Origin of the sequence: Pseudomonas sp. GM102 (genome assembly GCF_000282555.1) — a bacterium.
Lineage (GTDB): Bacteria > Pseudomonadota > Gammaproteobacteria > Pseudomonadales > Pseudomonadaceae > Aquipseudomonas.
The window spans coordinates 1-55,510 of the sequence record NZ_AKJB01000063.1; the positions used below are offsets into that span (position 1 = coordinate 1).

55 protein-coding genes, 5 tRNA genes and 1 pseudogene are annotated in these 55,510 nt (G+C 58.1%); 38 read left to right on the forward strand and 23 right to left on the reverse strand.

Features of this window, described 5'->3' with window-relative positions; all coding sequences use genetic code 11:
- Positions 1–37: 37 nt before the first annotated feature.
- Entirely contained in the window at positions 38–712 is a 675-nt protein-coding gene (locus PMI18_RS13280) for a hypothetical protein (protein ID WP_033036520.1), read from the reverse strand.
- Between the two features lie 380 nt (positions 713–1,092).
- Between PMI18_RS13280 and PMI18_RS13275 the strand changes: the two genes are divergently transcribed.
- From PMI18_RS13275 to hemB, 4 genes and pseudogenes are all read left to right on the forward strand, one after another.
- Positions 1,093–1,800: a glutathione S-transferase family protein gene (locus tag PMI18_RS13275; RefSeq protein WP_007901691.1), complete on the forward strand. Its 708-nt coding sequence runs from the start codon at positions 1,093–1,095 to the stop codon at positions 1,798–1,800.
- A 23-nt stretch (positions 1,801–1,823) separates the two neighbouring features.
- Positions 1,824–2,666 (forward strand): PhzF family phenazine biosynthesis protein, encoded by an 843-nt coding sequence (locus PMI18_RS13270; protein ID WP_007901693.1) that lies wholly within the window; start codon positions 1,824–1,826, stop codon positions 2,664–2,666.
- Positions 2,667–2,669: 3 nt separating this feature from the next.
- Positions 2,670–2,774, forward strand: a pseudogene (locus tag PMI18_RS31945) (metal ABC transporter ATP-binding protein); the annotation flags it as partial.
- Between the two features lie 125 nt (positions 2,775–2,899).
- Positions 2,900–3,874, forward strand: a complete 975-nt coding sequence (gene hemB / locus PMI18_RS13265) for a porphobilinogen synthase (protein WP_007901699.1) — start codon at positions 2,900–2,902, stop codon at positions 3,872–3,874.
- Between the two features lie 132 nt (positions 3,875–4,006).
- Here hemB and PMI18_RS13260 read toward each other — a convergent pair whose 3' ends face one another.
- A complete protein-coding gene (locus tag PMI18_RS13260) occupies positions 4,007–5,536 on the reverse strand; it encodes an FAD-dependent oxidoreductase (RefSeq protein ID WP_007901702.1) in 1,530 nt (509 codons plus the stop codon).
- A 182-nt stretch (positions 5,537–5,718) separates the two neighbouring features.
- Here PMI18_RS13260 and PMI18_RS13255 point away from each other — a divergent pair, with 182 nt between their 5' ends.
- Together PMI18_RS13255 and PMI18_RS13250 are read left to right on the forward strand one after the other, a co-directional pair.
- A complete protein-coding gene (locus tag PMI18_RS13255) occupies positions 5,719–6,813 on the forward strand; it encodes a DUF1615 domain-containing protein (RefSeq protein WP_007901704.1) in 1,095 nt (364 codons plus the stop codon).
- Between the two features lie 98 nt (positions 6,814–6,911).
- Positions 6,912–7,535, forward strand: a complete 624-nt coding sequence (locus tag PMI18_RS13250; protein ID WP_007901705.1) for a glutathione S-transferase N-terminal domain-containing protein — start codon at positions 6,912–6,914, stop codon at positions 7,533–7,535.
- A gap of 108 nt (positions 7,536–7,643) precedes the next feature.
- Here PMI18_RS13250 and PMI18_RS13245 read toward each other — a convergent pair whose 3' ends face one another.
- Positions 7,644–8,084, reverse strand: coding sequence for a CBS domain-containing protein (locus PMI18_RS13245; protein WP_007901706.1), 441 nt, complete (start codon positions 8,082–8,084; stop codon positions 7,644–7,646).
- Between the two features lie 328 nt (positions 8,085–8,412).
- Here PMI18_RS13245 and PMI18_RS13240 point away from each other — a divergent pair, with 328 nt between their 5' ends.
- Entirely contained in the window at positions 8,413–10,773 is a 2,361-nt protein-coding gene (locus PMI18_RS13240; protein WP_162131374.1) for a DNA polymerase II, read from the forward strand.
- On the opposite strand, the gene PMI18_RS13235 is transcribed toward PMI18_RS13240, so the two are convergent.
- The 3 genes from PMI18_RS13235 to PMI18_RS13225 all read right to left on the reverse strand — a co-directional run bounded on the left by PMI18_RS13235 (position 10,738) and on the right by PMI18_RS13225 (position 13,339).
- On the reverse strand, positions 10,738–11,208 hold the full coding sequence (locus tag PMI18_RS13235; protein WP_007901709.1) for a DUF1810 domain-containing protein: 471 nt from the start codon (positions 11,206–11,208) through the stop codon (positions 10,738–10,740). The two genes, PMI18_RS13240 and PMI18_RS13235, sit on opposite strands and share 36 nt — an antisense overlap.
- A gap of 30 nt (positions 11,209–11,238) precedes the next feature.
- Positions 11,239–12,060 (reverse strand): aldo/keto reductase, encoded by an 822-nt coding sequence (locus tag PMI18_RS13230; RefSeq protein WP_007901711.1) that lies wholly within the window; start codon positions 12,058–12,060, stop codon positions 11,239–11,241.
- A gap of 130 nt (positions 12,061–12,190) precedes the next feature.
- Positions 12,191–13,339, reverse strand: a complete 1,149-nt coding sequence (locus PMI18_RS13225) for an aldose epimerase family protein (protein ID WP_007901713.1) — start codon at positions 13,337–13,339, stop codon at positions 12,191–12,193.
- Positions 13,340–13,589: 250 nt separating this feature from the next.
- Between PMI18_RS13225 and PMI18_RS13220 the strand changes: the two genes are divergently transcribed.
- From PMI18_RS13220 to PMI18_RS13210, 3 genes are all read left to right on the forward strand, one after another.
- Positions 13,590–14,339, forward strand: coding sequence for a hypothetical protein (locus PMI18_RS13220; RefSeq protein ID WP_007901715.1), 750 nt, complete (start codon positions 13,590–13,592; stop codon positions 14,337–14,339).
- 162 nt (positions 14,340–14,501) lie between these two features.
- Positions 14,502–15,287 (forward strand): sulfite exporter TauE/SafE family protein, encoded by a 786-nt coding sequence (locus PMI18_RS13215; protein ID WP_007901717.1) that lies wholly within the window; start codon positions 14,502–14,504, stop codon positions 15,285–15,287.
- Positions 15,288–15,380: 93 nt separating this feature from the next.
- Positions 15,381–16,739, forward strand: a complete 1,359-nt coding sequence (locus PMI18_RS13210) for an erythromycin esterase family protein (protein ID WP_007901719.1) — start codon at positions 15,381–15,383, stop codon at positions 16,737–16,739.
- 7 nt (positions 16,740–16,746) lie between these two features.
- Here PMI18_RS13210 and PMI18_RS13205 read toward each other — a convergent pair whose 3' ends face one another.
- Positions 16,747–17,115, reverse strand: a complete 369-nt coding sequence (locus tag PMI18_RS13205; RefSeq protein WP_007901721.1) for a VOC family protein — start codon at positions 17,113–17,115, stop codon at positions 16,747–16,749.
- Positions 17,116–17,286: 171 nt separating this feature from the next.
- Between PMI18_RS13205 and PMI18_RS13200 the strand changes: the two genes are divergently transcribed.
- Positions 17,287–17,820: a DUF4174 domain-containing protein gene (locus PMI18_RS13200; RefSeq protein ID WP_007901724.1), complete on the forward strand. Its 534-nt coding sequence runs from the start codon at positions 17,287–17,289 to the stop codon at positions 17,818–17,820.
- Between the two features lie 144 nt (positions 17,821–17,964).
- Here the strand turns inward: PMI18_RS13200 and PMI18_RS13195 are convergent, their stop codons facing one another.
- Together PMI18_RS13195 and PMI18_RS13190 are read right to left on the reverse strand one after the other, a co-directional pair.
- On the reverse strand, positions 17,965–18,597 hold the full coding sequence (locus PMI18_RS13195; RefSeq protein ID WP_007901726.1) for a retron system putative HNH endonuclease: 633 nt from the start codon (positions 18,595–18,597) through the stop codon (positions 17,965–17,967).
- Positions 18,590–19,957 (reverse strand): AAA family ATPase, encoded by a 1,368-nt coding sequence (locus PMI18_RS13190; protein ID WP_007901729.1) that lies wholly within the window; start codon positions 19,955–19,957, stop codon positions 18,590–18,592. The genes PMI18_RS13195 and PMI18_RS13190 overlap by 8 nt, the downstream gene beginning before the upstream one ends.
- Before the next feature lie 520 nt (positions 19,958–20,477).
- Between PMI18_RS13190 and PMI18_RS13185 the strand changes: the two genes are divergently transcribed.
- Both PMI18_RS13185 and PMI18_RS13180 read left to right on the forward strand, forming a co-directional pair.
- Entirely contained in the window at positions 20,478–20,855 is a 378-nt protein-coding gene (locus PMI18_RS13185; RefSeq protein ID WP_007901732.1) for a DUF6124 family protein, read from the forward strand.
- A gap of 16 nt (positions 20,856–20,871) precedes the next feature.
- Positions 20,872–21,138 carry a hypothetical protein gene (locus tag PMI18_RS13180; RefSeq protein ID WP_007901740.1) on the forward strand — a complete coding sequence of 89 codons (267 nt, stop codon included), beginning with the start codon at positions 20,872–20,874 and terminating at the stop codon, positions 21,136–21,138.
- A 230-nt stretch (positions 21,139–21,368) separates the two neighbouring features.
- On the opposite strand, the gene ampC is transcribed toward PMI18_RS13180, so the two are convergent.
- A complete protein-coding gene (ampC, locus tag PMI18_RS13175; protein WP_007901742.1) occupies positions 21,369–22,538 on the reverse strand; it encodes a class C beta-lactamase in 1,170 nt (389 codons plus the stop codon).
- Between the two features lie 156 nt (positions 22,539–22,694).
- Between ampC and PMI18_RS13170 the strand changes: the two genes are divergently transcribed.
- On the forward strand, positions 22,695–23,567 hold the full coding sequence (locus PMI18_RS13170) for a LysR family transcriptional regulator (RefSeq protein ID WP_007901743.1): 873 nt from the start codon (positions 22,695–22,697) through the stop codon (positions 23,565–23,567).
- 192 nt (positions 23,568–23,759) lie between these two features.
- Here PMI18_RS13170 and gudD read toward each other — a convergent pair whose 3' ends face one another.
- Both gudD and PMI18_RS13160 read right to left on the reverse strand, forming a co-directional pair.
- Positions 23,760–25,103 (reverse strand): glucarate dehydratase, encoded by a 1,344-nt coding sequence (gene gudD / locus PMI18_RS13165; RefSeq protein ID WP_007901744.1) that lies wholly within the window; start codon positions 25,101–25,103, stop codon positions 23,760–23,762.
- 36 nt (positions 25,104–25,139) lie between these two features.
- A complete protein-coding gene (locus PMI18_RS13160; protein ID WP_007901746.1) occupies positions 25,140–26,486 on the reverse strand; it encodes an MFS transporter in 1,347 nt (448 codons plus the stop codon).
- 368 nt (positions 26,487–26,854) lie between these two features.
- Between PMI18_RS13160 and PMI18_RS13155 the strand changes: the two genes are divergently transcribed.
- Both PMI18_RS13155 and PMI18_RS13150 read left to right on the forward strand, forming a co-directional pair.
- Positions 26,855–27,568 (forward strand): FadR/GntR family transcriptional regulator, encoded by a 714-nt coding sequence (locus tag PMI18_RS13155; protein ID WP_007901747.1) that lies wholly within the window; start codon positions 26,855–26,857, stop codon positions 27,566–27,568.
- 93 nt (positions 27,569–27,661) lie between these two features.
- The gene (locus PMI18_RS13150) at positions 27,662–27,904 is read left to right on the forward strand and encodes a hypothetical protein (protein WP_007901749.1); all 243 of its coding nucleotides are present in this window, start codon (positions 27,662–27,664) and stop codon (positions 27,902–27,904) included.
- A 153-nt stretch (positions 27,905–28,057) separates the two neighbouring features.
- On the opposite strand, the gene PMI18_RS13145 is transcribed toward PMI18_RS13150, so the two are convergent.
- The gene (locus PMI18_RS13145) at positions 28,058–28,969 is read right to left on the reverse strand and encodes a DMT family transporter (RefSeq protein ID WP_007901751.1); all 912 of its coding nucleotides are present in this window, start codon (positions 28,967–28,969) and stop codon (positions 28,058–28,060) included.
- Between the two features lie 96 nt (positions 28,970–29,065).
- Between PMI18_RS13145 and PMI18_RS13140 the strand changes: the two genes are divergently transcribed.
- The gene (locus PMI18_RS13140; RefSeq protein ID WP_007901753.1) at positions 29,066–29,929 is read left to right on the forward strand and encodes a LysR family transcriptional regulator; all 864 of its coding nucleotides are present in this window, start codon (positions 29,066–29,068) and stop codon (positions 29,927–29,929) included.
- A gap of 160 nt (positions 29,930–30,089) precedes the next feature.
- On the opposite strand, the gene trhP is transcribed toward PMI18_RS13140, so the two are convergent.
- On the reverse strand, positions 30,090–31,415 hold the full coding sequence (gene trhP / locus PMI18_RS13135) for a prephenate-dependent tRNA uridine(34) hydroxylase TrhP (RefSeq protein ID WP_033036522.1): 1,326 nt from the start codon (positions 31,413–31,415) through the stop codon (positions 30,090–30,092).
- A gap of 176 nt (positions 31,416–31,591) precedes the next feature.
- On the opposite strand from trhP, the gene PMI18_RS13130 reads away from it, so the two are divergent.
- Complete coding sequence (locus PMI18_RS13130) at positions 31,592–32,653, forward strand: AI-2E family transporter (protein ID WP_007901756.1); 1,062 nt, start codon at positions 31,592–31,594, stop codon at positions 32,651–32,653.
- Here the strand turns inward: PMI18_RS13130 and PMI18_RS13125 are convergent.
- The 3 genes from PMI18_RS13125 to PMI18_RS13115 all read right to left on the reverse strand — a co-directional run bounded on the left by PMI18_RS13125 (position 32,650) and on the right by PMI18_RS13115 (position 33,696).
- Entirely contained in the window at positions 32,650–32,832 is a 183-nt protein-coding gene (locus tag PMI18_RS13125) for a hypothetical protein (protein WP_007901757.1), read from the reverse strand. The two genes, PMI18_RS13130 and PMI18_RS13125, sit on opposite strands and share 4 nt — an antisense overlap.
- Before the next feature lie 100 nt (positions 32,833–32,932).
- Complete coding sequence (locus PMI18_RS13120) at positions 32,933–33,127, reverse strand: hypothetical protein (protein ID WP_007901759.1); 195 nt, start codon at positions 33,125–33,127, stop codon at positions 32,933–32,935.
- A 194-nt stretch (positions 33,128–33,321) separates the two neighbouring features.
- A complete protein-coding gene (locus tag PMI18_RS13115) occupies positions 33,322–33,696 on the reverse strand; it encodes a hypothetical protein (protein WP_007901768.1) in 375 nt (124 codons plus the stop codon).
- 239 nt (positions 33,697–33,935) lie between these two features.
- Here PMI18_RS13115 and PMI18_RS13110 point away from each other — a divergent pair, with 239 nt between their 5' ends.
- Positions 33,936–34,754, forward strand: coding sequence for a shikimate 5-dehydrogenase (locus tag PMI18_RS13110; protein WP_007901770.1), 819 nt, complete (start codon positions 33,936–33,938; stop codon positions 34,752–34,754).
- 194 nt (positions 34,755–34,948) lie between these two features.
- Positions 34,949–35,467 (forward strand): cupin domain-containing protein, encoded by a 519-nt coding sequence (locus PMI18_RS13105; protein ID WP_007901772.1) that lies wholly within the window; start codon positions 34,949–34,951, stop codon positions 35,465–35,467.
- Between the two features lie 169 nt (positions 35,468–35,636).
- Here the strand turns inward: PMI18_RS13105 and PMI18_RS13100 are convergent, their stop codons facing one another.
- Complete coding sequence (locus PMI18_RS13100; RefSeq protein ID WP_007901774.1) at positions 35,637–36,284, reverse strand: YceH family protein; 648 nt, start codon at positions 36,282–36,284, stop codon at positions 35,637–35,639.
- 127 nt (positions 36,285–36,411) lie between these two features.
- Here PMI18_RS13100 and PMI18_RS13095 point away from each other — a divergent pair, with 127 nt between their 5' ends.
- On the forward strand, positions 36,412–36,921 hold the full coding sequence (locus tag PMI18_RS13095) for a DUF1993 domain-containing protein (protein ID WP_007901777.1): 510 nt from the start codon (positions 36,412–36,414) through the stop codon (positions 36,919–36,921).
- Positions 36,922–37,049: 128 nt separating this feature from the next.
- Here PMI18_RS13095 and sstT read toward each other — a convergent pair whose 3' ends face one another.
- Positions 37,050–38,282 (reverse strand): serine/threonine transporter SstT, encoded by a 1,233-nt coding sequence (gene sstT / locus PMI18_RS13090; protein WP_007901778.1) that lies wholly within the window; start codon positions 38,280–38,282, stop codon positions 37,050–37,052.
- A gap of 335 nt (positions 38,283–38,617) precedes the next feature.
- Here sstT and PMI18_RS13085 point away from each other — a divergent pair, with 335 nt between their 5' ends.
- Positions 38,618–39,772, forward strand: a complete 1,155-nt coding sequence (locus PMI18_RS13085; RefSeq protein WP_007901780.1) for an MFS transporter — start codon at positions 38,618–38,620, stop codon at positions 39,770–39,772.
- A 4-nt stretch (positions 39,773–39,776) separates the two neighbouring features.
- Here PMI18_RS13085 and nhaR read toward each other — a convergent pair whose 3' ends face one another.
- On the reverse strand, positions 39,777–40,676 hold the full coding sequence (nhaR, locus tag PMI18_RS13080) for a transcriptional activator NhaR (RefSeq protein ID WP_007901781.1): 900 nt from the start codon (positions 40,674–40,676) through the stop codon (positions 39,777–39,779).
- Between the two features lie 181 nt (positions 40,677–40,857).
- On the opposite strand from nhaR, the gene PMI18_RS13075 reads away from it, so the two are divergent.
- A complete protein-coding gene (locus PMI18_RS13075; RefSeq protein WP_007901782.1) occupies positions 40,858–41,100 on the forward strand; it encodes a hypothetical protein in 243 nt (80 codons plus the stop codon).
- A gap of 28 nt (positions 41,101–41,128) precedes the next feature.
- On the forward strand, positions 41,129–41,878 hold the full coding sequence (locus PMI18_RS13070; protein WP_007901783.1) for a TerC family protein: 750 nt from the start codon (positions 41,129–41,131) through the stop codon (positions 41,876–41,878).
- Between the two features lie 79 nt (positions 41,879–41,957).
- On the opposite strand, the gene PMI18_RS13065 is transcribed toward PMI18_RS13070, so the two are convergent.
- On the reverse strand, positions 41,958–42,128 hold the full coding sequence (locus PMI18_RS13065; protein ID WP_238542614.1) for a hypothetical protein: 171 nt from the start codon (positions 42,126–42,128) through the stop codon (positions 41,958–41,960).
- Positions 42,129–42,299: 171 nt separating this feature from the next.
- On the opposite strand from PMI18_RS13065, the gene PMI18_RS13060 reads away from it, so the two are divergent.
- The 3 genes from PMI18_RS13060 (at position 42,300) to PMI18_RS30425 (ending at position 43,573) form a co-directional block, all read left to right on the forward strand.
- Positions 42,300–43,028 (forward strand): peptidase C39 family protein, encoded by a 729-nt coding sequence (locus PMI18_RS13060; RefSeq protein ID WP_007901787.1) that lies wholly within the window; start codon positions 42,300–42,302, stop codon positions 43,026–43,028.
- 94 nt (positions 43,029–43,122) lie between these two features.
- A complete protein-coding gene (locus tag PMI18_RS13055) occupies positions 43,123–43,341 on the forward strand; it encodes a DUF6021 family protein (RefSeq protein ID WP_007901788.1) in 219 nt (72 codons plus the stop codon).
- Positions 43,342–43,348: 7 nt separating this feature from the next.
- Positions 43,349–43,573 carry a hypothetical protein gene (locus PMI18_RS30425; protein WP_007901789.1) on the forward strand — a complete coding sequence of 75 codons (225 nt, stop codon included), beginning with the start codon at positions 43,349–43,351 and terminating at the stop codon, positions 43,571–43,573.
- 67 nt (positions 43,574–43,640) lie between these two features.
- On the opposite strand, the gene pbpG is transcribed toward PMI18_RS30425, so the two are convergent.
- Positions 43,641–44,579 (reverse strand): D-alanyl-D-alanine endopeptidase, encoded by a 939-nt coding sequence (pbpG, locus tag PMI18_RS13050; protein ID WP_007901790.1) that lies wholly within the window; start codon positions 44,577–44,579, stop codon positions 43,641–43,643.
- Positions 44,580–44,817: 238 nt separating this feature from the next.
- Positions 44,818–45,672: a bifunctional methylenetetrahydrofolate dehydrogenase/methenyltetrahydrofolate cyclohydrolase FolD gene (gene folD, locus PMI18_RS13045; protein WP_007901791.1), complete on the reverse strand. Its 855-nt coding sequence runs from the start codon at positions 45,670–45,672 to the stop codon at positions 44,818–44,820.
- 275 nt (positions 45,673–45,947) lie between these two features.
- Here folD and PMI18_RS13040 point away from each other — a divergent pair.
- From PMI18_RS13040 to PMI18_RS12990, 11 genes are all read left to right on the forward strand, one after another.
- Positions 45,948–46,024, forward strand: a tRNA-Arg gene (locus PMI18_RS13040).
- A 32-nt stretch (positions 46,025–46,056) separates the two neighbouring features.
- Positions 46,057–46,132, forward strand: a tRNA-His gene (locus PMI18_RS13035).
- Between the two features lie 57 nt (positions 46,133–46,189).
- Positions 46,190–46,274 (forward strand) — tRNA-Leu (locus PMI18_RS13030).
- Positions 46,275–46,352: 78 nt separating this feature from the next.
- Positions 46,353–46,428 (forward strand) — tRNA-His (locus tag PMI18_RS13025).
- Between the two features lie 400 nt (positions 46,429–46,828).
- The gene (gene tig, locus PMI18_RS13020) at positions 46,829–48,139 is read left to right on the forward strand and encodes a trigger factor (protein ID WP_007901793.1); all 1,311 of its coding nucleotides are present in this window, start codon (positions 46,829–46,831) and stop codon (positions 48,137–48,139) included.
- Positions 48,140–48,232: 93 nt separating this feature from the next.
- Positions 48,233–48,868 (forward strand): ATP-dependent Clp endopeptidase proteolytic subunit ClpP, encoded by a 636-nt coding sequence (gene clpP, locus PMI18_RS13015; protein WP_007901795.1) that lies wholly within the window; start codon positions 48,233–48,235, stop codon positions 48,866–48,868.
- Between the two features lie 113 nt (positions 48,869–48,981).
- Positions 48,982–50,265: an ATP-dependent Clp protease ATP-binding subunit ClpX gene (gene clpX, locus PMI18_RS13010; RefSeq protein WP_007901798.1), complete on the forward strand. Its 1,284-nt coding sequence runs from the start codon at positions 48,982–48,984 to the stop codon at positions 50,263–50,265.
- Positions 50,266–50,426: 161 nt separating this feature from the next.
- Entirely contained in the window at positions 50,427–52,823 is a 2,397-nt protein-coding gene (lon, locus tag PMI18_RS13005) for an endopeptidase La (protein ID WP_007901802.1), read from the forward strand.
- Between the two features lie 149 nt (positions 52,824–52,972).
- Positions 52,973–53,245, forward strand: a complete 273-nt coding sequence (locus PMI18_RS13000) for an HU family DNA-binding protein (RefSeq protein ID WP_002552737.1) — start codon at positions 52,973–52,975, stop codon at positions 53,243–53,245.
- 53 nt (positions 53,246–53,298) lie between these two features.
- Positions 53,299–53,375 (forward strand) — tRNA-Asp (locus PMI18_RS12995).
- 102 nt (positions 53,376–53,477) lie between these two features.
- Complete coding sequence (locus tag PMI18_RS12990) at positions 53,478–55,349, forward strand: SurA N-terminal domain-containing protein (protein WP_007901828.1); 1,872 nt, start codon at positions 53,478–53,480, stop codon at positions 55,347–55,349.
- The last annotated feature ends 161 nt before the right edge of the window (positions 55,350–55,510 follow it).

A 55,510-nucleotide genomic window follows, 5' to 3' on the forward strand; every position in this document is an offset into this window, starting at 1 on the left:
TTGCCCGCGAAGAGGCCCTGACCTGCGCCCGACCCGCTTACGTCGGACAGGTCTCCTGGCCGTTATCCAGCCCTTGCTTGTAGCTGTGACTCTGCAGGCTGGCCTTGCCGTTGTGCCAGGTCAGCGTGAGCACGTACAGCGAGTCATAGTCGCTCGACTCCCAGTCATCGGTAATGTTCTGTTTTTTGCCGACGGCTTCCCCGGCGACTTTGTTGATCAGCTCGGGCAGGTAGCCGTGGGACCAGGCCGTATAAATGACCGAATTGTGATACTTGTCGTGCAGCAGTTCATCCGCCAGGTCGCTGGTGTCGTTGGCCGAGAAGTTGATGTTCACCGGCAAGCCGAGCTTGATCGCGCTGGGGCTGATGGTCATCAGGGGGCGGATGTAACTGTAGGAGTTATCCAGTTCGCCTTCCTCGACATTGCGCGTCGGGTTGGCGGCAAACACGTAGTTGGCCTTGCCGAATTTTTCCGGCAACAAGGTGGCCAGGTCGATGGCGCGGTTCAGCCCCTGACAATTGAGCTGACCCAGGCCGCCGGCGGGTTTTTCCGCGTGGCGCAGAAATACCAGCGTCTGGGTGCCATCCGCCGGTTGGGCGCGGCTTTCACTGGACTCAAGCGACAAGAACAACGCGCTGACCGCCAGCAGGGAAGGCAGGAAGATATAGGCGCGATGCTTGAAGCGTTGGGCGAATTTCAATGGATTCATCATCGAATTGGTCATCTTCAGCGCATTCGGTTAAGGCTGACAAACCTTGACACCGCGAGCTCCCAGCATCGGGTGTATTCCATGTCGTTGACCCGGTCCGTTTCCTACAGGGCAATGCTCAGAGTCCTCTGAAGCCCTTTGGTTCGATCCGAACGAGGTGCCCGGCACTTTAGCGGCAACCTTTAATGGATTAGGGGAAAGGTTATCGACAGGATGTTGCGGATTTATGGACACGGCACACACCTTACTCCTTGTAGGAGCTGCCGAAAGCTGCGATCTGTTGATCTTTCTCTTCGGCGCCCCCCTGAGGACGCCAAAAGATCGCAGCCTTCGGCAGCGCCTACATTATGATCTTCACTCCGTTTTTCCCGTGGATGCTCCTTATGACCGATTTGTCTGCATTCCCCATCACTCAAAAATGGCCGGCCCAGTACCCGGAGTGGATCCAGCTCTATTCCTTGCCAACGCCCAATGGCGTCAAGGTTTCGATCATGCTCGAAGAGATCGGGCTGCCCTACGAGCCGCATCGTGTGGGCTTCGACACCAACGATCAGCTGTCCCCCGAATTTCTCTCGCTGAACCCCAACAACAAGATCCCGGCGATCCTCGACCCTCACGGTCCGGGGGACCAACCGCTGGCGCTGTTCGAGTCCGGGGCGATTCTGATTTACCTCGCCGACAAGAGCGGGCAACTGCTGGCGCAGGAATCGGCGGCGCGTTATGAGACCCTTCAGTGGCTGATGTTTCAGATGGGCGGTATCGGGCCGATGTTCGGCCAGCTCGGTTTCTTCAATAAATTCGCCGGCAAGGACTACGAAGACAAGCGCCCTCGCGATCGCTACGTCGACGAAAGCAAGCGCTTGCTCAGCGTTCTTGAGGGCCGTTTGCAAGGACGCGACTGGATCATGGGCGAACGTTACACCATCGCCGACATTGCGACCTTTCCATGGGTGCGCAACCTGATCGGCTTCTATGAGGCCGGCGACCTGGTCGGCATTCAGAATTTCCCCAACGTCATCCGCGTGCTGGAACGTTTTCTGGCAAGGCCAGCGGTGATTCGCGGGCTGGAAATCCCCAAGCAACCCCTTTGAACCCCTCATCACCAAGGCAGGCAATGAGCTCATTCGATTTCAAGCAAGTAGATGTCTTCAGCCGCGTCGCGCTCAAGGGCAACCCGTTGGCGGTGGTGTTCGGTGCAGACCGGCTCAGCGATGAGCGCATGGCGGCGTTCGCGTCCTGGACCAACCTCAGTGAAACCACGTTCGTGCTCGAACCCCGGGACCCTCGGGCCGACTATCGAGTACGCATCTTCACCACGCTTCAGGAGTTGCCGTTCGCTGGTCACCCGACGCTCGGTACCTGTCATGCCTGGCTCGAGGCCGGTGGGGTGCCCAAGGGCGAGGAGATCATTCAGGAGTGCGGCGTCGGCCTGGTGCGGGTGCGTCGACAGGGTGCGGAGCTGGCGTTTCTCGCGCCACCGCTGCTCAGGTCCGGCCCGGTGGACACCGAACTGGTCGAGCGCGTACGGCGGGGCCTCGGCTTGGCGCCGGGCGCGATTGTACGGGCGCAATGGGTCGACAACGGTGCCGGCTGGCTGGCGGTGATGGTCGAGGATCGTCAGCAGGTACTGGACTTGCAGCCGGATCATTCGCAGATGCTGGGCCTCGCCGTCGGTGTCATCGCACCGTGGTGCGTCGAGCGCGATGGCGCTGAGGCGCAGTTCGAAGTGCGTGCGTTCATCTCCGGCGACGGCATGCCAGAAGACCCGGCCACCGGCAGCTTGAACGCCGGGATTGCCCAATGGTTGTTCAGCGAAGGGCTGGCGCCGGCGTCTTATGTCGTCAGCCAGGGCCTGACCATGGGCCGCGGCGGGCGGATTCAGGTCGAGCAGGTGGGGGAGGAGATCTGGATTGGCGGCGCAGTGGTGACGTGTATTACAGGAATACTGGCGATTTAACCTGTGGGAGCGGGCTTGCTCGCGAAAGCGGTGGGGCAGTCGACATCAATATTGAATGATAGGCCGCCTTCGCGAGCAAGCCCGCTCCCACAGGGTTCTGTGCTGGATGCGGGGATTGTTGCCGCCGCGGTAACGCAGTCTTGAGCGATCGAGGTTTGTGCCCCGCGCCTTGCAGGGCATAAGCTTCGCCCCCTATAAGTTTCGTCTTTTCCGCCGTTTTTTCAGGAAGACCCATGTCCAGTCAGTTCCCCGAAGCACGTCCACGCCGTCTGCGCCGCAATGCGAGCCTGCGCAGCCTGTTCCAGGAAACCGAGTTCAGCTTGAACGACCTGGTGCTGCCGATTTTCGTCGAGGAAGAAATCGACGATTTCGTGCCGATCAAGAGCATGCCCGGGGTGATGCGCATTCCCGAGTCGAGGCTGGCCGGTGAGATCGAGCGTTACGCTCGGGCCGGGATCAAGTCGGTGATGACGTTTGGCGTGTCCCATCATCTGGACAGCAATGGCAGCGATACCTGGAGCGACAATGGTCTGGTGTCACGCATGTCGCGCATCGCCAAAGACGCCGTGCCGGAAATGATCGTGATGTCCGACACCTGTTTCTGCGAGTACACCGACCACGGCCACTGCGGCGTGCTGCACCATCACGAAGTCGACAACGACCAGACCTTGATCAACCTCGGCAAACAAGCCGTGGCGGCCGCCCAGGCCGGCGCCGATGTGATCGCACCGTCGGCGGCCATGGATGGGCAGGTCCAAGCCATTCGCCGGGCGCTTGATGCAGCGGGTTTCAGCCAGACCGCGATCATGGCCTATTCGACCAAATTCGCCTCGGCGCTTTATGGCCCGTTCCGCGAGGCCGGCGGCAGTGCATTGAAGGGCGACCGCAAAAGCTATCAGATGAACCCGATGAACCGCCGCGAAGCCGTGCGTGAATCGCTGATGGACGAGCAGGAAGGTGCTGACGCGCTGATGGTCAAACCCGCCGGCGCGTACCTGGACATCATCCGCGACATTCGCGAAGCCTCGCGTTTGCCGCTGTCGGCGTATCAGGTGAGTGGCGAGTACGCGATGATCAAATTCGCCGCGCAGGCCGGGGCAATCGATGAAGACCGAGTGGTGCGTGAGAGCCTGGGGGCGATCAAACGCGCCGGGGCGGATTTGATCTTCACCTACTTCGCGATGGACCTGGCCCTGGCCGGGATCTAACTGTCTTGAATGATCGTTCCCACGCTCTGCGTGGGAATGCCTCCTGTGACGCTCCGCGTCACGCTTGTTGGGACGCGGAGCGTCCTTGGCTGCATTCCCACGCAGAGCGTGGGAACGATCATCAAAAGATCTTCAGCCGAAGAACGGCCGAATCCCACGGTCCCGGAAATACCGCTCGATCACCTTCGGATCGGCGCTGTAGTCGGCAATCGCCACATAGGTATCCGGCCGCAGCAGGTAAAACCCGTTGCGCGCCAGCCCTACCGTTTCAAACGCCGGTCGCCAGTCGAACACCTGCAACGGCAGGTGATGCTCGGTGCACCAGGCAATCATTTCATCGCTGGTGTCGCCATACACATGCACCTGCCAGCTCGGGTCCTTCAGCGATTCGAAATTGTCCCCTTCACCGTCGTGGGCCCAGGGTAGGCGATCACCGCCGTGAACATGGCCAGCAACACCTTCGCTCAACGGCATGCCGCGATAGTTGAGGGTGGTCTGCGACACCGTGCGAAACAGGAACTCCCGGGCCGCCTCAAACGAGATCATTTTCGGGATCAAAAAGGGTGCCACGCGAATACGCACCAAGTCGGCAATTGGCCCATCGGACGTAACGAAACTGAAGACCCGGTCGGTGGTGGCCACCAGTCGCCGGGCAAAGGCGATGCGTTCGGTTTCATAACTGTCGAGCAGTTTGGTCGTGGCGCCACCGCTCAAGACCGTTGCGAGTTTCCAGGCAAGATTGATCGCATCGCCAATTCCGGTATTCATGCCCTGGCCACCCGCCGGGCTGTGGACATGGGCGGCGTCACCCAACAGAAACGCGCGCCCGGTGCGAAAGTGATCCGCAACCCGGTGATGCACGCGGTAAGTCGAGAACCAGTTCACCTGATCGATCTGCACTTTTAGATGCTCGATGGCCCGGCTGCTGACGTCTTCAAACTGGAGGGTTTCAGCACGGTCGGCGCGTTCGTCGCGAACCGTGCCGATCAGTCGGGCGCGACCTTCGTCGGACAAGGGAAAAACGGCGAGAAAGTCGGCTTCGTCGAGATCCACATGCAGTTCACCGTTGAATGTGGGGCCGCGAGCTTGCACATCCGCCACGTAAAAAATCTGCTGGTAAGTGCCGCCCGGAAAACCGGTGTCCAGCGTCTTGCGCACAATCGACCGGGCGCCGTCGCAGCCCGCGAGGTAACAGGCCTGGCAGGTTTCCTGCTGGCCATCGGGCAAGCGCAGCCGGGCGGTGATGCCGTCGCCGGTTTCTTCGAAGCTTTGTAGTTCGGTATCGCGCTCCACTGTAATACCGAAGGCCTCCAGGCGTTCGATCAGCAGGCGCTCGTGCTCGTCTTGCGGATAGATTTCCAGAAACGCGTAGGGTGTCAGACCCTCGCCGATGGTGCTCAGCGGCAGGCGTGCGACGGGCTCGCCCTTGACCCAGAAATTCGCTGCGGCCACTTTATGGCCGTTTTGCACAACGGCGTCGCTGAGGTCGAGCTGGCTATACAGTTCAAGCGTTCGCGCCTGTACCGCCAGTGCACGTGAAGTGGTGCCGGGTGTCGACGTCTTGTCGATAATCCGTACCCGAATCCCCAGTTTGCTCAACCACAGCGCCAGTACCAGCCCGGTAGGGCCGGCGCCGATGATCAGCACGTCGCTACGGTTCATGAGCCTGTCCTCCACGGTGTGTGGATCAAGTATGGTTCAGCCCGAATGCACTGGCCTCCCGGCTGCCCAACGGAAAAACACGCAGCGCTACGGAGGAACAGTCCGCGACTGCCACAGTCATAGCCTGCGCCATGCCATTGATCGTATGGTTAACCCGGCTCAACGGATTTTGATGGAGCACCATGCAAGCTAATCGATTGATCATGAGCGTCGCGGCACTGTTGGTCCTGGCCGGTTGCGGTAGCCAACGCACGCAGGAACCGCCGGCCCGCAAGCCTGCGGAAGTCAAAGCCGAGATCATGCGTCTGCTCCCGGCCAAGACAGCCGACCGCCAGGGCTGGGCCACGGACATCTACGCGGCGTTTGCCGCGCAAAAGATTTCACCGACCACGCAAAACCTGTGTTCGGTACTCGCGGTCACTGAGCAGGAATCGACGTTTCAGGCTGATCCGCGGGTGCCGGGCCTGGGCAAGATCGCCCGGGACGAGATCGACCGCCGCGCCGCCAAGGCCCATATTCCCGGCTTGTTGGTGAGCGGTGCGTTGCAGGTCAGTTCACCCAATGGCAAAAGTTACAGCGACCGGCTGAATGCCGCGCGCAGCGAAAGAGAACTCAGCGCGATTTTCGATGACTTCATCGGCATGGTGCCCATGGGGCGGACGCTGTTTGATGGTTTCAACCCGGTGCACACCGGCGGGCCGATGCAGGTCAGCATCGATTTTGCGGAGCAGCAGGCGCGGGATTATCCCTACCCGGTGGACGGCTCGATTCGCCGCGAAGTGTTTACGCGTCGCGGTGGCCTGTATTTCGGTATTGCCCATTTGCTCGGTTATCCGGTGAGCTACGAGCAGCCGCTGTATCGCTTCGCCGATTTCAACGCCGGTTGGTACGCCAGCCGCAATGCGGCGTTTCAAAATGCGGTCAGTCGTGCGACGGGCATTCCGCTGGCGCTGGATGGCGATCTGGTGCGCTACGGCTCGATCATGCCTGGCACCACGGAATTGGCGGTGCGCACTCTCGGCAAGCAACTGGACATGCGCAACCTGACCATTCGGGATCAATTGGAGGAGGGTAAAGGTCTCGAGTTCGAGGACACCAAGCTGTATCGACGGGTCTTTGCCTTGGCCGAACAGGCCGAAGGCCGGCCATTACCCCGAGCGGTGTTGCCGGGGATTGTGCTGCAAAGCCCGAAAATCACCCGCAAGCTCACCACGGCGTGGTTCGCCAAGCGGGTCGATGAGCGTTATCAGCGCTGTATGAAGCGCGCGGGGATGTGACTGGACCGAAAATGGTCAAAAAACCAACGCTTGACTGACAATTCGAACGCAATCTTCAGCAGCTGCTACAAAGAGAGAGTCGCAGAGGAGATTTAGTCATGTACCAGCTCTACGGGCATCAGAATTCGGGTGCGGCCGCCATCGAAGCCGCGCTGGAACTGTGCGAGGTTGCTTATCGCTTCATCGATGTTTCTGCGTCCCCGGAGGCGGTTCAGGCGCTGGAGAAGCTCAACCCGCTCAAGCAGGTTCCCACCCTGCTGCTGCCCGATGGCGGCGTTCTCACCGAGAGTGCGGCCATTCTTATTCATCTGGGCCTCACGTTCCCGGAGTCGAACCTGTTGCCGGAAAACCCGATCAAGCGTGATCAGGTGATTCATGGCCTGGTGTACATCGTCAACAATTGCTACGCGGCCATTGGCATCATCGATTACCCCGAGCGCTGGCTGGCCAAGGTTGATGAGTCAGCCCGGCAAAACCTCATGGCCGGTGCCCGCCAGCGGCTGCATTGGAGTTGGGAGGTGTTTGCCGATCAGTTCGCCGGCAAGTTGTACCTGGGCGAGGGAGCGCCTGGCGCGCTGGATATTCTGGCTGCGGTGGTGACACGGTGGGCGGGCACTCGGGAGCACTTGCGCGCTGCGCGGCCGGGGTTCTCCGCCTGGCTTGAACGCTTCGACCGGCACCCGGCATTGGCGCCGGTTTTCGCGCGGCATTGGCCATCCTGAAGAACACTGCTAATCAAAATGTGGGAGCGGGCTTGCCTGTGGCGAGGGAGCAAGCTCCCTCGCCACAGGCAAGCCCGCTCCCACAGGGGGATTTGCGGTGTGCTGGAATCACTCGCCGCGAATGTACTGCTCCAGCTGCCGAATCAGTTCAGCCTGTTCGGCAATGGCTTCCTTGACCAGGTCTCCGATGGACAGCAAGCCGATCAACTCACCGTTTTCCACCACTGGCAAATGCCGCAGGCGTTTTTCGGACATGATGCCCATGCAGGTTTCGACGGTTTGATGGGTGTCCACGGTGATGACCGGCGCCACCATGATGTCGCTGACTGGTGTGCCGACAGAGGAGCGCCCCTTGAGCACCAGTTTGCGCGCATAGTCACGCTCGCTGATGATGCCGACGACCTTTCCCTCTTTCAGCACCGGTAACGCGCCGACGTTTTTTGCGGCCATCACCATCAGCGCTTCCAGCACCATTTGATGCGGTGCAATGGTGTGGACTTCCTGATTCTGTTGGGCCTTTAACTTGAGCAGTTGGGCGACGGTTTTCATGGCGGTTTCTCGGGTGTTGTCGTTGTTCTTGAAGAATCGTAGAGACGCGCTCACAGAGCAAGGCAGAAAGCGGCAGATAACACGCAAATAGCGTCATTCAGCGATTTTTCTTTGTAAAAGCCCGACGAAAATCCAGTAGGAGCGAGGCTTGCCCGCGAAGAACGATGACGCGTAATACCTGAAAAACCGCGGCGCATTCTTCGCGGGCAAGTCGGATCGCCGCACCGCTCGCTCCTACAGGTTTCACCGGCGTTAGGGCAATCCCCCGCACCACACCGGCGATCACGCGTAGAATTACCCCTTGAATCAGATCGTTGAGGTTGCAGTGGTGGATTTACAGCAGGGCTTCGTCCTGACCCGGCATTGGCGCGATACCCCGGCCGGCACGGAAGTCGAGTTCTGGCTGGCGACCGATGCCGGTCCCCGGCGTATCCGCCTGCCGCATCAACCGTCGGTAGCGTTCATTCCGGCAGCCCAGCGTGAGCAAGCCGAAGGGCTGCTGCACGGCGAAAAAAATGTCGAGCTGAAGCCCTTGGCCCTTCTGGACTTCGAACACCGCCCGGTGCTCGGCCTGTATTGCCAGCAGCACGGTCAGTCGATGCGCCTGGAATCCGCGCTGCGCAAATCAGGCGTCGAGGTATTCGAAGCCGACGTCCGCCCACCGGAACGCTACATGATGGAGCGTTTCATCACCGCTCCCGTTTTGTTCGGCGGCACACCCAGCGCCGAAGGCCTGCTGCTCGACGCGCAAATGAAACCCGACCCCGGCTACCGACCGAATCTGCGGCTGGTCTCGCTGGACATCGAAACCACCGCTCAGGGCGAGCTGTATTCCATTGCCCTGGAAGGCTGCGGCGAGCGGCAGGTGTACATGCTCGGGCCACCCAATGGCGATGATAGTGGGGTGGATTTCCAGCTCGAATACTGCGACTCGCGAACCCTGCTGCTGAAAAAACTCAATGAATGGTTCGCCCGGCATGATCCCGACGCCATTATCGGCTGGAACGTTGTGCAGTTTGATCTGCGCGTACTGCACGAACATGCCAGGCGCTTGGCGGTACCGCTGAAGCTGGGGCGTGGCGGCGAAGAAATGCAATGGCGCGAGCACGGCAGTCGCAATCATTACTTCGCTTCGGCTGCCGGCCGGTTGATCATCGACGGCATCGAATCGCTGCGTTCGGCGACCTGGAGCTTCCCCTCGTTCAGCCTGGAAAACGTCGCACAAACCCTGTTGGGCGAGGGCAAGTCGATCGACAACCCGTACCAGCGCATGGACGAAATCAACCGCATGTTCGCCGAGGACAAACCGGCCCTGGCGAAATACAACCTCAAGGACTGCGAACTGGTGACGCGGATCTTCGCCAAGACCGAACTGCTGACCTTCCTGCTCGAGCGCGCCAGCGTCACCGGTTTGCCAGCGGACCGCAGCGGTGGCTCGGTGGCGGCGTTCACTCACCTGTATATGCCGTTGATGCACCGTCAGGGCTTCGTCGCGCCGAACCTTGGCGGCAAACCACCGCAGGCCAGCCCCGGCGGTTTTGTCATGGACTCCCAACCCGGGCTATACGAATCGGTGCTGGTGCTTGACTACAAAAGCCTCTACCCGTCGATCATCCGCACCTTCCTGATCGACCCGGTGGGCTTGATCGAAGGGCTCAAGCATCCCGACGACAGCGAGTCGGTGCCGGGCTTTCGCGGTGCACGTTTTTCAAGAACCCGGCATTGCCTGCCTGCCATCGTCGCCCGGATCGCCGAAGGTCGCGAAACCGCCAAGCGCGAACACAATGCGCCGTTGTCCCAGGCCCTGAAGATCATCATGAATGCCTTCTACGGCGTCCTCGGTTCCAGCGGTTGCCGCTTCTTCGATACACGGCTGGCCTCGTCCATCACCTTGCGTGGACACGAGATCATGTTGCGCACCCGCCAGTTGATCGAAGCCCAAGGCCACGCGGTGATCTATGGCGACACCGACTCGACCTTTGTCTGGCTGCGTCGCGCCCACGGTCAGGCAGAAGCCGCGCAGATCGGTCATGCGCTGGTGGATCACGTCAACCAGTGGTGGCGCGAGCATGTGAAACAGCAATACGGCCTGGAAAGTGCCCTGGAATTGCAGTTCGAAACCCACTACAAGCGCTTTCTGATGCCGACCATTCGCGGCGCCGAGGAGGGCAGCAAGAAGCGCTATGCCGGATTGGTCACCCGCGCCGATGGCACCGATGAAATGGTCTACAAGGGCCTGGAAACCGTGCGTACTGACTGGTCACCGCTGGCCCGGCAATTCCAGCAGGAGTTGTACCTGCGCATCTTCAATCGCAAGCCCTATCAGGATTACGTACGTGACTATGTGCGCAAGACGTTGGCCGGTGAGTTCGACGAGCGTCTGATCTACCGCAAACGCCTGCGTCGTACCCTCGACGACTATCAACGTAACGTGCCGCCCCATGTGCGGGCCGCGCGGATCGCCGATGACTACAACGACCAGCAGGGACGACCGCGGCAATATCAGAATGGCGGCTGGATCAGTTATGTAATCACCGTCGCCGGCCCCGAGCCGCTGGAAATCCGCAGCGCGCCCATCGACTACGACCATTACATCACCCGGCAGCTGCAACCGGTGGCGGATGCGATCCTGCCGTTCGTGGATGACGATTTCTCAACGCTGATTGGGGGGCAGTTGGGCCTGTTTTGAGTCCAGCAGCGACAACGTCCAGTCATCCGGTATGCCGTGAAAATACTGATCCAGCGCCTGATGGAACAGGCTGCCTTTGGGCGAAACCTGGGCGAACAGCGTCATCGATGAGTGAAACTTGAGGTTGTCGGGATGACCGAAAATCTTGGCGATCGAGCTTTGAGGAATGTCCAGAACCAGTTGCGTGCACATGCGCAAGCGTGGCCCCAGTAACGGATGCTTCAGATACGCGGTGGCTTCTTCACTGGAGCGAATGGCAAAGTAGCGGGACATCTCGCTGTCACCCAATCCGGAAAACTGCGGAAAGATAAACCACATCCAGTGCCGGCGCTTCTGGCCGGCGCGTAGCTCCTCCTGCACCCACTCGAACACAGGGTTCTGCGCCTGGACGAAGCGTGGCAAATTGAAAGTGTCGAGCTGATCGGTACTTCTCATGCCGATGCCCTCTGACAGCACCGCGATGGCTCAGACCATGGCCAACCGCTGCTTACGTTGTGGCGCGCGAAAAGCTTGGTCCAGCGCCTCCAGATCCCCGACTTCAAGCTGCAATTGCGCCGCTTGCGCATTGAGCTGCACGTGCTCGGGACGGACCGCTTTGGGGATGGCGATCACGCCGTTCTGACGCAGAATCCATGCCAGCGCTACCTGCGCAGTTGTCGCCTCGTGACGGGCGGCAACCTGCTTGAGTGTCGAATTGGCCAGCATGTGCCCGCCCTGGCCGATCGGACAATAAGCCATTACCGGCATCCTTTGATGTTGGCTCCAGGGAAGCAAATCGAACTCGATGCCGCGTTCTTCCAGGTTATACAGCACCTGATTGGTGGCGCAGGCCGGGGAGGCCAGTTCTTCCAGGTCATCCAGGTCGAAATTGGACACACCCCAACGGCCGATCTTGCCATCTTCGCGCAGACGTTCGAAGGCTTCGACGGTTTCCACAAGGGGATAATCGCCGCGCCAGTGCAACAGGTAGAGATCGATGTAATCGGTATTTAACCGCCGCAGGCTGCGCTCGCAGGCCTGGGGGATGCCTTTGCGGCTGGCGTTGTAGGGGTAGACTTTGCTGACCAGAAAAACCTGGTCGCGCCTGCCTGCGATGGCTTCACCCACCACCTCTTCAGCGCCTCCTTCAGCGTACATTTCAGCGGTGTCGATCAGGGTCATGCCCAACTCAATGCCCAAACGCAACGCTGCAACTTCCTTTGTGTGTCGGGAGCGTTCCTCTCCCATGCGCCAGGTTCCTTGGCCGATGACCGGCACTTGGCTGCCAGCCAGCTCAAGAGTACGCATGCATCCTCCTTTCTAAACTCCGATCGATACTTCAGTTGGCAGCAAAATGGCCCGGTGGTTCCGTGGCGATCTCGAAAGATCGCAGCCTCTGTAGGCGCTGCTGATGGCTGCGATCTTTTGATCTTCTGACCTACAGGGTAGAAAACTTGTACACCGTAGTCTGGCTATAGCGCTTGCCCGGATCCAGTCGTGTGGACGGGAAGTTCGGCTGGTTCGGCGAATCCGGATAATGCTGGGTCTCCAGAGTAAACGCCCCCCAATGCGGATAAACCTTGCCGGCCTTGCCCTTGACCGTGCCATCGAGGAAGTTGCTGGTATAGAACTGCACACCCGGTTCAGTAGTGTAGAGCTGCAAGCGGCGCCCGGATTGCGGATCGCTGACATCGGCGGCGAGTTTGCCCAGATCACCCTTGGCGTCCAATACCCAGTTGAAATCGAAACCGCCTTGTTTCGGTTCGGCGAACTTCAGTTGCGGGTGATCAGCCTTGATGTGTTGACCGATGGCGGTCGGTTGGGTGAAGTCCATGGGTGTGCCGGCGACCGGGGCCAGTTCACCGGTAGGGATCAGTTTGCCGGTGACCGGCGTGTAACGGGCTGCATGCAACGTCGCAAGCTGCTTCAGTACGTCGCCGTTGCCCGCGCCGGCCAGGTTGAAATAACTGTGGTTGGTCAGGTTCAGCACGGTGGGTTGGTCGGTGCTGGCCTTGTACTCGATGCGCAGCTCATTGTTCTCGGTGAGGCTGTAGGTGACTTCGGTTTTCAGGTTGCCCGGGAAACCCATTTCACCGCCCGCCGACAGATACGTCAGGGTCACGCCCACCGAATCCTTGCCTTTGTTCGGTTCGGCTTTCCACACCCGTTTGTCGAAACCCTGGGCCCCGCCGTGCAGTGAATTGCTGCCGTCGTTGAGTGGCACCTGATAGCGCTTGCCGTCCAGCTCGAAGGCACCGTTGGCCAGGCGATTGCCGAAGCGGCCAATGGTCGCGCCGAAGTACGCGGTGCCGCTTTGGTAACCTTGCACATCGTCGAAGCCCAGCACTACATCGTCGAGCTTGCCGTTTTTGTCCGGCACTTTCAGCGACTGCAGAATTCCGCCGTAGGTAATGACCGTGGCTTGCAGACCATGGCTATTGCGCAAGATGTATTGCTCGACGGGCGTGCCATCATTGGTTTTGCCGAAGGCTTTCTGTTCGCTGGACAAGCCAGCGGCGTTAGCGGGGAGGGTGGCGATCATCAGGGACAGTCCGAGGCCGGAGAGCAGGTATCGAGATTGAAGCATGGTTGACCTTCCTTTTTGTTGTTTTGTGAGAAGTAGTCATACTAATAATCGAGTTTTAACGCGATCAAGGAAGGATTTATAGCTTATCTACGCAGCGTTGCAATTATAAAGTATGACTAATAAGGGGCTGCTTTCACGGTGATCCGCGTTTACGGACCACCGGCACTGCACTTTTTCGGCTTTCGCGGTTCTATCCTTGGCCAGCCCGCGGCGATCCCCACCGCCGGCCCATGCCCAAGTTCAAGAACCCATGGCTCGAGTTTTACCCCGCTTTACCCCGCACATTCGCCGTTATTGCTGGCTGCTGACTGGCTTGTCGATGCTTTTCGTCAGTGGCTGCAGTCATCAGCCGGGCAACGATATCGTCAGCCAGTTTCGCAACGGCCAACCCCAGGAATTCCTCCAGACCAGCGTCGACCGCATGGCGACCCTGACGATGCGTGACAACCTCGAAAGCCTTTACCTGTTAATGAACAAGCTCTACCTGCGCAACCCGCAGGAGCTGAAAAAGTCCGGCTTCCTCGATGTCGGCACCGCGGAAAAACAAGTGCGCATGGCCATCGAGCAGCAAGAGCCGCTACCCACTCTCGGTGGCAAAAAAGACCTCGCCGCGCTGAGCTACGCCATGAGCCCGGAATTTCTCGGCGACCGGGTCGGTGCCTTCATCTATGCCATCGGCAGCATGCTGGTCACCGCCCACGGCAATCGGCTGGAGTTCTACATGACGGATGCGATCAACCCGACCTTCGTTAGCAATGCCGCGCGCAACATCGAAAAAGCCACCTGGATTTTAAGTCAGCGGCAAAACAAGCAAGGCGAGCCCTTGCTGTTTTCCAACGAAATTTCGGAGGAGGGCAGCAACCTGAGCTTTGCCGTGGAGTTCGGCAAAATCGTCGCGCGGCTGGACCTGCTGACCCAGATGCTCGACGAACGCTACCGGCGGATCGGCCTCAACTACGCCCAGAGTTTGCTGTTCCTGAATTTTTTGCCGGTGCAGTAATTCGAGTAGTGAACCCAATCCCTGTGGGATTTGGTTGAGAGGAAAAACTGTGTTCCTCCTCAATGAGTTGGCATAACGATAGACCGCATCGATATAACTGGTTATAAGAAAAATCGCTATGCTGCGACCCGGTTATTCTCCTGCGATTCTCTGGGCGTATTAATGGAATTCGGTAATTTCGGGTTGGTCGTTGCAGGTCTGGTGGTCGGCTTTATTGTCGGCATGACCGGCGTCGGAGGCGGTTCGTTGATGACGCCGATTCTGCTGTGGTTCGGCGTCAACCCGGCGACGGCGGTGGGCACGGACTTGCTGTACGCGGCCATTACCAAATCCAGTGGTGTGCTGGTTCATCGAAAGAACAAGAACATCGACTGGGCGATCACCGGTTGGCTGACCCTCGGCAGTGTGCCGGCAGTGGCGCTGACGCTGTGGTTTTTGAGCAGCTTGCAGACCTCGCCCGATGCGATGAACGCCGTTATCAAACAAGCCTTGGGCTTCGTATTGTTCGCCACGGCGCTGGCGATTTTCTTCAAGAAACGCTTGCTCGATTTCGCCCACAAACGGGCGGGCGGCCACTACAACCCTAGCGGCCCCCGCTTGAATGCACTGACTGTCATCACCGGTCTGATCCTGGGTGCCATGGTGGCCTTAACCTCCATCGGCGCCGGTGCTCTGGGTACAGTAGCGCTGTTCATTCTGTACCCGATGCTCCCCACCCGCCGCCTGGTCGGCACCGAAATCGCTCACGCCGTGCCCCTGACCCTGGTCGCCGGCCTGGGCCATGCAAGCATGGGCAACATGGATTGGCATATTTTGGGCTACTTGTTGGTCGGTTCGCTGCCGGGGATTTACCTGGGCAGCCATTTGACCGGGCGGATCTCCGACGAACTGTTGCGCCCATGCCTGGCCACGATGCTGGTGCTGATCGGTTACAAACTGGCGTTCTGATCCGGCACCGTATAGATCGCTGAATTTAGCGGAATCATGCCCTCGCTGATGTAGTCAAAATTATGACCACGTTCAGATGAGGTCATGACGTCCATGAACAGCCCCGTAAACGATCTTCTGCGACGGTTCCGCCGCCCCCGTGGCGAGCCACCCGACAACGCGGCCGACGTGCTGCGCCGTCATGCCGAACCGTTACCTGCACTCGACTCACCTGAATTCGGCGAACTGTTCGACCGCTTTGGCGATGCCAGCGTGGTGCTGATCGGCGAAGCCAGCCATGGCACCCAGGATTTCTACCAGACCCGAGCGGCGATCACTCGCCGCCTGATCGAGCAGCACGGCTTCGGCATCGTCGCGGTTGAAGCCGACTGGCCCGATGCCGGGCAGATCGATCGATGTGTCCGCGACCTGGGGCGCTCCGCCTGGAAAAAACAGGCCTTTGCCCGATTCCCCACATGGATGTGGCGCAACACGGCCGTGCAGACCTTTACCCGTTGGCTGCACCACCATAACCGCGGCTTGGCGCTTGAGCAGCGGGTGGAATTTCGAGGGCTGGATGTTTACAGCATGCGTCACTCCATCGACGAAGTGCTGGGCTATCTCGACAAGACCGATCCGCAGCTGGCAAAAGAGGCCCGGCATCGCTACAGCTGCCTGACGCCATGGCATGACGACCCGGCGCTGTACGGTCATTTCACCGAGCGGGGCAATATGGCCACGTGCGAGGACGCCGTGGTCGAGCAATTGAATGTGCTGCTGGGCGAACGGCTTGATCCGATGGTCGCCGACGACGAGGCGTTTTTCAGCGCCACCCAGAACGCCCGCGTCGTGCGGGCCGCCGAGCAGTATTACCGCGCCATGTACCGTGGCTCGACCGCCTCGTGGAACCTGCGTGACCTGCACATGTTCGACACCTTGCAAACTCTGATGGAGCATCGCGGGGCAGGCGCCAAAGCGGTGGTGTGGGCGCATAACTCACACATCGGCAACGCCGCCGCGACGCAAATGGGTTGGGAGGGGCAGTTCAATATCGGCCAGTTGTGCCGCACGGCCTACGGCTCACAAGCGGTGCTGATCGGCATGGGCACCGACCACGGCACCGTCGCCGCCGCCGACGACTGGGATGAGCCGATGCAGGTCAAACAGGTGACCCCGGCATTGGCCGACAGCTGGGAACAACTGTTTCTCAAGGCCGGCATCCCCGCAGCACTGCTCGACTGGCGGACGTCACCGAGCGAGGAATTGCTGGACGTGCTGGCCGAGCCATTACTTGAGCGTGCCATCGGTGTCATCTATCGACCCAGGACCGAGCGCCAGAGTCATTACTTTCAGGCCGTACTGGCAGAGCAGTTCGACGCTTTCGTCTGGATCGAAAAAACCCATGCGGTCTCGCCGCTGCCTGCACCTGAATTCATGGAGCATGAGGAAGATACTTTTCCGTTCGGCATATGACGGATCTCTATTCCCGGGTAAAAATCTCCAGCAGATGCCCGTCCGGGTCATCGAAATACACCCGCCGGCCACCGCCGTAATCATTGATCTCATTCGGCCGTTGCTTGCCAGGATCTGCCCACCAGGGCTGCTTGCGCGCTTGCAGGCGAGCGAAGGCTGCGTTGAAGTCTTCGTCGCCAATCAGAAACGCATAGTGTTGGGAGGCAATCGGCGGGTCGTTATTGTAGAAATCCAGCGACACACCGTTATCGAATTTGACCACCAGCATCGGTCCGAACGGCTCGGGATCGGGCAGGCCGAGGAGGTCGGTCAGATAGCGGGCCGACACCTGTTTGTCACGACACCAGACGATGGTGTGATTCAGCTGAGCGCTCATGGAAAAATCCTCACGGCGAATCAGGTCGTGCCATGAGATTAGCTCAGGCTGTTGCGCAATGACTGCCCTGACCTAAGCTTGGGGCAAGGCGAATACAAATACGTTGCCTCCCCCCGGAACGTTCGCCGCGATGCGCAATCATTAGAGCGTGGATATCAAAAGGAGATGCGCATGCTCATAAGGTCTTTGACCCTGGCTACTTTGCTGGCTTTCGTCGGCCCCCTGTTCGCCGCCGATGACGATTCCCCTCTGGTTAAAGACGTGGGCAGGGCCCGTCCCTTGATTGTCATCGCACCCAGTTCGGTCGACCCTACTTGGATCAGCCTGAAAAAATCGCTGGATGAACCCGCCAGTCGCAAAGGCTTCACCGAGCGAAACATGGTGCTGTACACCGTGATCAATACGATGGGGCAACGCGACGGCAAAGACCTCGACCCGCAAACAACGATGGCGTTGATTCGCTCGCTCAAGTTGGGCGCCGGGGCGAAGAGCAAAATCATCCTGGTCGGCAAGGACGGCGAAAAGAAGCTTGAAAAGGATGTGGTCGAGCTGAAAGAGATTTTCAGCACCGTCGACGCGCTGCCAGCCGCCGAAAAGGAAGCGACAGTACCGGTGCCAGCGCCGGTGGCTGAAGTTGCACCGGCCAAAGGCGCAAAAGGCAAACCGGCCAAGCCCGCCAAACCGCCTGAAATGCCGGATGATTGAATTGCCACTGAACTCTGTGGTGATCTTTTTAGGTAGGAGGGATGACTGTGAGGGGGATTAGTCCTTCTTCCAGAGGGTGTGTCGAAAATGACTGAGGTGGTCGTTTCAACCGCCTCAGCCCTCTGGTAGACGGTCCTGACTGTTTTAAGGTCGAGCCAGCAAATGACGGATTACATTAACCAATACAGGTGAGAAGGGCTGCAGGCGCCCGGCATCAGGCGTTTGCAAGTCCTCCAGAAGTAAGCCCAAGAAATCTTCGTCCTCATTCTGCAGCTCGTCGGGTGGCAGGTTCTGGGTATAAATCAACGCATCAACCAGAGTTTTACGTGCGCCGACAAGACCACGATTGCTTTCCTCTGTATGACCCAGATTCAACGCCTCAATGGAAGTATTGGCTCGGTCGGTATGCCCCTTCACCAGTCCAGACAGATAGAACTTCAGCTCGGTTTCGCATTCATCCATCAAAGGCGTCAGTGGCAGTGCTCGTGTGCCTCGACCGTGGCCGCATTGATGGGAGCGTTGGCAACTTGCGACTATGTTGGATAAGTCTAAAGTGCGATTTTGCGCGCGATCCTGAGCCTCAATATGCTCGTTATGAGCGTCGTCAATCGTGATTGCCTGGCAGCAATACGCACATAGGCCGTACTGTTCCGAGATACACGCTGAGCGAATGGACCGACTCTCTTCAACGGGCAAATCCCGGTAACGTAATGTGCTGTTCAAGCGCTTCCATCGAGTCAGCGCCTCCGGTTCAACTCCCTTGTTGATCTTACGCACGACGCAACTCCAGTTTGCGGATCAACAGTGCGGCCTTCGCCAGCTCCAGATGACCATCCGAAAGCTCCAGTGATAGTTCGGAAAACAACTTCCTGGCTTCGTCCAGGTCACCATCCTGCAGGCGCTCAAACAATCGATTCAGTTTTCGCTGTACCTCGCTGTTGCGAATATCGGTGTCCATGACGCTCAACAAAACCTGATTCGCATCAAGTCCATAAAGGCCATTGCGCTCTTGTAACTCCCCATCATCCAGCACGTAGCACAGCACATCTTTTGCGTCGCTGATGACGAGTGGAGAGTGAGTTGTCAGTACGAATTGGCAATTTGGAAAGGTTTCACTCAGCTGTCGGATCAGACTACGCTGCCATTTGGGGTGCAGGTGTAAGTCGACTTCATCAATCAGTACGATTCCGTCACCGTGTAAAGGGTTGTCCAGCGATTGATTCATCATGGCCAATCGGCGAGCGATGTCTCCGACCAATGCCATCATCGACTTTTCACCTTGCGACAGCTGGGAGACATTGAGCGTCACGCCGTCTTTGTCTATCGCCATATGCAGGCGCGGCTTGCGCTGCACTCTCAGATTGCTGAAGCCAGGCATGAACGCTGCGATAGCGGAGCGAACCGCTGTCAGCTGACGATCGCGGGATGAGGCCTTCAACTGGGAAAGGGTTTTCCAGATGTCACTGTCGTTACCGAACTTTTTGGAAATCTCGGCTAAGGCAGTATCAGATACTCCGGTTTCATTTTCGCTGTCTTCGCGTTCGCGAAACCATTCAAAGAAGCGTCGGAAATCTACGCCTCGATTTAGTGAATTGTCGTAGCCGTCTAGTTGATCAAAGGAATGTTTGGTACGGATTTTTAGCGGGATTTCCAGAACCGAACGCTCGACGGGGTAGTAGGCGATCAATGGGAGCGAGGCTTTATCATCTGCTGTCAGTTGGTTGCGGTAATGATCTGCAAGGCGACTGGCACCCGCTAATTCGCTATGGACAGCAGTATTTCGTCCTTTTTTGCCGCGGGCAGTGGTCCAAACGAACAGAATATCTTCAGGGGTAACCTTAGGAAGATCTGGACGTGCCTGTAAACGGTCTACTACGGCAATCGCAACCATCGCGACTGAGGCATCGTTTCGAATGTCCTCATCTGTAAGGTAGCTGCCAATGCCTTTCTCGGCACGAATCCTGGCGACCAACCAGCTCAGTGAGGTGGCCAGCGATTTTAAAAGTGTGGTTTTCCCGGCACCGTTGTTTCCCACCAGAACTGTCATGTTCGAGGGATGCTTGGGGGTGGGAGCCAAGTGAATGCTTAAATCGGTGAACCGACCGACATTCGTGAGATCGAAACTGAAAATTTCCATTACAACGCCCTATGGGGGTCAGTCGGTTTGAATACTTGAGCGCGCATTATGTCATTCCCAACCACGGATTGATCCGATGCCGTTTGGGGGCTTGGGAGGCCCATTAGATACAACGGTTTCGGTCGCATCACAACGGTCATCAATAAAAAGTTAGTTGCAGTGTATGCCCATGAAAATGAGCTGGGGCAAAGGACTGCAATTGCGTCGGACATTTCCTTCAAAACGCAGAGCACTCCATGAACTGGTGCGGTGGCGAGCATGCCGATAACCTTCTCCAGCCGCTGCAAAATCAGTGGTCGGATGTGGAAGTCCGGTGAGTACCGAGAGCGCATGTGCACCAGTAAACACATGTTGGCGTTTTTTTATGCCAACATTGTTGCTTATGGCGGCTGTGCGCAGGAGCACTCTTGAGTGCACTGGGTTTCTCTCGGTATCCCGGACTTCCACACCTGCGTACAGCTGCCACCCTCTCTGTGGAAGTGAGATCGGCAGTTTTCTTAATTACCGAGGTTCTTCACCCATGAAAAAAATAAGTCCTAACCCGCCCGAAACCCCAACCGATTCCGACCCCCTCGATTCCGTTCCACTGTCCGAAATCACCGAGCCCGCCGTCAGTGCTCGCTTACGTAACCCCAACCACGCCGACCCTATCAGCCATATCTTCACCATCATCCCCGGTGTCCATACAGAAACCCTGCTAAGCCACGCCTGTGAAACCCTCGCATCCCTGAACGTGCTGATCACCGACCTGGCCTGCAAGCTGGAAAGCTCCAACCGCAACGTGGCGCTGTCGATTCAGCAGTTGGCGGTAGTCGCGCAATTGCTGGTGAACCGCGCACTGGACAACATCGATTCGTCCGAAGGCGCGTCTGCCATTCAGCCAAGCACTCAACATTGATGAGGGAGGTTCCGTTATGGCTCGATACATGCCGATTACGGGCATCGACTGCACAACTGCATCGTTGCTGATTGATACCGAGGCGCCTGTGGACGTGTTGCATGACACAGCGGCCTATCGCATCAGAAGCGTGACCCAGCTATTGGAAACCCTTTCCATCGGCGAAGGGATCAGCCGCGATGCATTGCTGCTGCAGGACTTCGCGCGGGTGCTGGCGATTCCAATGCGCGACGGTTGTGATTTGATGGATGTGATCGGGCGACGATTGCAGGCACAGATTTAAATGCTGTAACGAAAATGAGCGACCTTAAGAGGTCGCCCATTTTATTTGCCAACGCCAAACCCTGTGGCGAGGGGGCTAGCCCCCGTTCGGCTGCGCAGCAGTCGTAAACCCGGCATCAGAGGTCTATCTGATACAACGCGGTGGCTGGTTTGGGGCCGCTGCGCAGCCCAACGGGGGCAAGCCCCCTCGCCACAGGTGCGCGGTTGCCCAGCCTCGATGGATTGTCGGGATTATTCAGTCAGCGCACTCATTATTTTGTGAGCGATTTTGACTCGTTCGGGGTTTGGGTAGTTTTTGTTGGCCAGGATCACGATGCCAATGTCCTTCGCCGGGATAAAAGCTACATAGGCGCCAAAGCCACCGGTTGAGCCGGTTTTGTTGATCAGCGCCGTATTGTGTTGAGGTTGGGGCGGGTTCAGCCACTTGACCTCATGCGCCTCAACCGCCATCTGCGACGAGTTGCCCGCCAGCAATGTATCGAGCGTTACCGGATAGTTGTAGAGCTCCCACCCCAACCCTTGAGTCATCTCGCCGACTTGGTAGTAGCCGGTGTGAGTGAGGGCGATGGCTTGCTGCAGGGGCTTTTCCAGCGACGTCGGATTCATGTTCGCCTCAACATAGCGAAGCAGGTCCGAGGCACTGGTTTTCACGCCATATGCTTCGGAATCCAGTGCGCCCGGTTCGACCCGCACAGGTTTGTCGTCCTTGTTGTAACCCTGGGCGTAAAGCCCCATCTGATCCTGCGGCACCTTGAGGTAGCTGTGCTTGAGGCCGAGTTTCGGTAGCAAGGTTTTTTCCATCAGCTTATCGAACGGCGCCCCCATGCTGTGCGCCGCCAGATAGCCAAACAACCCGAGGCTAGGGTTTGAATACTGACGATGAGTGCCGGCGGCGTAGGTCGGTTTCCACTGCTTGAAATAGCCGAGCATTTTTTCCTGATGGTCCGCATCACCGGGGAACTGCAGCGGCAGGCCGCCAGCGGTGTAGGTGCCGAGTTGCAGCACGCTGATGCTGTCGAACGCGCTGCCGCGCAATGTTGGCAGCACCTGACTGGCTTTGTCCGACAGGGGCAGTTTGCCTGTCGCCTGGGCATAGGCGGCGAGAGTGGCGGTGAAGGTTTTGCTCACCGAACCGACCTCGAACAGGGTGTCCTTTGCTACCGGGCGCCCGGTTTCTTTCGAGGCCACGCCGTAGTTAAAGTAATGCTGCTTTCCATTGAGCGTTATGGCCACGGCCATGCCGGGAATACCCTGGGCCTGCATGACAGGCCGGATGGCGTCGTTAACAATCGTATCGATGGGTTGATCCGTCTGGGCCGCGGCAACACAATGGCTGGCGCCGAATACCGTCACGCAAGCCGCAAGAATCTTCAATCTGGCCGTACTTCTGTTGTTCGTCATTGTTTCAATTCCATGATTTTTCGTGGTGTTAACCGCTACACTCCGAGCGGTTTTTCAAGCCGGTCCGCTGCTGGGCGAGCCAAATCTATGCAGTTTGGCGAAGACCGACAAACGACGATATTTCGGATGAGCCATTAGAAAATTTTGGGAGTGGGCATGATTCGACCTCATCTGCCGCTGAATGCGCTGCGCGCTTTCGAGGCGTCGGCACGTCATTTGAGTTTTACACGGGCGGCGGTGGAGTTGTGTGTCACGCAGGCGGCGGTGAGTCATCAGGTCAAAAGCCTTGAAGCCCAGCTTAACGTGACTTTGTTCAAACGCCTGCCCCGAGGCCTGATGCTGACCAGCGAAGGTGAAACCCTGCTGCCGGTGTTGCGCGAATCCTTCGACCGGATCGCCGAGACCCTGGAGCGTTTCGAGGGCGGGCATTTTCGTGAGGTGCTGACGGTGGGCGCCGTAGGGACTTTCGCGGTCGGTTGGCTGTTGCCGCGATTGGCGGACTTTCAGAAGAAACATCCGTTCATAGATTTGCGCCTGTCGACCAATAACAACCGGGTGGACGTGGCAGCCGAAGGCCTGGATTACGCCATTCGCTTTGGCGCGGGGGCGTGGCATGGGATCGAAGCGGTACGGTTGATCGAGGCGCCGTTGTCGGTGCTCTGCGTCCCCGAGATTGCGCGGCAATTGCACACACCGGCCGATCTGTTGCAGCAAACGCTGTTGCGTTCCTATCGCACGGATGAGTGGCCGGAGTGGTTTCAGGCAACTGGTCTTTCGGCCCATGCCGCACCGCCCCGGAGCATCGTCTTCGACTCGTCGCTGGCGATGATGGAAGCGGCGTTGCAAGGGGCGGGCGTAGCATTGGCGCCGCCCTTGATGTTCTCTCGACAACTGGCGGCGGGTGCAATCGAGCAACCGTTCGCCATTGGGATCACCACGGGCAGCTACTGGCTGACCCGCTTGCAGTCGCGGCCTGAAACGTCGGCGATGGCCGCGTTCAAGGGCTGGTTGCTGCAAGCTTCGCTTTAATACAAAAACCCGTGGGAGCGGGCTTATGTGGCGAGGGGGCTTGCCCCCGTTGGAGTGCGCAGCACTCCCAACACCATCACCGGGTTTCGTCTTAAAGAACCGATTGGCCATTTTTGCGACTGCTTCGCAATCGAACGGGGGCAAGCCCCCTCGCCACACAGGCTCTTCCACAGGGATTGCAATGTTTCAGAGTTACCGCACCAGGCACGGCCGCTTGTTATCGAATTTCCACCCCGGAATCAGAAACTGCATCGCCACGCTGTCATCCCGCGCACCCAGACCCATGCCTTTGTACAGCTCATGGGCCTTGGCCAGTTGATCCATGTCCAACTCAACCCCCAAGCCAGGTTTTTTCGGCACCTGCACGCAGCCGTCGACGATTTGCAGCGGCGCTTTGGTCAGGCGTTGGCCGTCCTGCCAGATCCAGTGGGTGTCGATGGCCGTGATCTCACCCGGCGCAGCCGCCGCGACGTGGGTGAACATCGCCAGGGAAATATCGAAGTGGTTGTTGGAATGCGAACCCCAGGTCAGGCCCCATTCGTGGCACATCTGCGCGACTCGAACCGAGCCTTGCAGGGTCCAGAAGTGCGGGTCTGCCAAAGGAATATCTACTGACTGCAACTGGATCGCATGGCCCATTTCCCGCCAATCGGTAGCGATCATGTTGGTCGCGGTTTTCAGGCCCGTGGCACGACGGAATTCAGCCATGACTTCGCGGCCGGAATAACCGTTTTCCGCACCGCACGGGTCTTCGGCGTAAGCGAGAACGTGATGCTGATCCCGGCACAGGCGGATCGCTTCTTTGAGCGACCAGGCGCCATTCGGATCAAGGGTGATGCGCGCATCGGGAAAGCGTTCGGCGAGGGCGGTGACCGCTTCGATTTCCTCGTCGCCACTCAACACGCCGCCCTTGAGTTTGAAGTCCTTGAAGCCATAACGGGCGTGGGCAGCTTCCGCGAGGCGCACCACGGCGCCGGCGCTCATGGCTTTTTCGTGACGCACACGGAACCAGTCGTTATCGGCGTCCGGTTCGCTGCGGTAGGCCAGATCGGTTTCGTTGCGATCACCGACATAAAACAGATAACCGAGCATCTTCACTTCGTCGCGCTGCTGGCCTTCGCCGAGCAGGGCCGCGACCGGTACGTCCAAATGCTGGCCGAGCAAGTCGAGCAGGGCGGCTTCAAGGCCAGTAACCGCGTGAATGGTGATGCGCAGGTCGAAGGTCTGCAGGCCGCGACCACCGGCATCGCGATCGGCAAAGGTCTGGCGCACTTGATTGAGGATCTTCTGGTAAGTGCCGATCGGGCTGCCGACCACCAGTGCGCGCGCGTCTTCCAGCGTCTGGCGAATGCGCTCGCCACCCGGCACTTCACCGACGCCGGTGTGGCCGGCGTTGTCCTTGAGGATCACGATATTGCGCGTGAAAAACGGGCCGTGGGCGCCGCTCAGATTGAGCAGCATGCCATCGTGACCGGCCACCGGCACAACCTGCATGCTGGTGATGATCGGGGCTTTTGCGGCTTCTTGTGGGTTCATTTTCTTGTCCTTTAAACCGTGCTCTTACATGAGTGTTCAGGCGTGATTAGGTGCTGGTTTGCCCAGGGCAACCACAGGTGCAGGTTTCGGTTTATTGCGCGCGGCAAAGACGATGATTGCGGCGATGATCGAGGTGGCGGCCAGGCCGTACAGCCCGCCCTGAATCGAGCCGGTGTGTTGTTCCAACAAACCGAAGGTGGTCGGCGCAACGAAGCCACCGAGGTTGCCCACCGAGTTGATCAGTGCGATCACGCCAGCGGCGATTCGTGCATCCAGGTACGCCTGGGGAATCGGCCAGAACAGCGACGATGCGGACTTGAAACCCAGCGCGGCGAAGCAGATGGCGACGAAGGCGAAGATCGGCCCGCCGGTGGTGGACATGAACATCCCGGCGGCAGCGATCAGCAAGGCTGTGGCGACCCAGGCTTGCTGGTGTTTCCATTTGGCCGACAGCGTGGCGAAGGCGTACATGCCGACGATCGACAGCAACCACGGAATCGAGTTGAACAACCCGACCTGAATGTCGCTCAGGTCGCCCATCTTCTTGATGATGCTCGGCAGCCAGAAGGTCGCGGCGTAGATGGTCAATTGGATGAAGAAGTAGATCAGGCAGAACAGGATGATCTGGCGATCCTTGAGCAGCGTGCCCAGCGACGGTTTGATCGGCGTCGCGGCTTCGCGGGCCAGTTGTTCGTCATCGATGGCTTTGACCAGTGCGTCCTGTTCGGGAAGGGTCAGCCATTTGGCGTCGTGAGGTTTGGAGTCCAGCCAGAACCAGACAAACACGCACAGCCCGACCGAGAACATCCCTTCAATGAAGTACATCCACTGCCAGCCATGCATGCCCAAACCGCTGATTTGCAGTAGCAACCCGGACAGCGGACCGGAGATCAGCGATGCGATGGCCGAGCCGCTGAGGAAGATCGCAATCGCCTTGCCGCGCTCCACACCGGGCAACCAGCGGGTGAAGTAATAAATCACCCCGGGGAAGAAACCGGCTTCGGCCACACCGAGCAAAAACCGCAGAATGTAGAAGTGGGTTTCGTTCTGGATGAACGCCATGCAGGCGGCCACCAGGCCCCAGGTCAGCATGATGCGGGTCAGCCAGATTCGTGCGCCGACTTTTTGCAGGAGGATGTTGGAAGGGACTTCGAACAGCGCGTAACCAATGAAGAACAGACCGGCTCCGAGGCCGTAGGCGGCAGCGCCAATGCCCAGGTCATGTTCCATGTGGGCGCGGACGAAACCGATGTTCACACGGTCGATGTAGTTGACGATGAACATGATCACGAACAGCGGCAGGACGTGGCGTTTCACTTTCGAGATGGCGGACTTCAGGACCGAATCGGCGCCCTCGGTCATCCCGGATATGGATGTATTCACTGCTTTTTCTCCCACTCGTTATTTTTATGCGGGGTGTGGCTTGGTGTTGCGTTGTTGATAGACATCATACAACTAGATTTTTTTGGTCGACAAGTGCTGTCTCTCAACAAAATGGTGCTAGGTGGGAGGGTCTTTATTCTGTTTCTGGCTCTGTGTGGCGTATTTGCTGGGTTCTGTCTGGATTTGTTCAGTCAGTTATTTTCTCTTTATCGCGACGATGAGCCTGGGTTCGTTGAGTTTAAATCGTCTATTTCAGCATGATGATTGAGTGTTGTCGTACAAGTTTGGCAGCATTTTGTTGAGATTCCCGTCACCGAAAAGCGAACGCAGTGCTACGATCCGGATACCTGCTTTACGGATAAATCACCATGCAAGAAGACATCGACGCACCCGCCCGCAAGCGTGCCCACAACCTGGCCCATGATCTGGTGAGCAAACTGACCCAGAGCATCCTGCTCGGCCAGATGGTGCCGGGGGACAAGTTGCCTTCGGAGAACTCGATTGTTCAGGAGCATGGCGTCAGTCGCACGGTAGTGCGCGAGGCAATCTCGAAGTTGCAGGCTTCGGGGCTGGTGGAAACCCGTCACGGCATCGGCACCTTTGTGCTCGAGCGAGCACCGGATCAGGGGCTGCGGTTGAATGTCGATACCGCGCTGGGTGTGCGCAGTATTCTGGAGTTGCGCATGGGTCTGGAGACCCAGGCTGCGGCGCTGGCTGCGGTTCGTCGCACAGACCAGCAGTTGGCGCAGATGCGTGAAGCGCTGGATGACTATCAAAGCCTGTTGGCCAACAACGACAGCTGCGTTGAGGCGGACAAACGCTTCCATCTGCTGATCGCCGAAGCCACCGGCAACGTGTGCTTCACCGAGATCATGCAGCACCTGGGCAGCGCCATGATCCCCCGGACGCGCGTCAATGCCGCCGAGCGCGGGTCGGCGGATTTGAGCAAGCTGGGGCAACTCGCCAACCTCGAACACGAGGCGATTCTCAACGCCATCAGACGCCAGGATCCAGATGCGGCGCGGGCGGCGATGTGGTTGCACCTGACTAACAGCCGCGACCGCTTTTCGGCTGATCGGTAGCCGCCGTTTGTCTCCTCGATAGCACCCCTTTTTCAGGCTCGTTTCCAACCTGTACGGCCCGGATTCGCTGGGCCTGATCAGTGGAGGCGCGTCATGGCTTACGATCAAATCCTTCAGGGTGGAACTTCCGATAACGACCCTGTCAGACCCATTCCCGATATGGACGATCCGTCGATGGATCAAGACGCACCACCCGGCATGGACCCTTCGCGAGACCCGGCCGATACGGACATTGATCATCCTGAAGATTGGAGGGACCCGGCTCTGGACCCGGATCTGGATGACGACATTCCGGCGCCGGATGAAGAAACGCCATTGTCCGATGACAGGCGATAAATGAAACCCGGCCGATGTGCCGGGTTTTTTGTGATTGCTGGTTCATCGCGTCATCGTTCTTCGCGGGCAGCCTCGCTCCTACAAAAGCACCGCCCCCCCGTAGGAGCGAGGCTTGCCCGCGAAGGCGCCAGGCCCATCAACACCAATCAGCGATCAAGCACTGGCCACCTGAGTCCCAAAAAACCGCCTCTCCAGATTCAACGCCAACACACTGACCAGCACCACCACCGCACCCATCACCACCATCAACGTCGGCTGCTCGCCCAAGCCAACAGACGCAATGGCCATGGCCGCAGGCGGAATCAAATACATCGTCATCGTCGCACGGCTCAAATCCACATGAGCCAATACAAATGCCCAGGCCAGGTAGGCGAGGGCGCTGGGAAACACGCCCAATGCAAGCACTGCCCATTGCACGTGAAGCGGCGCGGTGACGATTTCGCTGGTCAGCCCCGGCAGATAAACCAGCAACAACGCCGTCCCCGACCAGACGGTGTAGCAGACCAGCGTCAACCCGTCGTAGCGCCCGGACTGATGCTTTTGCAACGCAAAGTAGAAACTCCAGGACACCGCCGCCAGCAAAATCAGCAAGCCGTGAGCGTCGATACTCCCCAATCCATGATCACCAGCCACCACAATCACCACGCCGGTCAAACCCAGAAACACGCAGCCCCAGCGCCAGACGCTCACCCGGTCCTTGAACACGAAACGTGCCAGCAGCGTACTGAACAACGGCGTGGTTTGCGCCAGCACACTGGACGCCCCGGCGCTGACCCCTTGCTGGCCGAAATTCAGCGCGACGTGATGCAGGCTCACGGCAAAGAAACCGAGGACGATCAGCAGCGGGCAGTCGCGAATGTTCGGCAGGCGGATGCCTCGGAACACGGCGACTACTGCCATGAATACCGATGCCACCAAAAACCGCAGCAGCGCCAGATGCCCCGGGTCATAGGCCTGCAAACCGATATGAATACCGGTCGGGGAATACCCCCAGCAGGCGACGACGAACGCCGTCGTCAGAATGATTTTGACGGAGTGATTGGAGGCGGGTGTGAGTGGTTGCATGGTCAGGCACCTGTGGGCGTATGCGCCGAGTATCGGAAGCCTGACCGTTCGCCACAACTGACTTATACTGCGTCAACCGTTCACTTTGGGTGATGTATGGAGCTGGCGCAGATTCGCATGTTCAAGACCGTCGCCGACGTCGGCAGCATCGCCCGGGCGGCCGAGTTGTTGCACTGTGTGCCGTCGAATATCACAGCGCGCATCAAGTCCCTGGAAACCGAGCTGGGTGTCGCGCTGTTTCTGCGCGAGGGCCGAGGGTTGCGAATCAGCCCGGCGGGCCAGACCTTTTTGGCTTACGCCGCGAAAATTCTCGCGCTGACGGCTGAAGCCAAACGCGCGCTGGACCCGTCGGCCGAGCCCTCCGGGCCGTTGCGCATTGGCGCCATCGAGTCGTCGGCGACCGGTAGATTGCCGCGGTTACTGGCCAAGTTTCATAAGCGCTATCCGGGCGTTGCGCTGGAATTGACTACCGGCAGCTGGGGCCAATTGCTCGATGACACGCTCAATCACCGGCTCGATGGTGCGATCGTCGCGGTGGATGTCGAGCGCTCACACCTCAAGCGCACGCCGATGTACCGCGAAGAGCTGCTGCTGATTGCTTCGACGTCGCTGGGGCCGGTGCGCGATATCACCGATTTGCAGGACAAGACCGTCTTCATGTGGCCTCAGGGTTGTCCTTACCGGGCGGCGCTGGAGCATTGGTTGCTGCGTCAGGGGCAGGCATTGCCGATTGTCAGCCTGGCCAGTTATGGCGCGATTGTTGGCTGCGTCAGCGCCGGGGCCGGTGTAGCACTAGTGCCCAAAGGGATCTTCGATCAGTACGCCAAAGGGGCGGGGTGCGCGGGGTATGAATTCCCCGAGCTGACGGCTATCGATAACCTGTTTTACTGGCATGAAAACGCCGGGGTTCACCCGGCGCGGGAGGCGTTTGTGGCGATGTTGCGCGAAGAGTTTGCCTGATCACTTGGGGCTTACCCTGATGCCAGGCAGTCAAGCGCTATTCATGTGGGAGCGAGCCTGCTCGCGATGACGCCGGTACATTCAACATCAATGTGACTGACACGCCGCTATCGCGAGCAGGCTCGCTCCCACAGGTTCAGTGTCGTGCCTTTGATGATTTTCAGCTCACGCCCACATCTCGCATCAACAACCCAAAGCGCAAATCCACCGCGTCCGGTATCGGCAAATACACCGTGTGCCCATCCCCCGGCGCCACTTCAATCGCCTCGTCTTTGACGTTCTGCAGCTGATGCAAATCGAAGTGAAAGTTGCCCTGGGGCGTCATCAGTTCCAGGTGATCGCCCAGGCCAAAGCGATTTTTCACCCGCACCTCGGCCAGCCGATCCCGGCGTTCGCCGGTCAGTTCGCCCACGAACTGTTGGCGTTCTGAGACCGAGCTGCCGTTCTGGTAATTCTGATATTCGTCATGCACATGTCGACGCAAAAAACCTTCGGTATAACCACGTTGGGCCAGGGATTCCAGGTCGGTCATCAAGCTGCGATCAAACGCTCGGCCAGCCACCGCATCATCGATTGCGCGGCGATACACCTGGGTGGTGCGCGCGCAATAGAAGTGCGATTTGGTCCGGCCTTCGATCTTCAATGAATGCACGCTCATCTGCGTCAGGCGCTCGACATGCTGCACGGCGCGCAGGTCCTTGGCGTTCATGATGTACGTGCCGTGTTCATCCTCGAACGCCGGCATCAGTTCGCCAGGGCGATTGGCTTCTTGCAGCAGGAACACTTGATCGGTCGGCGCGCCGATGCCCAGGGTCGGTTCGGGACGGAGCTGCTGAACGATTTCACCAAGCTGATTTTCGACGGCCGGTGTCGCCGAGTATTTCCAGCGGCAGGCGTTGGTGCAGCTGCCCTGATTGGCATCGCGCTTGTTCATATAGCCTGACAACAGACAGCGCCCGGAATAGGCCATGCACAACGCGCCGTGGACGAACACTTCCAGCTCCATCGCCGGAACGTGCTGGCGGATTTCGGCGATTTCTTCCAGCGACAGTTCGCGGGACAGGATGATCCGGTTCAAGCCCTGTTGCTGCCAGAACTCGACGCTGGCCCAGTTCACCGTGTTGGCCTGCACCGACAAGTGGATCGGCATCTGCGGGAAGTGCCGACGTACCAGCATGATCAGGCCCGGGTCGGACATGATCAGCGCGTCCGGCGCCATGGCGATCACCGGTTCCAGGTCCTTCAAGAAGGTTTTGAGCTTGGCGTTGTGCGGGGCGATGTTCACCACCACATAGAAGCGCTTGCCCTGAGCCTGGGCCTCGGCGATGCCGAGCGCGAGGTTGGCGTGATCGAATTCGTTGTTGCGCACCCGCAGGCTGTAGCGCGGTTGGCCGGCGTACACCGCGTCGGCGCCATAGGCGAAGGCATAACGCATGTTTTTCAGGGTGCCGGCAGGGGCGAGCAGTTCCGGGGGCGTGAGCGTCATGGCGCTGGTCATGGCAGTGTCGATCGCAAAAGCCGGCAAGGGTAAGCGGCTTGCCCGCGGGGTTTATTGATCTGGATCTATGCTTGATGAAAAAACGGATGGCACTCGCGCGAGCCGTGGCGGACTAAATACCAGGACGCGCAAACGGCGCCCCTGCGCACTGACATGGATCGGACATGAACGAAACGAAGCTGCAAAACACCTCGCTGATAGTCTTGCTGACGCTGGTGAGCATCGCCTTCATCTGGATTCTGCTGCCGTTTTACGGTGCGGTGTTCTGGGCGGTCATCCTCGGTATTCTGTTTGCGCCGTTGCAGCACCAACTGCAACGCAAGTTTGGCTTGCCCCATAATCTCACGGCCCTGTGCACCTTGATTCTCTGTGTACTGATCGCGATCTTGCCGGTGATCACCATCAGTACCTTGCTGGTTCAAGAAGGCGCGGCGCTCTACAACAGAATCGAAAGCGGTGAATTGGACATTGCCGGGTATGTGTCGCAGTTCAAGCAAAGCCTGCCGCCATACGTTCAGTACTTGCTCGATCGTTTCGGCATGGGCGAGCTGAGCGGGCTACGGGAAAAAATCATCAAGAGCACGATGCAAGGCAGTCAGTTTGTCGCGACCAAGGCGTTCAGTTTTGGGCAGGGGACTTTTCAATTCGTGGTGAGTTTTTTCGTCATGCTGTACTTGCTGTTTTTCTTCCTGCGGGATGGGCCCGAACTGGCGCGCAAGGTTCGCTCGGCGATACCACTGGAAGATAGCCAGAAACGCCGTTTGCAACTCAAGTTCAATCGCGTGGTGCGGGCCACGGTGAAGGGCAACCTGCTGGTGGCGGTCACACAAGGGGTATTGGGCGGTTTTATTTTCTGGTTTCTGGACATCCCGAGTGTGCTGCTCTGGGCGGTGTTGATGGCGTTTCTGTCGCTGTTGCCGGCGGTGGGGGCGGGCATCGTCTGGATACCGGTGGCGGCGTATTTCCTGTTCAGCGGCGCTATCTGGCAGGCCACGGTACTCACTTTGTTCGGGCTGTTCGTGATCGGCATGGTGGACAACGTTCTGCGACCGATCCTGGTGGGCAAAGACACCAGAATGCCCGACTACCTGATCCTCATCTCGACCCTGGGTGGCCTGGCGCTTTTTGGTCTGAACGGTTTTGTTATCGGGCCGTTGATCGCGGCGCTGTTCGTGTCGAGTTGGGCAATTTTCATCGATTCCAAGCCCAAGGTTCAGCTGCCTTAAGCGCTGAGCTGGCCTGAGTCGATACGTTGCGACAGGGCTTGGGCGGCGGGAAGCGAGGTGAGCGGGCCGCTGATCGGTTCGCCGTCCTGCACCAGATACCAACAGGCAAGCAATCCTCGTGCTCTGAGTTGTGCGGGAACGGCGCTGCCGATAACGGACATGATCTGAACCTGGGCCATAAGTACCTCCATTAATCTATGGAGCTACCTTACGGATCGGACGCTTGAACGGACAATCAACGCTTTCGATAGTCGTCATTGATGCCAATGAGTTCTGCGGTCAATCCACCACTAGATCGAGCATATGCACCACTTCCTGCTCATTGAGCAGGCCTTTGCGCACCAGGTTTTCTGCCAGCAGCGAAAGAAATTTTGCGCTGCGATGGCCTTCCAGGTGTTTGAGTTCGGTCAGTGCGTTGTACACCTTGCCGGAAGTGCACAAGCCGACAATGCGATGCGGGTTTTGTGTGGGCATGAAGGTCGTCCTTGTTTTTATCAACCTGTTGTTTACGGACAGATCCAAGCTTGCGGATCGGACATGACATAAATATGACCAACTTTACCTGCCGGTACTGTCCCGACAGCGACCTTGACGAGATTTATTCAGACTTCGTCCAGCCAGTGGTCATAAAAAAGGCCCCGCTTCTAAAGCGGGGCCTGATGAGCGAGTTACCAGCGGTCGCCACGATAATAACCATGGGGAGGGCCGTAATAGCCGCGTGGTGGACCATACCCGCGTGGCGGACCGTAATAGATCGGTGCCGGGCGGTAATAGATCGGTTGTTGAACGTAGACCGGCGCCGGTTGGTAATAGACAGGCGGTGGCTGCACGTACACCGGTTGTGGCTGAACGTAGACCGGTTGCTCCACATACACTGGACGGTCGCGGCTGATTATTGCTGAGCCAATGATTGCCGAGCCGACGATCGCACCAAACACAGCCGGACCTTCCCAGCCGCCATGACCACGACCACCTGCTTCTGCCTGCCCTGCGATAGCGAGAGCACCGATCAGCAAGGCTACTGTGGGGATTTTACGGATCATGATAAGTCCTCGGTTCTTCGACCCGGCGCTCGCGTCTGCAATAGACACAAGTTGTCGCGGGGATACTTCTAAGACAGCATTTTTTTGAAAATCAGCACAGCCGTTGGGTAAATTTTGTGTAAGGTCTGTACCGGCTTCTTTACGGCTGTGTGCCAAGTGCAGACTGGCTTTTATGATCAATCAGAACCGGTGAAGTGGCTAATCCCGTCCATCCGAAAGTGCTATTGAAGGAGATTCCAATGCAGATGAACCCCAACAGAGACACTCAGCTGTGCATGTCACTCTCGGGGCGCCCCGGCAATTTCGGCCTGCGGTTTCATAACCATCTGTACGAACAACTGGGCCTGAATTTTTACTACAAAGCCTTCAGCAGCCAGGACTTGCCGGGCGCCGTGGGCGGCATCCGCGCCTTGGGCATCCGGGGTTGCGGGGTGTCGATGCCGTTCAAGGAAGCTTGTATTGCGTTGGTCGATGAGCTGGATGCATCGGCTGAGGCCATCCAATCGATCAACACTATCGTCAACACCAACGGTCACCTCAAGGCCTACAACACCGATTACATTGCCATCGCCCAGTTGCTTGAAACCCATCAGGTGCCCAAGGATTCGACCTTTGCCCTGCGTGGCAGTGGCGGCATGGCCAAGGCTGTGGCCAGTGCCTTGCGCGATGGCGGCTACAAAAACGGCCTGATCGTGGCTCGTAACGAGCGTGCCGGACGTGCCTTGGCTGAATCGTTGGGTTATCACTGGCAGGCGGAGTTGGGCGCTCAACGCCCGCAGATGCTGATCAACGTCACGCCCATCGGCATGACCGGCGGGCCGGAGGCCGATCAACTGGCGTTTGAGCCTGACGCTATCGCTGCGGCGGAAACTGTCTTCGATGTGGTGGCGATCCCCTCGGAAACACCGCTGATCGTGCGCGGTCGTGCCGAAGGCAAACGGGTGATCACCGGGCTGGAAGTGATTGCGATCCAGGCACTGGAACAGTTCGTGTTGTACACCGGCGTGCGGCCGACCGATGAGCAGTTCCAGAAAGCCGTGGCGTTTGCCCGCAGCTGACAGTTGACTGTACTGGCCCAATCGCGGGCAAGCCCGCTCCCACAGGTCCAGCGCTGTCCTTGTGGGAGCGGGCTTGCCCGCGATTGCCGCGACTCGGTCTTCAGTCTGCCCCGGTCATTTACCCGCGAATCCCCGCCTATACTGCTCGTCGGCAAGCGAAGACTTGCTTTCCAGCCACCGTGACCGAGGTTTTCATGCATCCCGCCATTCTCAACCTGGATCAGGCCGAACTTTTACCTCTGCCCGAAGAGTTTGCTCCCACCGGAGACGCTGCCGGCCGCTATCAGCAACGCCTGGCACGCATCGGCCAGCAACTGGGCGCGCAAAAGCTGGGTTATCGGTTGTATGCCCTGGAGCCAGGCATGCGTGGCAGTCCTTTTCATAACCATCGGGTTAATGAAGAGATGTTCTACATCGTGGCCGGGGAGGGGGAGATTCGCCTGGGTGCCGAACGCTTTCCGATCCGCGCCGGTGACGTGATCGCCTGCCCGGCGGGCGGTCCTGAAGCCGCGCACCAGATCATCAACACCAGCAACGGCGAATTGCGCTATCTGGCGGTCAGCAGTCAGCAATCACCGGACATTTGCGAATACCCGGATTCCGGCAAATATGTGGTGATGGACGACTTCAAGGTCGATGCCCAGGGCAATGCTTCGGGCTTCGTCGCCGTCGCCAGGCAGGCCGATGGCGTGGATTATTGGGACGGGGAGTAGCAGTTCAGAGTTGAGCGCGAACCCTGTGGCGAGGGAGCTTGCTCCCGTTCGGCTGCGAAGCAGTCGCAAGGCAGGCAAACCCGGTGAGCCAGACGTAATGCGTTGACAGGTTTGGGGCCGCTTCGCGACCCAGCGGGAGCAAGCTCCCTCGCCACAAGGACCTCAGTGATTATTCGAGGCGTGCCAGCCGTTCTTCCAGCGCTGCAATCCGCGCTTCAAGCTCTTCGATTCGCTCAACCGACACACCGCCACCGGCCCCACGTTCCACAGGATTTTGCCGGGCAGCCAGGATCGTTTCGATATCCGCCGGATCACCCAGTGCATGCATGTAACGGTCTTCGCGCTGGCCGGCCTGGCGCGGGATCAACAACGCCAGACCCCTGGCGATCAAGCGCTCGAGCTGATGCACCACCTGCTCGGCATCTTCGAAGTCATGCATGCGGCCGCTGCGGGTCAGCAGTTCGTTGACCGTCTGCGGACCGCGCAGAAACAACAGCCCCGTCAGAATCACCTGCGCCGGCACCAGTTCCAGCGCCTTGTCGACCCGATGCTCCCAGCGGTCGGCACGGCTGCCCATCACCAGTCGGGTGAAACCACGACCTTCCAGAACGCGCAGGCTCTGGCCGACCTGGCCCTGGCTGAGGTTCATTACCGGTTCGCGGCTGGTTTTCTGGTTGCAGGCAATCACCAGCGCATTAAGCGTCAGCGGATAGGTTTCCGGGCTGGTGGCCTGTTTCTCGATCAACGAGCCCAGAATGCGGATTTCCGTGCTGTTAAGACGCGGTTCGTCGGAGGTCGTTTCTTGCTCAGTGCTCATCGCGCTTTTCCCTAGGCAGTCGAAGCGGCTAGCCTAATCCTTGCTGGATAAAAGACAAGCCGCAGGTCGGTCGGGCATGGCTATAATCGCTCCACGTTTTTACTCCTGTCACCCACACGAGACCACTATGACCATTTCCCTATACGCCGCTTCCGTTCCGGTTTTCCAGCAAATGCTCAATGCCCTGAGCAATAACCTGAGCAAGGCCGAAGCCCACGCTACGGCGAAAAACATCGACCCGAACGCATTCCTGCAAGCCCGTCTGTACCCGGACATGTTCCCGCTGGTGCGTCAGGTGCAGATTGCTGTTGATTTCGCCAAAGGCGTTTCGGCGCGTCTGGCTGAAGTCGAACTGCCGAAATATGACGACACCGAAACCACCTTCGCCGAACTGCAAGCGTTGATCGCCAAGGTCCTGGCTTTCATCGGCGAGATCAAACCCGAGCAGATCGACGGCAAGGAAGGCATCGAGATCGTTACCCGTCCAGGCACGCCTAAAGAGAAGCGCTTCACTGGCCAGGCTTACCTGCTGAGCTATGGTTTGCCGCAGTTCTTCTTCCACGTGACCACCGCTTACGCACTACTGCGTCACAACGGCGTGGAAGTGGGCAAGCGCGATTACATGGGCGCGTTCTAAACCGCCCAGATACAAAAAAGCCCGCCAAGGTGTAAGCCTTGGCGGGCTTTTTCATTTTGCCTTCTGTAGGCGCCAGGCTTGCCGCGGAACCTGTGGGAGCGGGCAAGCCTGGCTCCTACAGGTGCGTTTTACGCCAAACGCTGCGCCTTCAGCTCTTCACGCTGGCACGCCGCCGCGGTGAACAGCACGTCGGTGGAGGAGTTCAGCGCAGTTTCCGCCGAGTCCTGCAACACACCGATGATGAAGCCGACTGCCACCACCTGCATGGCGATTTCGCTCGGGATGCCGAACAGACTGCACGCCAGTGGAATCAGCAACAGCGAACCTCCGGCCACGCCCGAGGCGCCACAGGCACAGATCGCCGCGACAATGCTGAGCAGGATGGCTGTCGGAATGTCCACGGCGATGCCCAGGGTATGCACGGCGGCCAGGGTCAACACGGTGATGGTGATCGCAGCGCCGGCCATGTTGATGGTGGCGCCGAGCGGGATCGACACCGAGTAAGTGTCTTCGTGCAGGCCCAGGCGCTTGCTCAACTCCAGGTTGACCGGAATATTCGCCGCCGAACTACGGGTGAAGAAGGCGGTGATGCCGCTCTCGCGCAGGCAGGTGAGTACCAGCGGATACGGGTTGCGACGCAGCTTCCAGAACACAATGGCCGGGTTCATCACCAGCGCCACGAACAGCATGCAGCCCAACAACACAGCCAGCAGATGCATGTAACCGATCAAGGCGCCGAAACCGGAAGTGGCAAGGGTCGAAGCCACCAGGCCGAAGATCCCCAACGGCGCGAAGCGAATCACCAGGCGCACGATCAAGGTCACGCCGTTGGACAGATCGCCCAGCACTTCGCGAGTCGTTTCGCCGGCATGGCGGATCGCAACGCCCATGCCGATTGCCCACGCCAGAATGCCGATGAAATTGGCATTCATCAGCGCGCTGACCGGGTTGTCGACCACGCTGAGCAACAGACTCTGCAACACTTCGCTGATGCCACCCGGTGCGGTCACCGCAACGTCTTGGGTCGACAGCACCAGGCTCGACGGAAACAGCGTACTGGCGATCACCGCCACCACGGCCGCCGCGAAGGTGCCCAGCAAATACAGAAACAGAATTGGCCGGATGTGGGTTTCCTGGCCGTGCTTATGGTTGGCAATAGAGGCCATGACCAGCACGAACACCAGAATCGGCGCGACAGCCTTGAGCGCCGAGACGAACACTTTGCCGATGAAGGCGGTGGACTTGGCCAGCTCAGGCGCGAACAGCGCCAGGGTAATCCCGGCGATCAGGCCGATGATGATTTGCGTGACCAGGCTGCTGTGTTTCAGGCGTTGCAAGAGAGAAGGGGATGAAGCGGTCATAACGGCATCTCTGATTTTATTAGGGTGCAGGGTTCCTTGGCTCATGCAGCAAAAAGCCGGGCAGGCCACATGGAGGGAACCGAAAGGGTCGCTACATCAATGCCAGTGAATGGCCGATGAGCAAAGTGTAAGTACCGCAGGGTCGCGGACTTTATCACAGCGTAGCCGTGATCCTTCAGACCTGTGACGATCTGCCACCCGATTGCTCAACGCGATTTGCAGGTTCGTGCAACTTCGTCCGGAAACTCTCTGTTAAGCTTCGCCATCCTCATTTTCAAGTTCTGCCAGTGAGCCTTCGGGCTGTCGCTGGTGTCGTCGTTTTTCTGGAGTTCTGCATGCTGTTGCCCATTCTTCTGTTGTCCGCCGCCGGTTTTACGGTGCTGACCACGGAGTTCATCATCGTCGGCCTGTTGCCGGCAATCGCCCGTGATCTGGACGTCAGCATCCCTCAAGCGGGTTTGCTGGTGACCCTGTTCGCCTTTACCGTGGCCGCCTTCGGGCCGTTCCTGACGGCGTACTTCGCCAGGTTTGAACGGCGCAAATTGTTTATCAGTGTGCTGATCATGTTCGGTCTGGCCAACACACTGGCGGCACTGGCGCCGAACATCGGGGTGATGGCCGTTGCGCGATTGATTCCGGCGTTGGGGCTGCCGGTGTTCTGGGCGTTGGCCAGTGAGACCGCGGTGGACATCGTCGGGCCGGACTACGCCGGGCGGGCCATCGCCAAGATCGGTTTCGGCATTGTCTGCGCCACGGTGTTCGGTATTCCGGTGGGTACGCTGATTTCCGATGCGTTCGGCTGGCGCAGTGCTTTCGGCATTCTGGCGGTGATCGCGTTTGCCAAGGCGTTGCTGCTGTTTATTTACCTGCCGAAAACCAACCTGCACCAGCATCAGGTGAGTTTTCGCTCGCAGTTCAAAATTCTGCGCAGCCCGTTGATGCTGGGGCATGTGCTGTTATCGATCCTGGTGTTCAGCGGCATGTTCACCGCGTACACCTACCTGGCGGACATTCTTGAGCGCCTTGCCGGTTTCAACGGTACGGTGGTCGGCTGGTGCCTGATGGGCTTTGGTGCGGTCGGCTTGATCGGCAATTCGCTGGGCGGCCGTGCGGTGGATCGGCATCCGCTGATCGCTTCTGTGACGTTTTGTGCGTTCATGATTGCCGGCATGGTGGCCTTGGTGCCGAACATTCATTCACCCCTTGGTCTGGCGGCAGCGATGGGTATTTGGGGCGTGACTCAGGCCGCACTGTTCCTGGTCAGTCACGTGCGCCTGATGAAGGCTGCGCCTGAAGCGCCGGCCTTTGCTGCGTCGTTGAACATTGCCGGGGCCAATCTCGGGATCGGTCTGGGCGCGATGGTCGGTGGGCGAGTGATCGACAGTGTTGGCCTGGGCGGCCTGGGTTTCGCGGCGGCCGGTTTTATCCTGGTCTCGATCCTGTTGGCGATGGCGCTGATGACCTTCAAACCTCGCGAAATCTGCGCCTGACATCTCACATCGCGGTGAACAACTCGCGTCGGGCACCTTCGGTAATCGCGACAATGCCGGGGTGCTTGATCTTGCGTTCCACCGAGATGGCGTAGAACGACTCGCTCACCGCATCGGTCTGGCCGATCAATTCCACGCCGCATTGGCGTTTCACTTCGTCGGCAATCACGCTCGGGCCGATGAATATCCCGCTGCCGGATTGGCCGAAGGCCTGCATCAAGGCGCTGTCGTCGAACTCGCCGACGATCTGCGGCTGAATCTGCTGTTCGGCAAACCAGCGTTGCAAGCGACTGCGCACCACGGTTTCCGGCCCGGGAATCAACAGCGGGGCGCCGTGCAGGCTGCGCGGGAAGTCCTGGCCATACTGCGCCGCCAATTCTGCGGTGGCGAAGAAGCTGATGCCGCATTCGCCGAGTTTCTGGCTGTAACCCTTGATGTCCAGATGCGAGGGCATCGGGCTGTCGGAAATCACCAGATCAAGGCGCTGAATCGCCAGGTCGGCAAGCAAGCGTTCCAGTTTGTCTTCGCGACAGGTGATACGCAGGGGCTCGCTCAACTCCATGGTCGGCGCGATCAGGCGATAAACGATGGATTTGGGGACTACGTCGGCGACGCCCACCCGAAACAGAATCTGTTGCTCATTGGGCTGCGCCCGTAGCATCAATTCCAGCTCACCACCGAGTTGAAACATCTGCTCGGCGTAGGACAGGGTCTGGCGCCCGGCTTCGGTGAGTTCCAGCTGCCGGCCGACCCGACGAAACAACTCGATGCCATAGGTTTGCTCGAGCAGGGAAATCTGCCCGCTGATGGTCTGTGGCGTCAGGTTCAGCTGCTCACAAGCGCGCACGATGCTGCCGGTCTTGGCCACCACCCAGAAGTAATGCAGCTGCCGATAATTCAACATGTTGGTGAAATCCCGTTGTTCACATCATCCGTAAGGCATACGCCATACGCTGTCTGGATTCGTTAAAACCGAAGTATAGCCGCTGAAAATACGAATTTTCCTGAAGTATTTGCTTCCTTAGAATGCCTCGCTATCGACGGATCGCCTTTTCGGTTCTGTCTGTTCTATCGAGGAAAGCATCATGAAGCTTAAAACCACGGCACTGCTGATTGCGTCTTTACTGGTGTTGGCCGGTTGCGACCAGGCCGAGAAAAGCGCTCAGCAATTGATGGGCAAGGCCGCCGAAACCGCCAAACAGGCGATTGACGATACCCACAAAGCCGCCGAGCAAGCGCTCAGCGATGCCACGGGCGGCTTGATCAGCAAGAAAGAACAACCGGCCAAAGAGACGGACAAAACCGACTCTTCGTCCCAGGAAATCTAAACCGTCTACAACGAGTCAGGACTGACCCATGGAATACCTTTTAGAACTTGCTGCAAGCCCCACTGCCTGGGTCGCCCTGGCCACGCTGGTGGTGATGGAAATCGTGCTCGGCATCGATAACCTGATCTTCATCTCGATCCTCACCAACAAGCTGCCCGAACAGCATCGCCAGAAGGCGCGGCGGATCGGTATCGGCATGGCGTTGATCCTGCGCCTGGCACTGTTGAGCACCATCGCGTTCATCGTCCAACTGACCGAGCCGGTGATCGAGATTCTCGGCCACGCGTTCTCCTGGAAGGACATGATCCTGATCGCGGGTGGCCTGTTCTTGTTGTGGAAGGCGACCACCGAGATCCATCACAGCATGGACCCGGCGCCGGATGATCCGACCTCGGCCACCTCGACGGTGACCCTGGGCTTTGCTGCTGCGATCGGTCAGATCCTGATGCTGGACATGGTGTTCTCCATCGACAGCATCATTACCGCCGTCGGCATGACCGAGCATTTGCCGATCATGATCATCGCGGTGGTGGTCTCGGTACTGGTGATGTTGCTGGCCGCTGACCCTCTGGCCAAGTTCATCAACGACAACCCGACGGTGGTGATGCTGGCGCTGGGCTTCCTGATCATGATCGGCATGACGCTGATCGCCGAAGGTTTTGGCGCCCACGTACCGAAAGGCTACGTCTACGCGGCCATGGCGTTCTCGGCCACGATCGAAGGCTTGAATATGCTGTCGCGTCGGGCCAGGCAGAAGCGCATCGCCGCTGAAGCTTAACCTGCGTTAAACGAAACGGCCGCCTGAACTCGAAAGAGTCCAGGCGGCCGTTTTTGTTTGGACGACCGAAAAGCGCTGGTCAGTGCGCGGTAGCGGGGTGTGCAGCGTTTTTATCGGTTTTCGCCACAGGTGCCGATTGAACCGGGTGATGATGGTGCCGGCGGGTAATACGCAAAACGCCCCACAGCATGGCGGCGGCCACGGCCAGCCAGCCGGAAATCAACATTATAATGGTCATTGTCAGGCTCATCAGTGCCTCCTCTTTGCCCTGCATCGGGCACACATTCGTCCTTGGTAAGTGACAGTCTAGCCGCTGCTGTATTTCAGGCTATTGACCAAAGGTCGCCTGTCATCAAACAGTTCGCTCTATCGAATGCAATCAACTGCCGGTTAAGGCTATACCGCTGCCGCGCGGCATCCTATGATCGACGGCCAAGCCGGCTGTACGATTGCCTGGCGTCTGAACAAGAGAGTGATGATGGTGCGGGTATTTTCTCGAATTCGATCTTTGGTACTGATCGTTGGCTGCGTTGTCGGCCTGGCTGGCTGTGCGGGGAGCGTGGCGCCAGAGATCAAGCGTCTGCCGGAGCGGGTCGAACTCAGCGGTACGTTCTACCGTGGACAAAGTTATCAAAGCGGGCCTCAGGTGCTGGCTAGTCTGCTGTCCCAGCAGGGCATCGTGATAACCCCGGGGTTGCTCGATAAACCACTGCATTTGCCGGGTGCCGAAGACCGCCTGCAGCAGAACATGCAGAACCTCGCCCGCGAATACGGGATGGTGGTCTACCCCCTCGACAAAAATTTGCCGGCGCTGCTGACCCAGGTCGCCGCCGGTTATCCGGTGATGGTGCGCTTCACGGAAGGCTCGGCGTTCTGGGCGGAGCCGCGATACGCCATTCTCGCCGGTTACAATCGTCAGAAGCAGACGGTGTTGCTGCGCGCCGGGATGGATCGTCGGTTGCTGATGGGGTTCAGCTCCTTTGAATCAGCATTCGAGAATGCCGGCGGTTGGGCCGTATTGATCCAGAAGCCGGACCAGATTCCAGCCAATGTCGATCAGTCGCGCTGGCTCAAAGCGGCGAGCGATCTTGCCCAGTCAGGTCAGGAACAGGCGGCAGCCCGGGCGAAGAAGGCGCTGACCGCGCAGTAAGTTTCCACTCGTCATCAGCATGGCACCGCCACGCTATGCTGAAGTCTCAAGTAGAGGGCCCGGATTTTTCCGGGACCATGAACAGGAGGCGTCCATGGCACAGTCCAATACCCCCACCGGCCCGCACTCGTCTGAGCATTCGTCTGATAATGAGTTGGGGTTCGACCCCGATTCTCCAGACCTCGCCGATCCTCAGGTCGACCCCATCGGGCCCGCCAAGGCGCCCAGGGATATAAAGCCGGGCGAGGAGGGCAAGAAGGCACCCGCGAAGCCTTACGACCCACTCGGTAATCTGAAACCCAAGTCTCAGTGAGGTGCGTATGTCTACCGATTCGAGCTTTGACGACAAACGTCCAGACCCTCCAGACAGTGTTCCGACAACCCCTGAAGCGGACCTGGACCCGGTAATGGATCCGGACAGCCCGTTAAGGGATCCCTTGGCCCGGCCGACAGTGGTGCCGACCAAGCATCCACAGGGCTGGAGAGACCCGAGTGCGGGGGATGGCATCCCGGATGACGATCAGATGCCGTTGCCCAATGATTAAACGTGGACAAAAAAAGCCCCGAATATTCGGGGCTTTCATTTACCGGTTGTTTACAGACGTTTCGAGCTTATTTCGATGCTTCCACCACACCGCTCTGGCGATGCTTGAGGTTCTTGTCGGACTTGTATTGCAGGGCAACGGAGGGCACGTTGGCGCTCTTGCCGGTTTCGACCCAGCTGCGAATCCGGCTGGCATCGGCAAAGTGCGTGTACTTGCCGAAGGCATCGAGAATCACCAGCGCCATCGGCCGATCTGACATGTGGGTCACCAGCACCAGGCAGTGACCAGCCGCGTTGGTAAAGCCGGTTTTGGTCAGTTTGATGTCCCAGTTAGGCTTGTTGACCAAATGGTCGGTGTTGCGGAAACCCAAGCTGTAGTTGGGTTTGCGGAACGAAACGGTTTTTTCCTTGGTGGTGCTCAATTGAGTCAATAACGGGTGCTTGTGTGCAGCGATCAGCAGTTTGCTCAAATCGCGGGCGGTGGACACATTGCGAGGAGAGAGGCCCGTCGGTTCGACAAAGTGGGTGCTGGTCATTCCCAGCGCTTTGGCTTTGGCGTTCATGGCGGCAATGAACGCGACATAGCCGCCCGGATAGTGATGGGCCAGCGTCGCGGCGGCGCGGTTTTCCGACGACATCAGGGCAATCAGCAGCATTTCCCGGCGCGGCAATTCGCTTTTGAGTTTGACTCGGGAAAACACGCCTTTCATTTCCGGGGTGTCGCTGATGTTGACGGAAAGGTATTCGTCCATGTTTTGCCGGGCTTCTACCACCACCAGGCCGGTCATCAGTTTGCTGACGGATGCGATTGGCACTACGACGTCAGGGTTGCTGGCATAGATCACTTTGTTGGTTTGCATGTCCATCAGCAAGACACTGCCGGAAGCGAGCTTCAGTTGTGAGGTGTCTCGGGGGGCTGCGGTGGTTTCTGCAGCGTTGATCGTTGGCGTGGTGAAAGTCCCTGTAAATGCAAAAAACAAGCTCAGGATTGAAAGACGGATTTTCACGCTGGCGGACTCATAAAAGGTGGATATACCGTTTTGTAACGGGCTGTTTCTTTAAAAAGCGACGCATTTTAGGAGTATGGCTGAAGAACTGTCGATGGTTGTTCGATGTTCTGATGAAAGCGCCTGGGCGCCTGATAAAAATGGGCTTTTCCGGCGGATGGTCGAGCTTTTTCTTCAGGCAAAAAGAACCCCGCGACTGGCGGGGTTCCTTTATGCGGCGCTTCAAGCAAGCGTGAACTCAGGCGTGCAGTGTTTCCGCGGCGTACAGCGTGTTTTCCAGCAAGCAGGCGCGGGTCATCGGGCCAACGCCGCCCGGTACCGGAGTGATCCAGCCGGCGCGGGGCAGGGCGGTTTCGTAGATCACGTCACCGACCAGCTTGCCGTCTTCCTGACGATTGATGCCGACGTCGATCACGATCGCGCCTTCCTTGATCCATTCACCTTTGACCAGGCCCGGTTTGCCGGCGGCAACCACCACTAGGTCGGCGCGACCGACATGGCCTGCCAAATCCTTGGTGAAGCGGTGGGTAACGGTCACGGTGCAACCGGCCAGCAGCAGTTCCATCGCCATCGGGCGGCCAACAATGTTGGAGGCCCCGACGATGACTGCGTCCATCCCGTATAGATCTGCACCGGTGCTTTCCAGCAACGTCATGATGCCTTTAGGTGTGCACGGACGCAGCAGCGGAATACGCTGGGCCAGACGGCCGACGTTATAAGGGTGGAAACCGTCGACGTCCTTGTCGGGACGAATGCGCTCCAGCAATTTGGAGGCGTCCAGGTGTTCAGGTAAAGGCAGCTGGAGCAGAACGCCGTCAATCGCCGGGTCGTCGTTCAGGCGATCGATCAGATCGGCCAGCGCTTGCTGAGTGGTGTCGGCAGGCAGGTCGTAGGCTTGGGAAAGGAAGCCGACCTCTTCACAGTCTTTACGCTTGTGCGAGACATAAACCTGAGAGGCAGGATCGCTGCCGACCAGGATCACCGCGAGGCCGGGCGTGCGCAGGCCTTGCTGGCGACGCTCGGCGACTCGTTTGGCGATCTGCTGGCGCAGGCTGGCGGCGATCGATTTGCCGTCGATTAGTTGTGCAGTCATTGCGCGTGATTAACCATCGAGAGGGGAAAAAAAGAGAGCGCATTCTCGCATGTCATGAGGTGAGGGCAAAGGCGCTTGGTCTGCAAATTCCCCTAACTCCTTTAATTAAATGAATTTTTTATAAAAAGGATTTGACGACATCTGGGGGGCTCTATACTATTCGTCGCACTTGTCGGGCACAGCCTAGCACTGGTTGATAAGGTTGAGCGGAGTTACGGTTCTGCAAGACTGAAAAGCACTTAGTTTGTAGTCCTTCAAGGGTACAGATTAACAAGGCGCCCGTAGCTCAGCTGGATAGAGCATCCGCCTTCTAAGCGGATGGTCGCAGGTTCGAGTCCTGCCGGGTGCGCCATTAGGCAGCTTTGGCACAAGTAGCGCGATATGGTGGGCGTAGCTCAGTTGGTAGAGCACGGGATTGTGACTCCCGTTGTCGTGGGTTCGATCCCCATCGTCCACCCCATATTTCGAAAGGCGCCAGATTAACAGTCTGGCGCCTTTGCTTTAACAGCTTCAATCCGCGGATGTGGTGGAATTGGTAGACACACTGGATTTAGGTTCCAGCGCCGCGAGGCGTAAGAGTTCGAGTCTCTTCATCCGCACCAAATAAAGCTTCAGTCTTGCCGGTTGGCTTGGTTGGGGCTCAACAAAGAAGTTGTTTGGCTTCTTTGTCACGCAATATGGTGGGCGTAGCTCAGTTGGTAGAGCACGGGATTGTGACTCCCGTTGTCGTGGGTTCGATCCCCATCGTCCACCCCATATTTCGAAAGGCGCCAGATTTAACAGTCTGGCGCCTTTTTTGTTTCAGTGGTTTGAGTATCGGCGGCTGCAGGTTGTGGGCCGCAGGGGCAGGTCGCTTCGTCGTATTTATGTTTCTCGATGATGCTCGATTTGCCCGCCGATCCCCTCGCGGGGTTGGCTGTCAGGGATGGATTGCCGATTCTTTCTATATATAGGAAGGTGGGTGCAGAGCCCTGGCATGACTGACTGTATTTGCTAACAGGGCGAGGCACAACCGTTTGTCCCCGCCTATAAATTGCCTGCTGCTTTTTTACCCGTTTTCAGTAGGGTGACTTCTTGAGTTTGACCCACTAGAATGCATGCCCTTGATTCTGGGGTCGGAAACGGCCGGCTAACGTCTGTGCAACGAGGAATATCCATGCAAGTTTCTGTTGAAAATACTACTGCTCTTGAGCGCCGCATGAGCGTCACCGTGCCGGCTGAGCGTATCGAGAGCCAGGTCAACAAGCGTCTGCAGCAGACCGCCCAAAAGGCCAAGATCGCTGGCTTCCGTCCAGGCAAAGTGCCAATGAGCGAAATCAAGCGCCGTTTTGGTGCTGACGCTCGCCAGGAAGCTGTAGGCGACGTAATCCAGTCTTCCTTCTACGAAGCTGTGGTTGAGCAGAAGCTGAACCCGGCTGGTCAGCCTTCGATCGAGCCTAAATCCCTGGAAGCAGGCAAGGACCTGGAATACGTAGCCGTATTCGAAGTGTTCCCGGAGTTCACCATTGCCGGTTTCGAAGGTATCACTGTCGAGCGCCTGAGCGCTGACGTGGCTGATGCCGATCTGGACAAGATGCTGGAAATCCTGCGCAAGCAGAACACCCGTTTCGAAGTCGCCGATCGCGCTGCTCAGAACGAAGATCAACTGAACATCGATTTCGTCGGCAAAGTCGACGGTGAAGTGTTCGCTGGCGGTTCCGCCAAAGGCACTCAGCTGGTGCTGGGTTCCGGTCGCATGATCCCTGGCTTCGAAGACGGTCTGGTCGGCGCTAAAGCCGGCGAAGAGCGCGTTCTGAACCTGACCTTCCCTGAGGACTATCAGAACCTCGACCTGGCAGGCAAAGCCGCTGAGTTCACCGTGACCGTGAACACCGTTTCCGAGCCTAAACTGCCAGAGCTGACCGAAGAATTCTTCGCTCAATTCGGCATCAAGGAAACCGGTCTGGAAGGCTTCCGCACCGAAGTTCGCAAGAACATGGAGCGCGAACTGCGTCAGGCGATCAAATCCAAGGTCAAGAATCAGGTTATGGACGGTCTGCTGGCCACCAACCCGATCGAAGTGCCAAAGGCTCTGCTGTCCAACGAAGTTGACCGTCTGCGCGTGCAGGCTGTTCAGCAGTTCGGCGGCAACATCAAGCCTGACCAGCTGCCGGCCGAGCTGTTCGAAGAGCAAGCCAAGCGCCGTGTTGTGCTGGGTCTGATCGTGGCTGAAGTGGTCAAGCAATTCGACCTCAAGCCTGACGAAGCCCGTGTTCGCGAGATGATTCAGGAAATGGCTTCGGCTTACCAGGAGCCTGAGCAGGTTGTGTCTTGGTACTACAAGAACGACCAGCAACTGAACGAAGTCCGTTCGGTTGTGCTGGAAGAACAAGTTGTGGATACTGTTCTGCAGAAAGCTAGCGTGACCGACAAATCGGTCTCTTACGAAGAAGCGGTCAAGCCGGTAGAAGCTCCACAAGCCGACTGATCGTTTTTGCGGTAAGAAGCACACACCATAAGCCAGCCTTCGTGCTGGCTTATGCGTATTCAAGACATAACTATTTGGGAGTGACTGCAGAGCATGTTCCGTAATTCGTATATTCAGCAGAACTCTGATATCCAGGCCGCTGGCGGCCTGGTCCCGATGGTTGTCGAGCAGTCTGCTCGTGGCGAGCGCGCCTATGACATCTACTCGCGCCTTCTCAAGGAACGAGTGATTTTTCTGGTTGGTCCGGTAGAGGACTACATGGCCAACCTGATCTGTGCGCAACTGCTGTTCCTTGAAGCGGAAAACCCGGACAAGGACATCCATCTCTATATCAACTCCCCGGGCGGTTCGGTGACGGCGGGCATGTCGATCTATGACACCATGCAGTTCATCAAGCCAAACGTATCGACCACCTGTATCGGTCAGGCGTGCAGCATGGGCGCGTTTCTTCTGACGGCCGGTGCTCAAGGCAAGCGTTACTGCCTGCCGAACTCGCGTGTGATGATTCACCAGCCACTGGGCGGTTTCCAGGGCCAGGCCTCGGATATCGAAATCCATGCCAAGGAAATCCTCTTCATTCGTGAGCGTCTCAACACGCTGATGGCCAAGCATAGCGGGCGCACTCTTGAAGAAATCGAGCGCGATACCAACCGCGATAATTTCATGAGCGCTGAAGCCGCGCGTGAATACGGGTTGATCGATGAAGTGATCAACCAGCGCCCCGCTTAATAATAAGCAGCTCAAAATAAGGTTGGTCAGCTGGTCTGATCACCGGCGGGCTTGAAAAAGCCCGCAATAGCCTTCATCTTGTGTTGCAAGCCTATCGGATTTGGATCGAACGAATGACTGACACCCGCAACGGCGAGGACAACGGCAAGCTGCTCTATTGCTCCTTCTGTGGCAAAAGCCAGCATGAAGTACGCAAATTGATTGCCGGCCCCTCGGTCTTTATCTGCGACGAGTGCGTCGACCTGTGCAATGACATCATCCGTGAGGAGGTGCAGGAAGCCCAGGCCGAAAGCAGCGCGCATAAATTGCCTTCGCCTAAAGAAATCAGCGGCATCCTTGATCAGTACGTGATTGGTCAGGAACGTGCGAAAAAGGTTCTGGCCGTAGCGGTGTACAACCACTACAAGCGTTTGAACCAGCGTGACAAAAAGAATGACGACGTCGAACTCGGCAAAAGCAACATCTTGCTGATCGGCCCGACAGGCTCGGGTAAAACCCTGCTTGCCGAAACACTGGCCCGCTTGCTGAACGTTCCGTTCACCATCGCCGACGCAACCACCCTCACCGAGGCGGGTTATGTAGGTGAAGATGTCGAGAACATTATTCAGAAGCTGCTGCAGAAGTGCGATTACGACGTAGAAAAAGCCCAGATGGGCATTGTCTACATCGATGAGATCGACAAGATCTCGCGTAAATCTGACAACCCGTCGATCACCCGGGACGTTTCCGGTGAAGGCGTGCAGCAGGCCCTGCTCAAGTTGATCGAAGGCACGGTCGCTTCCGTTCCACCTCAAGGTGGTCGCAAGCATCCGCAGCAGGAATTCCTTCAGGTCGATACCCGTAACATCCTGTTCATCTGCGGTGGTGCGTTCTCCGGTCTGGAAAAGGTTATTCAAAACCGTTCCACCAAGGGCGGCATTGGTTTCAACGCGGAAGTGCGCAGCAAGGAAGAAGGCAAGAAAGTCGGTGAATCCCTGCGTGAAGTCGAGCCTGACGATCTGGTCAAGTTCGGTCTGATCCCGGAATTCGTCGGTCGTCTGCCGGTACTTGCCACGCTGGACGAGCTTGATGAGGCTGCGTTGATGCAGATTCTTACCGAGCCGAAAAATGCTCTGACCAAGCAGTATGCCAAGCTGTTCGAGATGGAAGGCGTGGACCTGGAATTCCGGGCTGACGCGCTGAAATCGGTCGCCAAACGTGCCCTGGAACGCAAAACCGGTGCCCGTGGACTGCGCTCGATTCTCGAAGGTGTATTGCTCGACACTATGTATGAAATCCCCTCGCAGTCCGAGGTGAGTAAAGTAGTGATCGATGAAAGCGTTATAGAAGGCAAGTCCAAGCCACTGTATATCTACGAAAACAGTGAGCCGACTGCCAAGGCAGCGCCGGACGCCTAAGCGTCACACTGCTGGAATAAAGAAGGGGCCTTCGGGCCCCTTTGCTATTAACGCGTTTTAACATTTTATTTGCGCTTGTTTTTTTTGAAAACAGCCCCCATCTTGGTTTCAAGCTTACTTCCATCTGTTTACGGCCTTATGGCCGCCGTAGAGGCGAAATCATGAAGACAACCATCGAATTGCCTCTCCTGCCATTGCGTGATGTCGTGGTTTATCCGCACATGGTTATCCCGCTGTTCGTGGGGCGCGAGAAATCCATCGAAGCCCTCGAGGCAGCGATGACGGGTGACAAGCAGATCCTTCTGCTGGCTCAGCGTAATCCTGCTGACGACGATCCCGGTGAAGAAGCACTTTATCGCGTAGGCACCATCGCTACCGTTCTGCAGCTGCTCAAGCTGCCTGACGGCACGGTCAAGGTTCTTGTCGAAGGTGAGCAGCGGGGTGCCGTGGAGCGCTTCAGCGAAGTCGACGGCCACTGCCGTGCCGAAGTTTCGCTGATCGACGAAGTCGACGCGCCCGAGCGCGAGTCGGAAGTGTTTGTCCGCAGCCTGCTGGCTCAGTTCGAACAATATGTGCAGCTGGGCAAGAAAGTCCCCGCTGAAGTCCTGTCGTCGCTTAACAGCATCGACGAGCCAGGCCGCCTGGTCGATACCATGGCCGCGCACATGGCCCTGAAAATCGAGCAGAAGCAGGAAATCCTCGAAATCATCGATTTGTCGGCCCGGGTCGAGCACGTCCTGGCGTTGCTGGATGCCGAGATCGATCTGCTGCAAGTCGAAAAACGCATTCGCGGCCGCGTTAAAAAGCAAATGGAGCGCAGCCAGCGCGAGTACTACCTGAATGAGCAGATGAAGGCCATTCAGAAAGAACTGGGCGACAGCGACGAAGGCCACAACGAAATCGAAGAGCTGAAAAAGCGTATCGATGCCGCTGGTCTGCCAAAAGACGCGTTGGCCAAGGCTCAGGCCGAACTGAACAAGCTCAAGCAAATGTCACCAATGTCCGCGGAAGCGACGGTGGTGCGTTCTTACATCGACTGGCTGGTTCAAGTGCCGTGGAAGGCCCAGAGCAAGGTGCGTCTGGACCTCGCTCGTGCCGAAGACATTCTCGACGCCGACCACTATGGTCTGGAAGAAGTCAAAGAGCGGATCCTCGAATACCTCGCCGTGCAGAAGCGCGTGAAGAAGATTCGTGGTCCGGTGCTGTGCCTGGTCGGTCCTCCCGGGGTGGGTAAAACTTCTCTGGCGGAGTCGATCGCCCACGCCACCAACCGCAAATTCGTGCGCATGGCCCTCGGTGGTGTGCGCGATGAGGCGGAAATTCGTGGTCATCGCCGGACTTATATCGGTTCGATGCCAGGAAGATTGATTCAAAAGATGACAAAGGTGGGCGTCCGCAACCCGTTGTTCCTGCTCGATGAAATCGACAAAATGGGCAGCGATATGCGTGGCGATCCGGCGTCGGCGTTGCTGGAAGTGCTCGATCCCGAGCAGAACCACAACTTCAACGATCACTATCTGGAAGTCGATTACGACCTGTCCGATGTGATGTTCCTTTGCACCTCCAACTCCATGAACATTCCGCCGGCGCTGCTGGACCGGATGGAAGTGATTCGTCTGCCGGGTTACACCGAAGACGAGAAGATCAACATCGCTGTCAAATACCTTTCGCCGAAGCAGATCACGGCCAACGGTCTGAAGAAGGGCGAGCTGGAATTTGACGCCGAAGCGATCCGCGACATCATCCGCTACTACACCCGCGAAGCCGGTGTACGTGGGCTGGAGCGCCAGATTGCCAAGGTTTGCCGCAAGGCAGTCAAAGAGCATGCAATGGAAAAACGCTTCTCGGTGAAGGTCACTGCCGACATGCTCGAGCACTTCCTGGGCGTGCGTAAGTTCCGCTACGGCCTGGCTGAATCGCAGGATCAGATTGGCCAGGTAACGGGCCTTGCGTGGACTCAGGTGGGCGGCGAATTGCTGACCATCGAAGCCGCGGTCGTGCCGGGTAAAGGCCAGTTGATCAAGACGGGTTCTCTGGGTGACGTGATGGTCGAATCGATCACCGCAGCCCTGACCGTTGTCCGCAGCCGAGCGAAGAGCCTGGGGATTCCTCTGGACTTCCACGAGAAGCGCGACACGCATATCCATATGCCTGAAGGGGCAACGCCGAAAGATGGCCCTAGCGCCGGTGTAGGCATGTGCACGGCCCTGGTGTCAGCATTGACTGGCATTCCTGTACGCGCAGATGTTGCCATGACCGGCGAAATCACCTTGCGTGGTCAGGTGCTGGCGATTGGTGGATTGAAGGAAAAACTGCTGGCTGCTCACCGTGGCGGAATCAAGACGGTGATCATTCCTGAAGAGAACGTACGCGATCTGAAGGAAATTCCTGACAATATCAAGCAAGATCTACAGATTAAACCAGTTAAATGGATTGACGAGGTCCTGCAAATTGCGCTGCAATACGCGCCGGAGCCCTTGCCGGATGTGGTTCCGGAGATCGTTGCAAAGGATGAAAAACGCGAGTCTGACTCTAAGGAAAGAATTAGCACGCATTAGTACGCATTTGCCTGGGGGGCTTGTTGACAGTTTTTTAGAGCCCTTGTTATAAAGCGGCTCTTAAGTGTCTGTAGGCCATTCAGCACTCGTTTTTTTGCTTTCACCAAAAAACTTAGAATCAAACTCAAATAGATATAAGGGGACTTAGAGTGAACAAGTCGGAACTGATTGATGCTATCGCTGCATCCGCTGATATCCCGAAAGCTGCTGCTGGCCGTGCGCTGGACGCTGTAATCGAATCCGTCACTGGCGCTCTCAAGGCTGGCGACTCTGTTGTTCTGGTTGGTTTCGGTACCTTCTCCGTGACCGATCGTCCAGCTCGCATCGGTCGTAACCCACAGACCGGTAAGACGCTGGAAATCGCCGCCGCCAAAAAGCCAGGTTTCAAAGCCGGTAAAGCACTGAAAGAAGCTGTCAACTAAGTTCGATTCAGGTTTTTGCCTATCCGGGTCGGGGTCATTCCTGACTTGGCAGCGGAGCGGTAGTTCAGTCGGTTAGAATACCGGCCTGTCACGCCGGGGGTCGCGGGTTCGAGTCCCGTCCGCTCCGCCAGTTACGAGAAGGCGCATCCTCGGATGCGCCTTTCTTCTATCCGGATTCTACCCACGCTCCACGGTTGCCTAATTTTGAAGTTCAACCGTTTCTGGGGGACGCATGCTGCAGAATATCAGGGACAATTCACAAGGCTGGATTGCCAAGACCATTATCGGGATCATCGTTGTACTGATGGCTTTCACCGGTATCGAGGCCATTTTCCAGGCGACGACCAACAGCCAGGATGCGGCCAAGGTCAACGGTGAAGAAATCAGTCAAAATGAGCTGAACCAGGCGGTTGATATGCAACGCCGTCAGCTCATGCAACAGCTTGGCAAGGATTTCGATGCTTCCTTGCTCGACGAAAAAATGCTGCGCGAATCGGCCCTCAAAGGCCTGATCGATCGCAAACTGCTGCTGCAAGGCGCAGAAAAATCGAAATTCGCTTTCTCCGAAGCGGCTTTGGATCAGGTGATCCTGCAAACGCCTGAATTCCAGGTGGACGGCAAGTTCAGCGCCGAGCGTTTCGATCAGGTGATCCGTCAACTCGGCTACAGCCGTCTGCAATTCCGCCAGATGCTGGCTCAGGAAATGCTGATCGGTCAGCTGCGCGCTGGCTTGGCCGGTAGCGGTTTTGTCACCGATGCACAGGTTCTGGCCTTCGCCCGTCTGGAAAAGCAGACCCGCGATTTCGCCACCTTGAACGTCAAGGCAGATCCTGCTGCGGTGAAACTGACTGACGACGAAGTCAAAGCCTACTACGACGAACACGCCAAGGAATTCATGACGCCGGATCAGGTGGTCATCGATTACCTCGAATTGAAGAAGGCCTCCTTCTTTGACCAGGTCAGCGTCAAGGACGAAGACCTGCAAGCGGCGTATCAGAAAGAAACCGCGAACCTGTCCGAGCAACGCCGGGCTGCGCATATTCTGGTCGAAGTGAACGATAAGGTGACCGAGGCGCAAGCCAAGGCCAAAATCGAAGAAGTGCAGGCGCGTCTGGCCAAAGGCGAGAAATTCGAGGCTTTGGCCAAGGAATTCTCCCAGGACCCAGGCTCGGCGAACAACGGCGGTGACCTCGGTTATGCGGGTCCAGGCGTCTACGATCCGGCGTTTGAAAAAGCCCTGTATTCGTTGGCCAAGGATCAGGTTTCGGAGCCGGTTCGCACTGACTTCGGTTTCCACCTGATCAAGCTGCTGGGCGTTGAAGCCCCTGAAGTGCCTACGTTTGCCAGCCTGAAAGACAAGCTGACCCGCGAGCTGAAAACCCAGCAGGTCGAGCAGCGTTTCGTCGAGGCGACCAAGCAATTGGAAGACTCTTCGTTCGAGGCCTCCGATCTGGCCCAGCCAGCACAAGACCTGAAGCTGACCGTCCACACGTCCGCGCCATTCGGCCGGGAAGGTGGCGAAGGCATTGCGGCCAATCGTGCCGTAGTGACCGCTGCGTTCAGTCCTGAAGTGCTGGATGAGGGTGCCAACAGCACCGCCATCGAGCTGGACCCGGAAACCGTGATCGTGCTGCGCGCCAAGGAACACCGCAAGCCTGAGCAGCTGCCGCTGGAAAGCGTGGCTGCCAGCATTCGTGCGCAACTGACCAAGGAGCATGCCAGTGCTGCCGCCAAGACCAAGGCTGATCAACTGATCGTCAGCCTGCGCGATGGCAAGACTGCACTGGACCAGGCGATCGATGGCCAGAACTGGAAAGTGACTCAAGCTGCGACGCGTGCTCAGGAAGGGGTCGATCCGACTGTGCTGCAAGCACTGTTCCGTATGCCCAAGCCGGTTGCCAAAGACAAGCCGACCTTCAGCAGCGTGACCCTGGCCGATGGTAGCCTGGTGATCGTGCGTCTGAACGGCGTGAACGAAGCTGCGGCGCCGAGCGAAGAAGAGAAGGTTCAGTACCGTCGCTTCCTCGCCTCGCGCATTGGCCAACAAGACTTTGCGGCTTACCGCAAGCAGTTGGAGAGCGAGGCTGAGATCAAGCGTTTCTGATGCTTGACTGAGCTTTGCGCCACACAAGGACCCCGGCCGAAAGGCTGGGGTTTTTTATGGGTGCGCCAGGCATGGCGCGTTGCGCGCAAGCGCAACCAGCTTGGCTGTGGTGGCCTCGCTGGTGACTTGGAGGTGAAAGTCCTCTACACACCCGGCAAGGG

Bases quoted from the DNA above. Each gene is read 5' to 3' on its own strand.
- PMI18_RS13280 (WP_033036520.1), bottom strand. From the start codon at position 712: ATGATGAATCCATTGAAATTCGCCCAACGCTTCAAGCATCGCGCCTAT.
- PMI18_RS13275 (WP_007901691.1), top strand. From the start codon at position 1,093: ATGACCGATTTGTCTGCATTCCCCATCACTCAAAAATGGCCGGCCCAG.
- PMI18_RS13270 (WP_007901693.1), top strand. From the start codon at position 1,824: ATGAGCTCATTCGATTTCAAGCAAGTAGATGTCTTCAGCCGCGTCGCG.
- hemB (WP_007901699.1), top strand. From the start codon at position 2,900: ATGTCCAGTCAGTTCCCCGAAGCACGTCCACGCCGTCTGCGCCGCAAT.
- PMI18_RS13260 (WP_007901702.1), bottom strand. From the start codon at position 5,536: ATGAACCGTAGCGACGTGCTGATCATCGGCGCCGGCCCTACCGGGCTG.
- PMI18_RS13255 (WP_007901704.1), top strand. From the start codon at position 5,719: ATGCAAGCTAATCGATTGATCATGAGCGTCGCGGCACTGTTGGTCCTG.
- PMI18_RS13250 (WP_007901705.1), top strand. From the start codon at position 6,912: ATGTACCAGCTCTACGGGCATCAGAATTCGGGTGCGGCCGCCATCGAA.
- PMI18_RS13245 (WP_007901706.1), bottom strand. From the start codon at position 8,084: ATGAAAACCGTCGCCCAACTGCTCAAGTTAAAGGCCCAACAGAATCAG.
- PMI18_RS13235 (WP_007901709.1), bottom strand. From the start codon at position 11,208: ATGAGAAGTACCGATCAGCTCGACACTTTCAATTTGCCACGCTTCGTC.
- PMI18_RS13230 (WP_007901711.1), bottom strand. From the start codon at position 12,060: ATGCGTACTCTTGAGCTGGCTGGCAGCCAAGTGCCGGTCATCGGCCAA.
- PMI18_RS13225 (WP_007901713.1), bottom strand. From the start codon at position 13,339: ATGCTTCAATCTCGATACCTGCTCTCCGGCCTCGGACTGTCCCTGATG.
- PMI18_RS13220 (WP_007901715.1), top strand. From the start codon at position 13,590: ATGGCTCGAGTTTTACCCCGCTTTACCCCGCACATTCGCCGTTATTGC.
- PMI18_RS13215 (WP_007901717.1), top strand. From the start codon at position 14,502: ATGGAATTCGGTAATTTCGGGTTGGTCGTTGCAGGTCTGGTGGTCGGC.
- PMI18_RS13210 (WP_007901719.1), top strand. From the start codon at position 15,381: ATGAACAGCCCCGTAAACGATCTTCTGCGACGGTTCCGCCGCCCCCGT.
- PMI18_RS13205 (WP_007901721.1), bottom strand. From the start codon at position 17,115: ATGAGCGCTCAGCTGAATCACACCATCGTCTGGTGTCGTGACAAACAG.
- PMI18_RS13200 (WP_007901724.1), top strand. From the start codon at position 17,287: ATGCTCATAAGGTCTTTGACCCTGGCTACTTTGCTGGCTTTCGTCGGC.
- PMI18_RS13190 (WP_007901729.1), bottom strand. From the start codon at position 19,957: ATGGAAATTTTCAGTTTCGATCTCACGAATGTCGGTCGGTTCACCGAT.
- PMI18_RS13185 (WP_007901732.1), top strand. From the start codon at position 20,478: ATGAAAAAAATAAGTCCTAACCCGCCCGAAACCCCAACCGATTCCGAC.
- PMI18_RS13180 (WP_007901740.1), top strand. From the start codon at position 20,872: ATGGCTCGATACATGCCGATTACGGGCATCGACTGCACAACTGCATCG.
- ampC (WP_007901742.1), bottom strand. From the start codon at position 22,538: ATGACGAACAACAGAAGTACGGCCAGATTGAAGATTCTTGCGGCTTGC.
- PMI18_RS13170 (WP_007901743.1), top strand. From the start codon at position 22,695: ATGATTCGACCTCATCTGCCGCTGAATGCGCTGCGCGCTTTCGAGGCG.
- gudD (WP_007901744.1), bottom strand. From the start codon at position 25,103: ATGAACCCACAAGAAGCCGCAAAAGCCCCGATCATCACCAGCATGCAG.
- PMI18_RS13155 (WP_007901747.1), top strand. From the start codon at position 26,855: ATGCAAGAAGACATCGACGCACCCGCCCGCAAGCGTGCCCACAACCTG.
- PMI18_RS13150 (WP_007901749.1), top strand. From the start codon at position 27,662: ATGGCTTACGATCAAATCCTTCAGGGTGGAACTTCCGATAACGACCCT.
- PMI18_RS13145 (WP_007901751.1), bottom strand. From the start codon at position 28,969: ATGCAACCACTCACACCCGCCTCCAATCACTCCGTCAAAATCATTCTG.
- PMI18_RS13140 (WP_007901753.1), top strand. From the start codon at position 29,066: ATGGAGCTGGCGCAGATTCGCATGTTCAAGACCGTCGCCGACGTCGGC.
- trhP (WP_033036522.1), bottom strand. From the start codon at position 31,415: ATGACGCTCACGCCCCCGGAACTGCTCGCCCCTGCCGGCACCCTGAAA.
- PMI18_RS13130 (WP_007901756.1), top strand. From the start codon at position 31,592: ATGAACGAAACGAAGCTGCAAAACACCTCGCTGATAGTCTTGCTGACG.
- PMI18_RS13125 (WP_007901757.1), bottom strand. From the start codon at position 32,832: ATGGCCCAGGTTCAGATCATGTCCGTTATCGGCAGCGCCGTTCCCGCA.
- PMI18_RS13120 (WP_007901759.1), bottom strand. From the start codon at position 33,127: ATGCCCACACAAAACCCGCATCGCATTGTCGGCTTGTGCACTTCCGGC.
- PMI18_RS13115 (WP_007901768.1), bottom strand. From the start codon at position 33,696: ATGATCCGTAAAATCCCCACAGTAGCCTTGCTGATCGGTGCTCTCGCT.
- PMI18_RS13110 (WP_007901770.1), top strand. From the start codon at position 33,936: ATGCAGATGAACCCCAACAGAGACACTCAGCTGTGCATGTCACTCTCG.
- PMI18_RS13105 (WP_007901772.1), top strand. From the start codon at position 34,949: ATGCATCCCGCCATTCTCAACCTGGATCAGGCCGAACTTTTACCTCTG.
- PMI18_RS13100 (WP_007901774.1), bottom strand. From the start codon at position 36,284: ATGAGCACTGAGCAAGAAACGACCTCCGACGAACCGCGTCTTAACAGC.
- PMI18_RS13095 (WP_007901777.1), top strand. From the start codon at position 36,412: ATGACCATTTCCCTATACGCCGCTTCCGTTCCGGTTTTCCAGCAAATG.
- sstT (WP_007901778.1), bottom strand. From the start codon at position 38,282: ATGACCGCTTCATCCCCTTCTCTCTTGCAACGCCTGAAACACAGCAGC.
- PMI18_RS13085 (WP_007901780.1), top strand. From the start codon at position 38,618: ATGCTGTTGCCCATTCTTCTGTTGTCCGCCGCCGGTTTTACGGTGCTG.
- nhaR (WP_007901781.1), bottom strand. From the start codon at position 40,676: ATGTTGAATTATCGGCAGCTGCATTACTTCTGGGTGGTGGCCAAGACC.
- PMI18_RS13075 (WP_007901782.1), top strand. From the start codon at position 40,858: ATGAAGCTTAAAACCACGGCACTGCTGATTGCGTCTTTACTGGTGTTG.
- PMI18_RS13070 (WP_007901783.1), top strand. From the start codon at position 41,129: ATGGAATACCTTTTAGAACTTGCTGCAAGCCCCACTGCCTGGGTCGCC.
- PMI18_RS13065 (WP_238542614.1), bottom strand. From the start codon at position 42,128: ATGAGCCTGACAATGACCATTATAATGTTGATTTCCGGCTGGCTGGCC.
- PMI18_RS13060 (WP_007901787.1), top strand. From the start codon at position 42,300: ATGATCGACGGCCAAGCCGGCTGTACGATTGCCTGGCGTCTGAACAAG.
- PMI18_RS13055 (WP_007901788.1), top strand. From the start codon at position 43,123: ATGGCACAGTCCAATACCCCCACCGGCCCGCACTCGTCTGAGCATTCG.
- PMI18_RS30425 (WP_007901789.1), top strand. From the start codon at position 43,349: ATGTCTACCGATTCGAGCTTTGACGACAAACGTCCAGACCCTCCAGAC.
- folD (WP_007901791.1), bottom strand. From the start codon at position 45,672: ATGACTGCACAACTAATCGACGGCAAATCGATCGCCGCCAGCCTGCGC.
- tig (WP_007901793.1), top strand. From the start codon at position 46,829: ATGCAAGTTTCTGTTGAAAATACTACTGCTCTTGAGCGCCGCATGAGC.
- clpP (WP_007901795.1), top strand. From the start codon at position 48,233: ATGTTCCGTAATTCGTATATTCAGCAGAACTCTGATATCCAGGCCGCT.
- clpX (WP_007901798.1), top strand. From the start codon at position 48,982: ATGACTGACACCCGCAACGGCGAGGACAACGGCAAGCTGCTCTATTGC.
- lon (WP_007901802.1), top strand. From the start codon at position 50,427: ATGAAGACAACCATCGAATTGCCTCTCCTGCCATTGCGTGATGTCGTG.
- PMI18_RS12990 (WP_007901828.1), top strand. From the start codon at position 53,478: ATGCTGCAGAATATCAGGGACAATTCACAAGGCTGGATTGCCAAGACC.